Genomic DNA, 57671 nt, shown 5'->3' on the forward strand with positions numbered 1-57671 from the left:
GCGACCATTCGGCGAGCACGTCGAAGAAGCCGGTGACATCGTGCATGATCTGGCGGGCGTCCTCGTCGGTGAGGTCGCGCGCGATGCGCGATTGCCAGAGTTGCCGGGTGCGGGCGATCTGCTTGTCCGTGTCATTGTCGTTAGCAGCGTCGAGACGTTTCATCGAAGACCTCACGGGCGGTTCCGCCGCTCCGTGCTCCTGGCCTCCGGTCTCGGAATCCCACCGATGACGCTGGACCCAAAGGGATTTGCATCTTCAGGCGTCCCCGTCTCAGGGATCGCCGGTCGCTCTTGTGTCTTCGACCGCCTTAGCGGGGCACCTCGTCCTCGGGGATCGTGAACTTATGGCTTTTGCCTGCCCGGATCACGAGCTGGCGCTTGCCGCCGTTGGCGACCTCGCAGGCGATCGAATAGTCGAAGAAGCCGTGCTTGAGGCCATCGACGACAAGCCCTTCGAGCCGGTCGAGGGCTTCGCCGACCTGGCCGGCCTTGGCGCGCTGGAACGGCGGGGTGGTTTGCGGTTCAGCCATTGTGCAGCAATCCCTTCATGTCCTTGATGGTGGCGGCGAAGGCCAAGGGCCGAACGCTGGTCTCGTCGCCATAAAAGGCCCATCACATCGGCGCGCCGGGTGGCGCGATCCCGAAAGACGAACACCTTGTGCCGTCCCTCGTCGCGAAGGTTCACAAGCTCGTAACCGGCACAGCGCAGGAAGCAGGCGAGATAGAAATCGCGCGTCTCGAACGCGGCGCCTGCTCGCTTCGGTTCCTCGCGGATTGCTCGTTCAGTTGACACTTGACGGTCTCCTCAAAAAAAAAGGGGTTCACGAGCCATCGGACAGAAGCCGCTGAAGCGGCACCGTCCGGTGCAGCAGCCCGAGCTTTTCGAGCCGGATGCGCATGGCGATCGGCGAAACGAGGAATTTCTCGGCGAAGGGCTTGGCGAAGCTATCGAGCGCCTGATCTTCACCTTCCCTTATCCTGGCATCGCCAACACGGCAGTTCAGGCGGGCGATCTGGACGAAGGGGTGGTCGATCGGTTCGGAAGGCTGAAGAACCCGCTGCTTGCGGTCGGGGAATGCTTCGTCCCAGGCGGCGAAGACCAGCTTGCGCGGCATCAGCACGCAGGAAGCATAGAGGTCGGCCTGCAATTCGATCCGCGCCTTGGCCTGGCTGGATCGGCAGATCACGCTCGGCGGCGCGTTGGCATCGAGGAGCGAGGTCTGCGCCGGGTCCTTGCTGAACAGCCCGCGATGCAGGCGCCAGTGGCCGACCTCATGGGCGGCCGTGTAGCGATAGCGCCCTTCCCTGGCCCAATTGGCGTCGGGATCAAGGCTTTCGTCGATCACGATCCGCTTCTCCTCGAAGAAGATGGCGCCGAGGATGTCGGAATCGAACCCGATGCTACGCGGCACGCCGAACAGCCGGTGCGTGTCGTCGAACTCGATACCGATCTTCAGGTGCTTCTCGATGATGTCGTCTATCGCGATCGGCGCTTCGATCACGACGCCGCGCGCATGGGCATATTCGGCGAGTAGCGCCTGCGCGTCCTTTTCGATCGCCTCATCGGGCACATAGGAAACGAACTTGGTCATTGATCGCCGATCCTCATCTGCATCTTCGAAACCGCCATCGCCTGATCAGGCGCTCACTTGTCCTTCGCCTTCTGCGCGTTGCGGGCCAGCCGGGCGATGTCTTCCGTCGTCAATCCCTTTGTGGTCCGAAGCAGCGCCGCCAGTTCCACCGGGTGGCGCTTGATGATGTCCGACAGGTCGGTCGACACGCGGCCCGCCCGCGCCAGCAACTCGTCCACATCGCAGTCGATGATCTGCGCAAGCGCCTTGACCTTGTCCTCGGCCGGCGGCGCGAACTCGTCGCGCTCCACCTTCGACAGATAGGTCGGGCTCACCCCGATCATCTTCGCCATTTCCCGCAAGCCGATGTCCTTCGCCTCACGCGCGCGGCGAACGAACTCGCCGAACTTCTCCCCTGACATGCCAGTCTCTCCCGTCCAGTGTTTATGAACCACTTTACAGAGATATCGCCGATTCGCGCCGAGCCGTCAACTGATACCTAAACACTTCCGGTGAATGGCGCTTCAGGCGGCGAGCCGAAGCTCGCGAACGCCCTGAAAAGTACGTAAAGTTGCGCCCCTCGCCATGGGATTGATTTTAGGTCAATCTCCTCCGAAGCCTCGGAGCAGGCCACCGCAATGAGGAGAAACATGGACAGCGTGACCGTTGCATTCGAGTTGATGCGACTTGAGCTCGATGCTGAGGTCGAGAACTTGAATGCTCTGGGAGTAAGTCGCTTTCGCGAAGCGGAGTCACATCAAATGGAGTCCGACAAAGAACCAACTTCGGTCGAGGAAGCCCTAGATGTTTATTGGGTGGACAAATCCATTGCCGGGCACGTTCCAAACTATGCCGGGTTTGAGGAATGGATCGCGCGACGGTTCGAAGCACTATGCTCAAGAACACCGCTGCCGCTCCATGCGGGTCGGACTTCCTACGCAGAGCTCCCGCATGATTTGCTTAACGCCGCGAAAGCAGGAGGCGTGCAAATTATGCCGGACGGAGCAGCGCCCGATCCAGCCCGCTTTGCCCAATGGGATGGCAAGCAGTCTAGATTAAAGAGGTTGAACAAGAGCAAGCTACTCTTGTCCTACTTCAAGCATACATCCCCACGATGGCGCGAAGTGCTGCTGTGCTTATCGAAAACCAATGTCTCGAGCGATTCTTTACTTCGTACATCGTCGCAATCTGAGCATCGGGCCGCGTTCTTCCATGCTATTGCCCACGGAGATCAGCACACTGCGTATAAACTTGTCGGGCGTCTGCGTGAGGAAGCGCATGACACTGGCGAGGTGGCATTTCTGGAAGCGACCGCGTCCTTTCATTCAAATCGTTTTGAGGAAGCAATCACACTAGCGCGAGAGGTGCCGGATAATGCAATCGATTGGCCTCGTGCTTTCATGCTGTTGCTTGAGTCGCAAGCCTACCTGGGGGAGTTTGGGCCAATCGAATTCGAACTGGGCGCCCATTCGGACTTCCTGTTTCCGGAGTGCTTCATTCGCTACCTATGTCAAATCACGGTCGAGAACAGTCCCTCGCCACGCGTTGCTCTCGAACGAGCTTCGACCATCATTCAAAACACGGTCGGTCTTTTGCAACCCGGCCCAGGCGTGTTCCAGATGTGGAATCGTCATAGCTGCCAGCTCGCTGTTCGGTTCGTGGAGCGACTGCGTGATGCAAGCGTAGCCGACGCTGCGCAAATTCAAACTGGGACAGCCGGTTCGGCTTACGAGGAGTTGGAAAATTCCTTGTCATTCACCCAAATTCAATGCGCGCTAGTGCTGGACGGAGATTTGTTGGCGAGACTGGCTCGAGAAAGCAGCGAAGACGCCTATAAAGAGATCGTGAAGCGCTTGATGAACTACGGGGCGCCCGGGCGAGAGGAATACTTCCAAGCCATGGCCACGCAGTGGCGCATTGGGGATCGACAAGCTGTTTTGGAGAACGTGCTGGGGGCGCTCGATCACCTGGCTGAGGATTCATCTGCGGAAGCTCGCCAAGCCATAGTATGGGCCTACCAGGAAGCCAAGCTTAAGGATCGTCATGACGACGCTGAGCGGCTTCGGAGAACGATATTAGATATTCCAGCACTTGCCGAAAGACTGCGCGACATCGAATCAACAACTGCAAATGATCGGTTGGAGCAAGACCTGTCTCCTATGGCGCGGGTTATTTTGCGCTCGGCAAAGTGGGACTTGAATCAAGCGTCAAATGAAGACCTCTTCTGGAAAGATTCCGGCATGATCTCGCTTGGGTTCTTTCGCATAATTGAGCTGGAATTCAACAGACGGGTCATGTTGCCTGCACTGCACAACGTGAATACCGACGACCTCGAAGCGAGCCTAGCCGCCCTAAAGTCAGGTGATGCTAGCCGGGCTACTAAGGACGCCGTCGCATTCTGGGAACGGATGCTGCCACAAATCCGGCGGAGTAAAATGGAGAAAAAGGGACTGGAACTCGGCGCTCTTGAACTGCTGCTAGCGAAAAGTGCGAAGGCTACCGGGCCTGACATTGCAATCAAGTCACCCATTCACGCAGAAATTTTGCGACGCCTGACACCGGCTGGTGCCGATGCCTTCCAATCTGGTGCGTTGGCGCGCCTCCTCGATGCGACCGCTAGAGAGAGATTCAGAAACCCACCAGCGCATAGCCGTTACGTTCCGCTGCCTGTCGCGCGCGAGTGCAAGCAGCATGTGGAGAAGGTTCTAAGGCGACTAATCGAATTCACAATCGATCCAGAACGTATTCCAACTGTGCATTGATGTTCGGGGCCGCACGATTCCTTGACTTAACGCGCCACAGTCGCCCGGGCGGAGCAAGTTTCTTCGCCCGACTGCCCCTCGAAGGCATACCTACCGCCTAGACTAAACTGCGAAGCGCAACTCCCGGACATCCTCCAAAACCTGACGAAAAGCTGGCCGCGGCGCGAGGCACATGGTTCGATAAGTGTTCAGGAACGGCAGCCAAGAACTTCATGAATGAAAACAATCGGTTACGCAGCACCATCGCGACCGGTGCGTGTTGCATGGGTTTTCACGTCCTGTAGCGCTCAACCCCTTGCTTTCCGGGCCTGTCTCGGTCCGTCCCTTGTTGTCATTGCAACATGACTGCAACACGGATCAGCCCATTTGTTCCCGCCATGTTCGCAGCAAAGAAAGCCCGCAACCGTGAGGCAGCGGGCTTGTTTGATTCGCCAGTTGGCCCCTGTGCATTATTGGGACACAGATTCAGCGATCCTGGTGCGCTCGATCGTCGTGCCGGCCGCGCCTGCCTCCGCATGACGGATGGCGCGGCTTCGCAAAGCGCACATGATTTCGTCATGTGAGATGCCGATGTCGCCAAGAACGTCATCGGGTAAACGGCTCAACTGGTCCGTTGCCGACAAGAGAGCTTTTCGCTCGGCGCGGAGGCGTAACCACCTGCGAAATGGACCAATGGCGACAGCATGAATTATAACCATGATCAGATCGTCCCTTCATTGATCTGAATTGACCGGTACGGAACGGCGCGAACGGCACTCCGGGCGAGAGCGTCAGCCGTCCGCGAGGCAAGTTAGGCGTAGTGGTCGATGGATTGGTTTTGCCGCGGCGTGCTCATACGGCGGGCGGTGGCTGGCCCCGGGCCACGCATGTAATAAAGCTCCGGGCGGTAGCGCGGCGCGACGAATTTGCGAAACACCGCAGCAAGTTTTGTGACGGGAGCCAAGAATTTCATGACTGTTCCCTTTCCTTCGCCGGCTTGCACACGAGCCGGCCGGCCTGACGTTGCAACAAGGATATGACAGTCGAACCAGGCTCGGCTGTGGGAATTCCCACACCGGGGAAAACATTGGCAAAATCCGCTCCCAGTTTGCATCCCGGAAAGCGGGGCCTGCGGCCATCAAATTTCCTTGGATAGGGAGTAAGGTGAAGTACATTTGATTGAACAAGAGACCGTTGTGACAGGCTCTCTGGCCTTCATCTCAAGACTTTGCGATGCCGACCTCGCCGCGCTGACCAAACGGTGGCACGAGCGCAGCTATCGACACAACGAGCTAATCATTTCCCACGGCGACACTGGTCGCGATGTCTTCTTCCTGCTGGAAGGACGGGCTCGCGTGACACTGGTTTCAGCGGACGGCAGGGAGATAGCGTATCGCGATGTCGAACCGGGTGACATTTTCGGGGAGCTCGGAGGCATTGACGGGATTGCACGCTCTGCCAGCGTAGTCGCGCTGGAGGCAACCCGCGCTGCACGGCTGTCCGGCACAGCATTCCGGGATATCGTGATGACCCACCCGACTTTCGCCTGGATGCTGCTTGAGCATCTGTCTGCCCAGCTCCGGCGCATGACCGAGCGGGTATTCGAATACAGCACTCTGGTCGTGCGAAAACGGCTGATCGTCGAGCTCCTGCATCGGGCGGAGAAAGCCGCACTCGTGGACGGCGAGGTGTCCATAAGCCCGGCACCGACGCATTCCGAGCTGGCGGCAACGATGAGCACGCACAGGGAAGCGGTCTCGCGCGAAATGAGCGACCTCGCCAAGAGAGGCCTGATCGAAAAGCGCGGCAGCAGGTTATTGCTGCATGACGTCTCGGCACTACGGGCGCTGGTCGACAAGAAGGAATAACGAAGGCTGTCGCTGCGGCGGGGGGCACCGCACGTTTCATACTCCTCGGCCGCAAGTGATTCGCGCAGCCCGCGCCTTGGCTGACATGGACCAAGGGACGCTTGCGAAGCGTGCCGGAATCAACATCAACACGGTAAGCGCCATGGAGAAGAAAGGCGCCGAAGGGCTCACGAGTGGCCTTGATAAGGTGCGCGCCGTGATGACCGTGTTGGAGGCCGAGGGCATCGAGTTTCTGAATCACGGAAGCCCGGGTGTCCGACTGAAGGCGAAGCCGTGATCGGGGATGATCTGGAGGCCCAAGGGCTTTCCTACCGAAAGGCGCGGCGGAGTAGTGCGCCCTTGCGAAGGCGAGCTACGGGGGGTCATCACTTATCGAGCGGTGATCGGTGAAAGCTTACGAAGGACGGAGTTCGCGTACTATTTCGGGGAACACGGGAAGCTTGCCGGTGAAGGGCGTGATCTTCTCCCAATTCCAATCTTGGTAGGCTTGCGTTCAACATAAGACCAGCAATAGCCGCGGTGGGAGCGGCCATGTGACCATCCGTCTCAAAGATCGGGTTTCCAGTTGCCGATGCACGGCCTCGGGAAGGAGCTTGGAACGCGTTTGGTCGAGAAGATCAAAAAGGGCTTGGGGCTTCTTCGGCCTGCGTGAACTTCCGAACCACTTAGCGCCTACGCTAATCAAGGCGCTCCGGAAGATCTGGGAATCCGGCAACCCAGTCCATCGCCCGTCGCCGCCTCCACTCTGTCAAACAGCGTGCGAACTCGGCTTGCGCCTTCAGACCGCGCTACGCTTTAAGATATCACTGATCTGCGTTGCCGCCCATGTGCCACCGCGAGCCGTAGGGATTCCACGCGCATTGAGAGCGGCGGCCGTTTTCCGCATGGATGCACCTGTTGCCTGAATTTCTCTGATGATGGGCAGTACGTTGGCTGCGAAGTCTTTGGCAATGGCCGTACGGCGCTCTGCAGCCGCTTCCTGAGCCTGGCGGATCCGCGGATTACCAAGCCGAACGCCACGGGCCTTAACGGCTGCGAGCGCGTCTTTCGTGCGCTGTGAAATCATGGCGCGTTCCTGTTCCGCAACGGCTGCATAGATGTGCAGCATGAAAGGCGACACGTCCGCGCCCAGCTCCGCGACAATGAACGGCGTCCGCTTCGCCATGAGAGCCGAGATAAAGGCCACATCCCGGGACAGGCGATCGAGCTTGGCGACGACGACCGCGCAATCATTGCGCTTGGCTTCCGACAATGCCGCAGCGAGTTGGGGGCGTTTGTTCAAAGCATCCGCGCCTTTGCCTGTCTCGACTTCCTGAAATTCGGCGATCAGCTCTAAGCCTTCGGCCTCAGCGAATTTCGCAATCCCCACCCGCTGCGCTTCGAGACCCAGGCCAGACTTGCCCTGCTTTGCTGTCGAAACGCGGACATAAGCGACGGCCCGTTTCATTTCCCTGCGTCCCTTTCCGTTATGTAAGGACACTATACCTCAAATTAGAATCTTCAAATATACCACCGCTACCTTCCCAAATCACAACGTTGCGTTTCCCCACACTCGTGCCAGCGCAACTTTTCCGCAATCGGCCCGGGGTCGCCGGCAGACTTGTGAGAAGGGAATGGATCGTTTCGACCTCGGCACCTATCGGCGACCCATCTCCGGTGCAACGCTGCGCGCAGCAATAATTCTTGAAAGCCGCCGCTGAGAACAGCAAACGGACTCTCGATGCTATCTTCGCCATAGGCAGGCGCATCGGACGAACGAATGAAAAAGGCCCGCGCCTCTGGCGGAGAGCGGGCGCGATCGGATTAGGCCCGACCTGCAGCGGGGAAGCGCAAGGTGGCGCCCCCACTGCTCACAGACAATCATTAGAGATCGCTAATTTTCTGCTTGACGACCGCTTCGCCGGCACCAAAATCATGCTGTTCAAACGGGGGGAGATCGCCATGCCTGACGGCATCGAATCTACTTCAGTGCGAGCCTGGCGCCGGGTCAGCGCGAAATAGTCGAGCAGTCGATCGCGTCGGCGGCGGAGCGCACGCGTGCGGAGGCCGACGCCGCGCGCGAGCGAGCGGCAGAGGAGGACAAGCTGCATGACGCGATCACGGCGCGCCTTGCGAAGCTGATCCGAGCGGACCCCGGAGTTGCAGAGGCGCTCGAAGGGGTCGGCATGCGGCCATTCAAGGCTAAGGACAGCCTGCGCCTGCAGGGCCCGCCTGGCGGAGGGCGCGATCACGTGATCCCTGCGCCGCCGACCGACAGCAGCGTCGAGCAGCGGCTTCCTCCCTACGACTTCGCCTGGAGATGGCACCACGACGGAGGGGCCCCTCCGTTCAGCCAGAGCGGCGACCAACGGGGACGCCTCGGCGTGGATGCGCGGGCCGGCGGCGGGGTCGCGGGCGGCGCCAGCCGTTTTGTCCACGCACACATCGGCGTCGGCTGCATCGTGCGGACCGATCGTCCGATCGCCGTCGAGTTGTTCGCGCCGCGCTCATCGCGCCATTCCTTCACCATTGGCGCACGCGGTATTGGTGCGAGCGCCACCTCGGAGGGTGGCCTTGAGACGACTTTTATGAACGGCGGCCAGGTCTTGATGGCGGGCACCTTTCCGTGGTGGCGCAGGCGCGGGAGCAGCCTCTCAGAGAATGCGAGGGGTCGGACTGGCTTCACGAGCGTCTTCCCCAGTGGCATGGGAGGACGAATCGACCCGGGCGAATACACCTTCAACGTGGGCATCTGGGCATTCGCCGATTACGCTTCAGGCATTAGAAGCGCGGGAGTGCAGTCGCTGGTCGAGAGCAGCATTATCGAGATGCGAATCCATCGCCGGGACTGAACCGGCCTAAGACCGATTCACGCACCAAGCCAGTCATACACCGCTGCCGTTCAAGCTCGTCGTGTGCGTGCAGAGCGGCTTCCCTGCCGGAGGCCCCGAGGCGGACGTCAACAGTTAGCTGGCCGTGCGCAGACGCCGAGATCGAACAAAGGCCTTTATTCCGTCGGAGTCCAACGCCTGCCCGAAGGCATAACCCTGCAGTATGTCGCAGCCCAAGCTCTTGAGTGTCTGTGCGTGCTCCATCGTCTCGACACCCTCCGCTACGACCTCAATACCCAGGGATTTGCCGATTTCAATGATCGACGAGACGACCTGCCTTCGTTGCGGCGATTTGACAATTGGGACGACCAGCTGGCGATCTATCTTCAGCCGGCGAGGCTGCAGCTTGAGCAAGCTGACTATTGAGGCATAGCCCGTACCAAAATCGTCTATTTCTACGTCAATGCCGAGATCTTTTATCTGCTCAAGATTCCAGGTAACAAAATCATCATTTTCGTCAAGGAAAATTGACTCAACGAGCTCGAATGAAATCGTTCCTTTCTTGATATTCAGCTTCCTAAGACTCTTTATGAGTTCCTCATCTTGAAGGCGGCGCGCCGAAACGTTGACTGACACCCGCGGAATGTGAAGATTCGCAGCAGACCACCCTTCGAAATCCAAAAGCGATTGCTCTAATATGGTTCGATCGATGATCGAGACGACATTCAGTTCTTCCGCAATCCTTAGGAATACATCGGGCGCCAAAATACCCTTCTCCGGATGTCTCCATCGCGCCAGCGCCTCAACCCCAACAATTTCGAGCGTTTTTGCGTCAAATTGCGGCTGGTAGAAGGGAATGAACTCGTTGCGCTCAAGGCCGCCGAGAATTTCGTCGGCAATCCGTTTTGTGTCGACGATTTCGCTTTGCATCGCCTCGGTGAAGAATTCGTATCGATTGCGCCCACGCCCCTTTGCTCGGTAAAGCGCGATGTCAGCGTTGACCAGCAGGTGTTTGGCTTCGACATCTTTTCCGTTGTCGACTGCAATTCCCACGCTCACGCCAAAACGGCATCGATGGCCCTGGTAGTAGACGGGTTCGCGCATCTGGCTGATGACGCGGTCAGCGAGCAGCGCCAGTTGCTTGATATCGTCATGCACCACGCACAGGACGATGAATTCGTCTCCTCCGATCCGAGCGACGAATCCCTCACCATCGACCTTGGATCGGAGGACAGTTGACGCGTGAACAAGCATTGCGTCGCCTGCGGCGTGGCCAAGCGTATCGTTGATGTGCTTGAACCGATCCAGATCTATGTGAAGCAGTGCCGCATACCCGCCGGCGCGCTTGGCGTTTGCTGCGTAATCTTCCAGCACTTGGTCGAGGTAACGTCGGTTGGGCAAACCGGTCAGCGAATCGTGGAGCGCAATGTGCTCTATGCGCGCCTTGGCCGACTCGAGTTCTGCATTTTTCGACTCGGAAAGCTGTTTTGCGCGAACCAGGTCCTTGTTCAGCAGGACATCGGCTGTCACATCCCATTCGGCGCCAATCATTTTTGGGGTGTCGTTTGCGACCCGGTGAATTATCGCTTTGGATCGGACATGGCGAATCTCGCCATCCGGCCGAATGATCCGGTACTCCGACAAATATGGCCCGCCCACGGCCATCGCGCTGTCGAAATCGGCGTGGGCGCCAGCCAAATCGTCCGGGTGGATTGCTCCCGCCCAGTCCAGGTAGCCGCGGTGCTCCCCAGTCGGTTTGCCGTATATTTCATTGACGCGGTCATCCCACGTAAGTTCGTTGGTCGCGAGATCGTGTTCCCAAACGCCAATAGCTGACGCTTCCAGGGCGAGTTCCAGGCGTCTCGACAATCGACTCAGTTCCGCATAGTTGCGCTGTCTCTCGCCAATCAGGCGACCCGTAACCAGGAATGGGATCACAACCAACGCCCCGGCCACCGCCATGATTGCGCGCAAGAACCAGGCGTTGTCGGGCGTCGAAGGCCAGCCGTTTTTGGGAATGGCTGCGATCCGCCACGAACCGGACGGGAGCAGAACGTCGGCTGTCACCGGATTGCTTTTGGCGACGCCCTCATTGCCGAAGAATTGATCTCCACTTGGACCGAGAGCGTCCTTACCGATCAGCGCTATGTCAATCCCGAGATCATCGTCAAGTAGGCCGCTCGCCTTATAAAGGCGCTGAACGTCGACAACGGCCGAAATGATGCCCCAGAACCTTTCGGTGTTGCCCGCACTCCGTACAAAAACCGGAATACGACCGACGAAGCCTTGCCCTCCCTGCCTCAAGTCGACGGGACCGGCAAGAATTAGCTCGCGCTCGTCTCGCGCCCTTAGCGCGGCCACACGCTGGCGCTCGTCCTTGCGGTAATCGAGGCCTATCGCCTTCTCGTTGCCCTCCATCGGGTACATCAGGGAAATGACCAGATCGGGCGCGCCGGCAATATTTTTCAATTGCGAGCCCCCGCCAAACAGGTTGCTCGCGAGCGAGGCGAAGCGTTGCTGTCCCATATAGGGCTCAGTCACGACCGCCGCGACCAGGCCCTGCACCAGTTGAAGGTTTCCGTTGATGTTACCTTCAAGCTTGGCGCGGATAAGATTGACCTTGGCCAGGACATCCGCACGGGCGGCTTGATCCGAGACGACTTTGTTCTGGTGGTCCGCGAACGCTGCGCCAACGGCAATAACTATTACCGCCATTGCCGCCGGGATATTTGCCGACGAAAAAACAGCCTTCTTAATACCGCCGAACCTAGCGCGGAAAAGAGCCAATAGGCGATTCCTCAGCTGCTATTCGGGTTCTCGGGCAACCCGACCAAGGAATATTAGCTATCAAAATTTAATTTTGACCTTCACGGGTCCTAAAATTTTTGCACTTTCCGACCGCCTGGTGCCCCGGAGTGGTTGGAACAGACCTGCGGCTCGCTTGACACCTTGGAATTGCTTGCAGTCGCTGAAGGTGCATGGGTTGCCCTCGTGGAGGGATAACCGTGCTCACCTTTCCGGCATCAGATCGACGAGATGACAATGCAAAAACTGGAATAAGAGTAGGATTAGTGGCCCTCAATCGTCTTGGGGGTAACAAGGTATGGTATCTTGCCGACGCTACGCTTCGTCGCGCCAATGGAATAGGCCATTGGGATCTTGGGAGAGTTCTCTGGCAAGCCGTACATATCCTTGCCGGCCCTCACGGCAAATGAAAAGTGCTGCCACGAAACCGTGTCATGCTCATTGAGAAAATCAAGCGTCAGCCCAGCTGAAATCAGCGCGTTCACCACATCACTGACCGGATGAATCCACTCGTAGTAGCGAGGATGCTTCAAGATGCGGTCGTCGCCGGTATAGGTGAGTTCCTCGTTCCATGCGAGTGGTCGAGCTATTGGCGTTCGCCAGTCATGCTTGAACTCCAGCGCCGCAGCCTTGCGGTCACACTGGAACATCAACGGGTGGCCCTCGGCCAGATAGAGCCGGCCGCCGGGGCGCAGGAGATCGGCAACCACTCGCGCCCAGCGGAACACGTCGTCCAGCCAGTTTACCGAACCCCAGGTAACGTAAGCGATGTCAAAGGTTCGGCCGAGCGCCTCGACTGCCTCGAACAGTGGCGCCTCCACGAAGCGCACATTGGTCCCTGCCTTTGCAGCGAAATCCCGCGCCGCTGCGATCGCTGTCGGTGAAAAGTCGAGGCCGGTCACACTGCCCGCGCCCAGGTTCTTCAAGCTGATTGTGTCGAGCCCGATATGACATTGCAGATGGACGATATCTTTGCCGACAATGTCACCGACCTCGCGCGTTTCCAACTCATAGAGATTGGATCCGCCTGCCAGCACATTTTCTATGTGGTAGCTACCCGTTGTGTCGGTCGAATGCAGTTCGGCCCGATCATCCCAATTAAGGCGGTTCGCACCCAGAAACGGTTCCAAATTGCCCCCCCAGTCCCTGACTAATATTTGGTAAACAGAACGTTAATATACTTTGCAGCTAAAGGATCGCGCGTCAATCCGAGGCGGGCCGGTGCACCATCGCTGCAGGCCAGGCTCATCACCCTGGCCAAGGTGGAGGTGCCCATCAGGTGTCCGTGCAGAACGAGCGCGCAATCAGGACAAGGCTGCTGTCATGGAGGTGCCGGCTTCTTGCCCAATCAGCCTCGCGGCGCGATTTCACGCGGCTGCGTCCAGCCCCTGCGCCGGCACATAGTTCAGGATCGGGCCGAGCCAGCGCTCGACCTCGGCGAGCGGCATGCGCTTGCGGCGCGCGTAATCCTCGACCTGGTCGCGTTCGACCTTGGCCACGCCGAAATAATAGCTTTCGGGATGCGACAGGTAGATGCCGGACACTGAGGAGCCCGGCCACATCGCAAAACTTTCGGTCAGGCTGACGCCGGCATTGCGCTCGCCGTCGAGCAGGCGAAACAGCGTCGCTTTCTCGGTGTGATCGGGCTGCGCCGGATAGCCGGGCGCCGGGCGGATGCCGCGATAGGGTTCGCCGATCAGCTCGTCCGGCGCCAGATCCTCATCCGGGGCATAGGCCCAGAATTCCTTGCGCACGCGTTCGTGCAGGCGCTCGGCGAAGGCTTCGGCGAAACGGTCGGCCAGCGCCTTGACCATGATCGACGAGTAGTCGTCGTTCGCCCGCTCGAAGCGCTCGGCGATTGCCGCTTCCTCGATGCCGGCGGTGACGATGAAGCCGCCGAGATAGTCGGCCTTGCCGCTGTCAAAAGGCGCGACGAAATCCGAGAGTGCGACATTCGCCTTGCCGTCGCGCTTGGTCAGCTGCTGGCGCAGCGTGAAGAAGGTCGCCAGTTCCTGCGATCGCGCGTCGTCGGTGAACAGCCTGATGTCGTCGCCGACAGCGTTGGCCGGCCAGAAGCCGATGACGCCCTTCGGCGCGAACCATTTTTCCGCGATGATCTTCGCCAGCATCGCCTGGGCGTCCTCGAAGAGCTGGCGTGCCGCCGGCCCTTGAGCCTCGTCGTCGAGGATTTTCGGGTAACGGCCCTTCAGCTCCCAGGTCTGGAAGAACGGCGTCCAGTCGATATAGCGCGCGAGCTCGGCCAGATCCCAGCCTTCGAAGACTTTCACGCCGAGGAGGGACGGCTTCGGCGGCGCGTAGGCCGACCAGTCGATCCTGTGGGCGTTGGCACGCGCCTTGACGAGCGGCAAGCGCTGCTTGTCGGCTTCGCTGCGCGCGTGCGCATCGGCAACCTTCTTGTATTCGGCACGAACGTTGTCGACATAGCCCCCCTTGGTCTCGTTCGACAGCAGTGCCGACACCACGCCGACCGCGCGGCTGGCATCGGTGACGTAGACCGTCTGGCCCCTGATATAGCGCGGATGAATCTTTACCGCCGTATGCACGCGGCTGGTCGTCGCGCCGCCGATCAACAGCGGAATGTCAAAACCTTCACGCTCCATCTCGGCGGCCATATGCGCCATCTCGTCGAGCGAAGGCGTGATCAGGCCGGATAGGCCGATGATGTCGACCTGCTGCTCGCGCGCCGTCTGCAGGATCTTCGCCGCCGGCACCATGACGCCGAGGTCGATGATCTCGTAATTGTTGCAGGCCAGAACCACACCGACGATGTTCTTGCCGATATCGTGGACATCGCCCTTCACCGTCGCCATCAGGATCTTTCCGGCGGTCTGGCGCTCGCCGGTGTCGACGCCATTGGCGGCGTTCGCCAGCTTCTCCGCCTCCATGTGCGGAAGCAAGCCGGCAACGGCCTGCTTCATGACGCGGGCGGACTTCACCACTTGCGGCAGGAACATCTTGCCGGCACCAAACAGATCGCCGACGACATTCATTGCTGCCATCAAAGGACCTTCGATGACATGCAGCGGGCGCTCGGCGGCAAGTCGCGCTTCGTCCGTGTCGGCGTCGATGAATTCGGTGATGCCGTTGACCAGCGCGTGCGAAATGCGCTGCTCGACAGGCCAGTCGCGCCAGGCGAGATCGCGTTCCTGCGCCTCCTTGCCCGCTGTGCCCTTGAATCGTTCGGCGAGTTCCAGCATGCGTTCGGTCGCCGTGCCGCCGCCCTTCGGCTGACGGTTGTTGACGACGTCCTCGCAGGCTTCGCGCAGTTCCGGATCGATGGACTCGTAAACGGCAAGCTGCCCGGCGTTGACGATGCCCATGTCCATGCCGGCCTGGATGGCATGATAAAGGAACACGGCATGCATGGCCTCGCGCACCGGCTCGTTGCCGCGAAACGAGAAGGAGAGGTTCGACACGCCACCCGATATGTGGACATGGGGAAGAATCGCGGTGATCTGCCGTGCTGCTTCAATGAAGTCGACGCCGTAATTGTTGTGCTCGTCGATGCCGGTGGCGATGGCAAAGATGTTCGGATCGAAAACGATGTCCTCGGGCGGGAATCCGGCCAGCTCGGTCAAAAGCTTATAGGCGCGGGTGCAGATTTCGACCTTGCGCGCCTGTGTGTCGGCCTGGCCGTCCTCGTCGAAGGCCATGACGACCACCGCCGCGCCGTAGGCGCGCACCAGCCTGGCATGATGCAGGAACGCTTCCTCGCCTTCCTTCATGGAAATGGAGTTCACCAGCGGCTTGCCTTGCACGCATTTCAGGCCGGCTTCGATGATCTCCCATTTGGAGCTGTCGATCATGACGGGAACGCGGGCGATATCCGGCTCGGCGGCGATCAGGTTGAGATATTCGACCATCGCCTTTTTCGAATCGATCAGGCCTTCGTCCATGTTGATGTCGATGATCTGCGCGCCATTGGCGACCTGGTCGCGGGCGACTTCGAGCGCGGCGGCATAGTCGCCCGCCGTGATCAGCTTCCTGAACCTGGCCGAGCCGGTGACATTGGTGCGCTCGCCGACATTGACGAACGGAATCTCGTCGGTCAGCGTGAACGGCTCGAGCCCCGACAGGCGCATCTTCGGTTCGACGTCAGGAACAGCGCGCGGCGGATATTTCTTCACCGCCGCTGCGATGGCGCGGATGTGGTCCGGCGTCGAGCCGCAGCAGCCACCGACGATATTGACCAAGCCGTCGCGTGCGAAACCCTCGATCTGCGCCGCCATGAATTCCGGGCTCTCGTCATATCGGCCGAATTCATTGGGCAGACCGGCATTCGGATAGGCACAGACAAAGGTGTCGGCGACACCGGAAATTTCGTCCAGATGCGCGCGCATGGCCTTGGCGCCCAGCGCGCAATTGAGGCCTATTGTGAACGGGTTGGCGTGACGGACTGAATGCCAGAAAGCCGTCGGCGTCTGGCCGGACAGCGTGCGGCCGGACAGGTCGGTGATCGTGCCGGAGATCATGACCGGCAGATGCATATCCTTCTCGATGAAGATCTCTTCTGCTGCGAAGATCGCCGCCTTGGCGTTCAGCGTATCGAAGATGGTCTCGATCAGGATGATGTCGGCGCCGCCGTCGATCAGACCGCGCAGCTGCTCGCCATAGGCAAGGCGCAATTCGTCGAATGTCACGGCCCGGTAGCCGGGATTGTTGACATCCGGCGACATCGAGGCGGTGCGGTTGGTTGGCCCCAGCGCACCGGCGACGAAACGACGCCTGCCGTCCTCCTGCTCAGCCCTCACCGCTGCCCTACGCACCAGCCGCGCACCGTCGCGGTTCAGCGCGTAGACCGCATCCTCCATGCCGTAATCCGCCTGGGCGATGGCGGTCGAGGAGAAGGTGTTGGTTTCAAGAATGTCCGCCCCGGCGATGGCGTATTGATAGTGAATCTCCTCGATCGCCTTGGGCTGCGTCAGGATCAGCAAGTCGTTGTTGCCCTGCTGATGGCAATCCGGGAATTTGTCGCCACGGAAATGGTTCTCGTCGAAACCCAGGCCCTGGATTTGCGTGCCCATGGCACCGTCGAGGATGAGGATACGTTCGCGCGCCACCGCCGTCAGCGCCGCAAGGACTTCCGACCCATCGGGCGTAGCCGCGGCGGGACCGAACAGGTCGTCCAGCGATGATGGGGTTTGCGACATATTCCGTCCTCGAGGCGACAGTCGCGCTTAAGCGACATAAAGACATCTTTATGTCAATATACGCTATTCGCTTGTTGCTGTCACCCCTGCCGCGGGGAATGCTGCCCGCTGATGCTACGAGGCCGCCTGCGCGTCTTTCAGGCGATCGCCGACGGGACGGCAGGTAAGATCTCCGACGGGGAAGTTGCTTCCTTCATGTGGTAGGCGGGAGCGACCTCTCTCGTCAGGAGAAGATCTCCGCCAGTTCGTCGACGCTGGTGCCTAACCTGCCGCAACTCGACATAGCTGACCGCGGTGGCGACCGAGGATCGGACGCAAGATCGGCTCAACGCCGCAGGCGCATGATGCCCGCCCGTTCCTGACGGCGTATTACGGCGAGCTCCGAGCCCATCTCGAGCGGAAGCTGCTGCTCGGCAACCGCAAGGCCGACAAGCACGCGCGCGGTAGCAACGCCGGACCAACGAGGCTGCCATGAACACATCTCTATCCGAACTTGAACTTCAAGAGATGGAAGCCCGAGTTGCCGCGGCCCAAGCTGGCCCGTGGAAATCATGGGTCGAGGGCCGGGACTTCCTGGGCGGGTCAAATTTCATCCAGACCGGCCAAGGGGCGGATCGCGGCGAGGACATCGAAATGACCGGCGCGACGGTCGCGGACCAGGATTTCATGGCCGCCGCGCGTCAGGATCTTCCTCGCCTGATCGCCGAAGTGCGCAGACTCCGCGGGCTCCTCAATCGAGCAAATGGCACCTAACCCACCCACTTCTCGTAGTCGGACACGAGCAGGTGCAGCGGCGCGACGTCCTCGTCGATGTCTGCGAAGCGGCCGATCGGCTCGCGGAAGACATTGTCGGTGAGATCGTCATTGACGGTCGAAACCTCCCCGATCAGCACGTCCTTGCCTTCGGCCCAGAAGGCGTGCCAGACACCCGGAAGAAGCGTGACGCTCTGGCCCGGGTCGAGCTTCAGCAACCCGCCCGCAGGCAGCCTGTGGATGGTTCCGTCGACAGGCACCGATACCTCGGCCTTCGGATCAATGCCGCCATCGCGATCGTGCATGAACAGTTCCAGCACAAGCTTGCCGCCGCCACGATTGATGATGTCCTCGGCCTTGATGTTGTGGCGGTGCATCGGCGACAGCTGATCCTTGCGCGAGATCATGATCTTCTCGGCATAGAGCATGCCCATGCCCTTCTTCATGTCCTCGTAGCGACCGTTGCGGACAGTAAACAGGAAGAGGCCGAGATCGCTGAACTTGCCCTGGCCGTAATCGGTGATGTCCCAGCCAAGCCGGGACGAGAAGATGGCCGACGAATCCTGCCGGCGCGCCTTCATCTCTTCGGGTGACCAATAGGCGAAGGGCGGCATTATGTAGCCGAACGAGCGAATGAAGGTGTCGGCGTCGCGGATGATGTCGTTGATAGCGGAGCGTTTCATGATCGTGGTTCCTTCCAGTCGGCCTAGGCGATCTCCAAACCGAATAGCCGAACGCCGATCCGGTGTCGACGTAAACTGCATGAGCTGGCCTCATGACATCCGGTTCGATCGAGGTCATAACGGCAACCAGTTTCCTGATGGTGGCATTCCATGCTGAGTATAGAAGATCTCGATACGCCGGCGATCCTGATCGATGTCGACCGCGCCGAAGCCAACATCGCGCGGGCGCAGGCCCATGCCGACCGCCATGGTCTGAAGCTCAGGCCGCACATCAAGACCCACAAACTGCCTTACTGGGCAAAGAAGCAGATCGCAGCGGGTGCGGTCGGCATCACCTGCCAGAAGATCGGTGAAGCCGAGGTGATGGCCGATTCCGGCCTCACCGATATTTTTCTCCCTTATAACATTCTGGGCAAGGCCAAGCTGGAGCGCCTCCAGGCGCTGCACGGTCGTGTGACGCTGTCGGTGACATCAGACAGCTTGGAAACACTTGCGGGTCTCGCCGCCACCTTCACCGATCCAGGCCAGCCGCTACAGGTGCTGGTGGAATGCGACACCGGCATGGGCCGCTGCGGCGTCCAGTCGGCCAGCGAGGCGGTCGCATTGGCCAGAGAGATCGACAAGGCCAAGGGGCTCGCCTTCGGCGGGCTGATGACCTATCCGGCGGCAGGCCGCGCTGCCGAGGCCGAGACGTGGCTCGCCGGCGCGCGCCAGGCGCTCGCCGCATCCGGCTTTGGCTGCGAACGCATCTCCAGCGGCGGCACGCCGGATATGTGGCGCTCAAGCGAGGCTTCCGTCGTTACCGAGTACCGCCCCGGCACCTACATCTATCTCGACCGCTACCAGGTCGCCAAAGGCGTCGGCAGTCTCGACGACTGCGCGCTGACGGTGCTGGCGACGGTGGTCAGCCATCCGACGCCGACACGGGCCATCCTCGATGCCGGCAGCAAGGCCTTGTCCAGCGATACGCTGGGGCTGCCTGATTTCGGCGAATTGCTGGGTATTCCGGGCGCTACCGTCACCGGCCTCAGCGAAGAGCACGGCAACGTCACGCTTTCCGGGAACGCCAGGCTGCGTATCGGCGATCGCGTGCGAATCGTGCCCGACCATTGCTGCGTCGTCACCAATCTGTTCGACGAGGTCCACCTGATCGCCGGAGAACGGGTGCTGGAGACGCTGCCGGTGGCGGCGCGTGGCCGCATGGGATGAGCTCGACGTCGTTCGGACCGAACGACCATTTGATCAAAGTTGGACAAGCGGACCCAGTGCAGCCTTCAATGGATCGAGGGCATCGCCGTACAGTTTCCAGCGCTCTACAGAGGACGAATAGATCGGCTGGCGCACCTGCCAGCGGCTTGGCGTTCGTACCGTGCGCTCGGTTTCGTGGAAATGCAGACAAGCATCGTCCCATTCCATGCCGAGAAATCCGATCAATCCACGGGCGCGGGTTTCGAAATCGGCCACGGTTTCTTCGTAAGGCATGTCGTGGATGGCCAGCGGAACGACCTTGGCCCAGTGGCGCATCAAGCGATCATATTGCCGGTAATACTGCCCAAGCTTGGCCAGATCGGCATTGTAGCCGTGGGCATCGGAAAAATTATGCATGAAACAGGACGTGCAATTGTCCATCGGGTCACGCCGGCAGTGGACGATGCGGGCATTTGGCAAAATGAGACCGATGAAAGCCAGCAGCTCGAAATTATGCGGCATCTTGTCGACGACACGCGCCGCCTTGCCGTTGCGCTTGTTGAGATGGCCGAGATATTTCGAGCCAAGCTCCTTCGCCTTCGTCGGTGTGAGCGAAACCATGGCCTTGGCGAAAATCGCCGGATCAGGCTGGTCGAATCCAAGTTCGCCGGCCAATGAACGGATCGTCGCCAGCTCGCCGGCGCCGTAAATATCGTGATGGCTGGCGCATATCTGCTCGGTCAGCGTCGTTCCTGAACGGGGCATACCGACGATGAAGACCGGACGTTCGGACGGATTGCCGAACTTTGGCCGCGCTTCGAAAAAGCCGGCGTCGAAAGTCTCGATGAAGCTGTCATAGAGCCGCGTGTGCAGGGCAATGTCGAAATCATTGCCGGAGATTGCCTTGGCCCTGGCGAAATGGCGGATGGCCAGGCCATACTCGTGCTGGTCGTTGAGGATTTTTCCGGCGGCGTGATGCAGGATAACCCGCTCGCGATCGGTGGTCATCGGCAGTTCGAGGCGGGCCTGCACCAAAGCCAGAGCTGGATCGCCCTTGACGGCCCGACGCGCGAGCACCAGCCCGGACAGCGCCTCGACATTTGCCTTGTCGATGGCGATGGCACGGCCAAAGCATTCGACCGCCTCGGCTTGTCGGCCCATGTCGGTGAGCAGGTCGCCCATACCGATAAGCGCCGTCAGCGAATGGCTGTTGACCGCCAGCGCACGGCGATAGAAACCCTCGGCGACATCGCCTTCGAGTTGGCTCCGGTAGGATTTGCCGAGATTGCACAATGCCTCGACAAGCCGGCCGTCGAGCTCGATCGCTTTTCTTAGCTGTTTGCGCGCCAGCTCGATGTTGCCGATCAGGTTGTAGGCGTTGCCGAGATTGTTGCGGAAAATGGCGTTGCCCGGTTCGAGCTTCACCGCACGCTTCATGAAGTCGATGGCCGTCTCATTTTGCTGGGCCTCGATCGCCAGGGTGCCCATCAAATTGAGCGCCATGGCATTTTTGGGCTGACGTCGAAGCACGGTTTGATAGCAGAACTCGGCTTCGCGAAAGCGCTTGCGGCGCTGCAGGTCGATGCCGCGCTGCAATGTCTCCGGCGCCGGCTCGCCAGCGCTCGGCAGTAAATCCTGGACCATGGCCGGCACGCCGAAGGGTTGCCGGCGCGGCAGATGCGGCATCCTTCACCCCCAATCGCTGCGTGCGACCGCAGTCAGCCTGAACCAACAGGAATTCGAAGCAATCAGAATTTGAATGTAACGCCAAGCTGCAGATTGTGGGAATTCAACTTGCCGTTCGAGAATACAGCATCGCCTTCGCGGGAGGAATCGAAGTCGACGCCTGAAACGGCCTTGAACCTGTAGCCGAAATCGAGGTCGATATTCTGCGCCAGCGCGTAGGTGACGCCGGCTCCCAACTGGCCGGCGAAACCCCACCCACCACGCCCGTATCCGTACAAGTGACCACCCCAAGTTGTGTCGGCGGTCACATGGGCGGCGCCGATGCCGCCGCCGACGTAGAGCTTGGCATCTCCAAAATGAGCAACGTCGGCCCAGACATTGGCGAGCAGATAGGTAGCGGACAAATCGCCGTCAGCCGGAAACCAGGCACTCACACCCTCCTGATACGAATTCGCCTTGTAGCGGGCATAGGACAGTTCGCCTTCGACCCGAAACACATCGTTGATCCGCCTACCGACGACGCCGCCGATCACGAAGCCGGTGTCGAACTCCATCGAAAAGTCGTTGTTGTAGTAATCGGCATGTGTTTTCACGCGATTCGGGAAGCTGGCGCCACCAAACAGTGTGACATACCAGAGATCCTGGGCCGCCGGAATTTCGACCGCCGCTTCGGCGGCATTGGCCGAATTCCAGCCAAGCATCAGGGCCATTGCGGACACGCCAGCCAGCAAGCGCATTCTCATCGGCGAATCCCCCACGACAATTAACAGGCAATATCACGTCCAGTGCACGCATAACGTCCAGTGCATGGCTGAACTGTCAACGTGAAAACCAGGCGGGGTCGACCTCCGGAAATCGCTGTTGCAACGTTGCAACATTTTTTACTTGCGCCTCATCGTGTCGGGCGCATTCGAATGAAGGACCTGACCGGTAGTCAGGGTGCCCCCTAGCCGGGCTTGTCTGCCTGCCTCGCCGCGACTCGGCGCATGGAGATGACGCGGCGGCGGCGAATTTCCGTGCGCATTGCCATCAGATGCAACGCGAAGAACAGCACGGTAAAGCCTAGAGCCATCACCAGCAACGGCCTCAGCATAGAGGGGTCAATGGTCGAGCCACCCATGCGGAACACCGAAGCCGGCTGATGCAGCGTGTTCCACCAGTCGACCGAGAACTTGATGATCGGGATGTTTATGAAGCCGACCAGGGTGATGATTGCGGCGGCCCAGGCGGCGCGCGCCGCATCGTCGAGTGCCCGCGTCAGCGCGATGATGCCGAGATACATCAGAAACAGCACGAACACCGAGGTCAGCCGCGCGTCCCACACCCACCAGGTGCCCCACATCGGCTTGCCCCAGATCGAGCCGGTGATCAGCGCGAGTGCTGTAAAGACGGCGCCGATGGGTGCCGCCGATTTCAGCGCGACATCGGCCAGCGGATGGCGCCATACCAGCGTGCCCAACGCGAAAACCGCCATCAGCGTGAAACACATCATGGCCAGCCAGGCGAAGGGCACATGGATATACATGATGCGCACGGTGATGCCTTGCTGGAAATCCTCCGGCGCAGCGAAGCTCATATAGAGCCCGGCGGCCAAGATGAGTGCGGCGATGGTCGCCAGCCACGGCACCACCTTTTCGGCCAACCAGACAAACCGCGTCGGGTTGGCGAAATCCATCCAGCCGCTGAGGCGTGAAGTCAGGTCACTCATGCGGCCTTACATAAACCGGCGACGCTTTTGGGGCAATCGAGTGGTGGTGTCGCAGGCTGCCTTCCCTTCTCCCATAGGACAGGTGAGAAGGGAAGGCAGCTTGGCCGCTCAGGCGGCCTCGTCCGTGATGGTGCGGCTGAGGCGGCGGACTTCCTCGTCGTTGAGCAGGCCGCCGGCGCGCAGCAGGCTGGCGAAGCGGCCATTGCGCATCGACAATTCGACGAAGCCCCCCATTTCGACCACCTTGCCCTTGTCCATGAACACAACCAGATCGGCATCTCGAACGGTGGTCAAGCGGTGGGCGATGATGAAGGTAGTGCGGCCGCGCCGCAATTCGTCGATCGCTTCCTTGACGCGGTCTTCCGTCTCGACATCGAGCGCGCTGGTCGCTTCGTCGAGCACCAGGATGGGCGAATCCTTCAGCACGGCGCGCGCGATCGCGATACGCTGGCGCTCGCCGCCCGAAAGCTGTCCCCCGCGTTCGCCGACGACCGTGTCGTAGCCGTTGCTCTTCGACAGGATGAAATCCTGCGCGGCAGCGGCATTGGCGGCAGCGTGGACCTCATCATAGGTCGCCTCGGCGCGCCCGACGCGGATATTGTCCTCGATCGAGCGGTTGAGCAGGCCCGCATCCTGGAACACGGTGGCGATCGAGTGGCGCAGCGACTTGCGGGTCACCGTACGGGTATCGATGCCATCGATCAGAATCCGGCCGCTGGACGGCGCAAACACGCGCTGCAAAAGATTGATGAGCGTGGTCTTGCCCGCGCCCGTCGGACCGACGACGGCGACGGTCTGGCCGGCATGGACCTCGAACGACACGTCGTTCACGCCCTGCCCCGAATTGGCGAATTCGAAGCTGACGTTTTCAAAACGCACATGACCAGTGACGTTGCCGAGGTCACGCAACCCGTCCGGCTCGGCGGCGTCGGCCGCGGAGTCCTCGAGGCGGTAAAATTCCTCGAGCTTGGCCCTGGCTTCCGAAATCTGGTTGGCGAAGGCCGACATCTGGTCGAGCCGGGCAATCAGCAGCGTTGCAAAGCCGGTAAAGGCGATGACGTCACCGATACGCAATTGGCCATGCATGACCAGATAGGAGCCGATCAACAGCACGACCATCATCGAAATGGTGGACGACAGGCGGTGCAGGGCGTTGGCCAATGCCCACCAGTCGAGAACCGGATATTGGGCATCAAGCAGATTCTTGACATAACGCTTCAAGGCGTCGGTCTCGTGGCCGATTCGATTGTAGCTCTGCAGCACGGCGACGTTGCTGACCGAGTCGCTCACATGCGCGAACACCTGGTGAAAATGCCGCTCCACGGACGCTTGGCCTTCCCTGGTCCGACGCATCACCAGCCGCCCGATTCCGACATAGAGCGCGCCCAGCGCCAGCAGGACCATCGACATGCGAATATCCATGCTGAGCGCCGTCGGCACCAGCAGAACCAGTGCGACGACAGTGGACAAATGCTGCCTCATGAACTCGAGCCAGAGGCTGAACAGGGTCTCGACCGCGCGCAGAAGCGTATGCAGAGAATTGGAGGTGCCGCGCTGATGATGCCAAGCAAGCGGCATGGTGATCACGCGCTCGAATGACTGGCAAAGCACCTCGCTGCGTCGTGCATGGGCAAAGCGGTCAGCGCCGCGCGCCACGAGAACGAAGGCGACGACGTTGAAGACGCCTATACCGGCCCATACGGCGAGCGTCGAAAAGACCGAGCCGCCGTCCGAAATAGCATCGATCACCCGTCCGAACATGATCGGCTCAAGGATGGCGATAATGGCCAGCGCGACATTCGCCCCGCAGATAAACGCTACGCGTTTTCTGTCGGCAGCGAGATAACCAAGCGCTCTCCAGTAGATCTGCAGAAGGGACACTTCAGCTACTCCGGCAAATTGTTATTGTGCACTGCATCATTTTCTACACGTACCCGTTGACGTGTCGCGAAACAATGCTCGTGTACCCCTTCAGTTCCCAATTCGCGAACAAAAGATGGCGACGTTGCGAAATCTGTCGTGATCACCTAACGGTTTGAGAAAAAAGGTAAAATGTCAGCCCTGCGGCAAAATCGTGGCAGGCTGCAAGCACTGCCGCAATTTTAATCAGCAACTGGTCATGTTCGAATCCCTAAAGGCTGCACTGGCTTTTGGGAAAGCTCATGCGCAATAGAATTTCTAGAGCAACCTTAAACAACGCGCATCCCCAGGACGTGCAAAAACGCCAAAATCCTTGGAACTACGCCGGTATCCTGACGACCACCTCGGCCTTGTCGCCGGCTTTCGGTTCGAAAGACGAAGCCTTCGTCTTTTTACCATCTACCTCTAACGAGATGGCTTTGACCTTGGCGTCGCGGACAACGCGAACCCTGAGTTCGGCCCCCAGCACCTTCAGCGTTGCTGTATAACCATTCCAATGGCTGGGGAGTTTCGGCCTGAACCGAATGCGCTCGCCCCTGCGCTCAATGCCGAGGATGCCCTCGACCGCCGCGCGATAAAGCCAGCCGGCCGAGCCGGTGTACCAGGTCCAGCCACCGCGGCCGCCCTTGCCTTGCCCGGCGTAGACGTCGGCCGCGACGACATAAGGCTCGACGCGGTAGTGCTCGGCAGCGGCCTCGTCGAGCGCGTGGTTGACCGGGTTGAGCATCGAGAGACAGCGGTAGGCGTCGTCGGTGCGCCCCATTTCGGCGAGCGCAATGACGAACCATGTCGCCGCGTGGGTGTACTGGCCGCCGTTTTCACGGACACCCGGCGGGTAGCTCTTGATGTAGCCTGGATTCTGTTCCGTCCTGGAGAAGGGCGGGGTGAAAAGCTTGACGATCTTGAGCTCGTCGTCGACGAGCATTTTCATCGCCTGCTGCATCGCCGTCGTCGACCGCGCCGGATCGCCCTCGCCCGACAGCACGCTCCACGACTGGGCAATCGAGTCGATCTTGCACTCCTGCGAACCGCGCGACCCCAGTGGCGTGCCGTCGTCGAAGCTGCCGCGACGGTACCATTCACCATCCCAGGCCGTGCTTTCCAGCGCCCGCTTCAGCACGTCAGCGTGTTTCGTCCAGGCTTGCGCGCGCTTGGGATCGCCTTCCGCCTTGGCGACAGGTGCAAAGTCGCCCAGCGTTTTCAGCAGGAACCAGCCCAGCCAGACGCTCTCGCCCTTACCGTGCTCGCCGACACGGTTCATGCCGTCGTTCCAGTCGCCACCGAGGATCAGCGGCAGTCCGGCGGGGCTGCTGCGCTTGATCGCAAGGTCAAGTGCGCGTGCGCAATGATCATAGAGTGAAGCGGTCTTCTTCGAGATCTCCGGGGTGAAGAAGGCGTCGTGCTCGCCTTCTTCCAGAGGCGGCCCGTCGATGAAGGGCAGTTGTTCCCTCAGGATCGCGGTATCGCCGGTCACCTGCAAGTAGTGTGACGTGGCGTGGGCGAGCCAGACAACGTCGTCGGAAATCATGGTGCGGACGCCTGCCTCGGTGCGCGGCAGCCACCAGTGCTGCACGTCACCTTCGGGGAATTGCCGCCGCGCCGCGTTGAGGATCTGGTCGCGCGCCAATTTCTGATCATGGACAAGCAGAGCCAGCGTGTCCTGCAACTGATCGCGGAAGCCAAAAGCGCCGCTCGCCTGGTAAAACGCGGAGCGGGCGCGGATGCGGCAGGCAAGGCTCTGATAGGGCAGCCAGTGGTTGACCATGGCGTTGAGCGCCTTGTCCGGCGTCTCGACCTGGATGGTGTCGAGAAACCCCCGCCAGGTGCGTTCGTTGTCAGCCAGCCGCTGATCGAAATCCTTGCTGCTATGATGCTGTACCAGCGCGCTGGCTTCCTCGGCAGAGGCTGCATCGCCGAGCAGCCAGAGCAGCGTCACGTCGCCGCCGGCAGGGATGTCGATGTCGCGTGCAATTGCAGCACAAGGATCATCGCCGGCCTCGACGCGGCCCGACAGGCTGGCGCCGCTGAGCACGGCATGCGGAAGTTCGCTGGTGCCGTGCCGGCCGATGAACTCGCCGCGGTCGGCCGTTACAGAATGTGCCGCGCTGTCGGTGGCCAGGAAGGCGACCCGGTCGCTGAAGTCGAGCCCGTACGGATTTTGCGCCAGCAACGCGCCCGTCACAGCATCCCTGGACGGAACGATGGTCGCCGCCGTGCGCGAACGATGGCTGCCAAGAACCCATTCCGCATAGGCATAAACCCGCAGGCGCGCCGGCACCGAACCCGAATTCTGGATGCGCAATCGGGAGATTTTCACCGGATCGACAGGATCCACCACATGGGTCAAGTCCATCGACAGCGGTCCGCGCTTCGAACGGAAGGTCGAAAAACCCTGTCCGTGCCATGTTTCGTAGGTCATGGCGGGATCGCGCACGACTGCGGCCGCCGGCGAGAACGCCCGGCCGTTGGCGTGATCGTAGATATAGATGCCCTCGCCGGGCCGGTTGGTGACCGGGTCGTTCGCCCACGGCGTCAATTGATAGTCGCGGCTGTTTCGGCTCCAGGTGAAGGCAGCGCCTTCAGCCGAAACATGGAAACCGAACGAGGCGTTGGAGACGACGTTGATCCAGGGCTGCGGCGTCGTACGCCGGCCAGCAAGGCGCACGACATAGTGGCGTCCGTCGCCCTCGAAGCCGCCAAAACCGTTCCACTGATTGAGCCCGCTGCCGTCGGCACTGCCTTCGATCGAGGCCTGGGCAGCCCATGCCTGCGGCGCCGGCGGAGACGGTTCGCGAAGCGCTGCTGCACCTGCCGGCTGCAAAGCGTCCCGTGCTTGCAGCGCAGCGGCCTCGGCGCGCTCGATCTGATCGAAGATGGTGCCGTTTCGCGTGTGCAGGGCGACGCGGGCGACGGCGAGCAGCGTCTTGTAGGTCGTTTCGTCCATGAGATCGCGGCGCACGGCGAAGATGTGCTGGCGGGGTCCGAGCTCCTTGCCGCGCAGACGGCTGTTTTCGCACAGCGTCTCGACTGCCCGTTGCAGATCCTGCACGTAGGATGAAGCCTGCTCGTTGACCACGACAAAGTCGATCATCATGCCGCGGGCGCGCATATATTCCTGGAAGCGGAGCGCCTGGGCAACGATTTCGAGATCGGCGACATCGCCGATCCTGACCAGGAAAATCGGAAAGTCGCCGGATATGCTGGTCGGCCACAGACTGGACTGCTTACCGAGCCCGGAGGCGATCGATTCGGCCGGAAGGCGCAGGAACGGATCAGGATAGATCAGATAACGCGCCAGATTCTGCACATTGGCGGCATCGGCAAGGCTGAGGCCGAGATGACGGGTCTGCACCTGCGAGCGGGTCCAGGCGAGCATCGCCTGACGGGCGAAGGCTTCCGGATGATCGAGCCGCGCAATGGCATCTTCGAGTTCGGCACGGTTGGCGCCGACGGCAGTCCAGAAGGTCAGCGATATCTTCTTGTTGGCCGGCACGCGCATCTGTCGGCGAAGTGCTGCGACCGGATCCAGCGTGAAGCCGGAATGGCCGCCAAGCTTGGCGCCGGGATCGAAGGCGGCGGCCTCGGTTATGGTGCGGCCGCGGCCGATGAAGGCGCGCCGGTCGGTTTCGGCCTCGGCGTCGCGCGTCGACCCAGACGGGTCGGTGACGAAGTGGACCATGGTGACATCAGGCTCGTCCGTTTCCCGCTTGCGTCTTGTGGCGAAGATCGCCCCGTTATTCGCAGCGATTTCGGTTTCCACGAACATTTTCGAGAAGGCCGGATGCGCGTTGTCGGATGCGTCGTAGCCCAGCACCAGTTCGGCAAAGGAGGTCACTTCGATATGCCGATCGACCGGGCCGTCATTGTAGAGCGTCACCCGCCGGCCTTCGCCGTTTCCTTCCGAGATGACGATGCATTCGACCTCCGAACGCAGTGATCCCACCGACTTGATGAAGCTCGCCTTGTCGTCGGAGAACAGCGTCTGCACTTCTTCGTCGGTGGCACGCTTCGGCTCGGCGGTGGCCGACCACCAGTCGCCGGTGCCGGCGTCGCGCAGGAAGATATAGGAGCCAAGCCGATCCTCGGTTGGATCCGGCTGCCAGCGCGTGACGGCAAGCTCGCCCCAGCGGCTATAGCCGGAGCCGGTCGCGGTGACCATGACCGAGTAGCGGCCATTGGACATGACGCTGGTCGAACGCAGCGCCTTGAGCGGGTTGAGCACGATGCGCGTATCGGGGCTCTCGACTTCCGTTTCGTCCTTCGACCGTTCGTCGGCCTCGGTCCTGACGGTGGCGGTCGGGATGTCGCGCGGCGCTCTTTCCTGCAGCAGCAACTCGGCCGACTCGATCACCGGATCGCTGTGGAAGCGGTCGCGCAGGCGTCCTTCGAAGATGGCGTCGGCAACGGCGGCGATCGACATCCCGGAATGGTGGGCCATGTAGTTCAGCACGACGACATGGTCGGTGCCCTCCGGCACGCGCTGCGGGGTGAAATCGACCGCATCGTAGAAGCCGTGCCGCCCAAGGGCGCCAAGCCGCCTCAGTCTGGCAAGGTTCTGCACCGATTCACGCGGGGTGAACTGCGCCGCCAGCACGGTCGCATAAGGCGCAATCACCGTGTTCTGGCCAAGACCTCGCTTCAGGCCCAGCCCGGGCACGCCGAAATTGGTGTATTGGTAGGTCAGTTCGCGGTCGCGGGCATTGTAGGCCGCTTCCGAGATCCCCCAGGGCACGTTCTTCGAGCGGCCGTACTGGATCTGACGTTTGATGATGAGCTTGCTGGTCTGGTTGAGGATGCTGCCTTGCGCCTCCTTCATCACCAGCGGCGGCATAAGATACTCGAACATCGAGCCGGACCAGGACATCAGTGCGCCCTTGAACCCGATCTCGACGATCGGCCGGCCGAGGTGGAACCAGTGCTCCGTCGGCAGATCGCCCTTGGCGATGGCGAACAGGCTGGTCAGCCGCGCCTCGGAAGCCAGGAGGTCGTAGCAGCTTTCGTCGAGCTGATGCTCCTCGACCCGGTAGCCGATCGACAGGAGCTTGCGTTCCTTCCGCATGAGGAAGGAGAAATCCATCTCGAAGGCGAAGCGACGCGTGCGCTCGCGCAGCGAAAGAAGCTTGGCCCGCAAGGCTTCGACGGCATTGTCGTCGCTATGCGCGTCATGGACATGCGCTTCGCAGGTTGCTTCCAGTCTCGCCGCCCAGTCGGCGATGGTATCGCTCTGTGTCGATGCGGCCTCGGTATGGATGGCGATGGCGAGCTTGCGAATCTCGCCGGCCAGAACGGCCAGGTTGATGGTGCGGATCGATGCCATCTCGGGCTGTGCTTTGATCGATTCGACCGCGCGCCGCATGCCGTCGAGGCGATCGGCGAGCCGCTGGCGCAACGGCCGCAACTGGCGACGGTCGTCAGGCAACTCCGCCAGGCTTTCGTCGAGGATCGTCACCGTATCGAGAATACCCTCGAAGTCGCCCTGAAGGTGAACTGCAGGCGCCTCCGCCCATTCGGCGCAGGCGGCCGCTACCGCCACCAGATGGCCGGCAAGATTGCCGCTATCGACGGCGGAAATATAGAGCGGATAGAGCGGTTTCAGCGTCGTCGTGTCATACCAGTTGAAGAGATGGCCGCGCTCACGCGGCATGCTCTCGATGGTCGACATCGTCGCGTCGATGCGCGTGGTCGCGTCGGACAGACTGATCCAGCCGAAGTCGCGCGCTGAAATCACCGACAGGAGATAGACGCCGATATTGGTCGGCGAGGTGCGGGGCGCCACGACAGGCGCCGGACTTTCCTGGAAATTGTCGGGCGGCAGGTTGTGATGCTCTGCCGTCACGAAGGTCTCGAAATAATGCCATGTGCGCCGCGCAACGGTGCGCAGCGCATGGATGTCAGCCGCCGATATGCGCAAACGGTCCTCGGTTTCGGCCGAGCGGCTGATCCAGAAAGCGAACGCCGGCGAGCCGATCCAGAACAGCGCGAAGAAGAAGGCGACGAAAGCTCCGGTGGAATCGGCCAGAACCGGGATGGCGAGGCCGACGACCCCGACAATCACCGCGCCGTACATCATGCCGTAATAGGAGCCGAGATCGTTGTCGCCATTCTTGTGCGCCTGCGAGGCAGTGCGCCATTCGAGCAGATTCTGCCGACTGACGAACAGACGGTAGAGTGTGCGAATGATGGCGTCGCCCATCATCCAGGCCAGATGCGCCATCAGCACGATCTTCAGCGCCACCAGGGCGGTGCCGAAGACAACGTCGCGCGCCAGCGCCGAGAAATGGCCGCGCGGCGTCTGGTCGCCGCTTTTCGGCAGGATGGCGTGGACGATATCGAATGTCGGCGCCATGAAAAGCGTGAGGATCAGCAGCGCCTGCCATTGCGCGGCCTGCGTGAAAGGCAGCAACATCCAGCCGGCGATCGCCGCCATCACCCAGAAGATCGGCGTCAGCGAGCGGCGCAGATTGTCGACCATCTTCCAGCGCGACAGCGCCGGTACGCCGGAGCGCGGATCGAGAATGAAGCCCAGAAGCTGCCAGTCGCCGCGTGCCCAGCGATGGTGGCGCGACGCGTCGACCGAATAGCGGGTCGGATAGTCCTCGACCAGTTCGACGTCCGTGACCAGCGCCGCGCGTGCCAGGGCGCCTTCGAGCAGATCGTGGCTGAGGATGGTGTTTTCGTCGATGCGGCCCTTCAGCGCCGCTTCGAAGGCGTCGACATGATAGAGGCCCTTGCCGGTGAAGGAGCCGTCTCCGAAGACGTCCTGGTAGATATCCGAGACGGCAAATACGTAGGGATCAAGGCCTCGATTGGCGGAAAACACCCGCTGGAAGAAGGATGCATCGTCGCCGCTGGTCAGGGAAGCGGTGATGCGCGGCTGCAGGATGGTGTAGCCGGCGGTGACAAAGCGCTTTGCCGCATCATAATGCGGGCGGTTGAGCGGATGGCAAAGCTTGCCAACCAAACTGGCGACGGCATCGCGGGTGGTGCGCGTGTCGGCGTCGAGCGTCATCACATGGATAACGTTTTCAGGCAACGGCACATCCAGCGGCAGGAAGGTGGTGTCGCTGTCACCGCGCAACAGAAGATTCAGTTCGTGCAGCTTGCCGCGCTTGCGTTCCCAGCCCATCCAGGCGCCCTGGGATTCATTGTAGAGCCGCCGGCGATGCAGGACGTAGAAGCGCGGCGCCCCTTCGCTGGGATAGCGGGCGTTCAGCCGTGCGATCTCGTCGCGAGCATATTGGAGGATCTCAATATCCGCCGCATCGATTTCGGTTTTGCTGTCCGGCCAATCCGAAAGCAGAGCGAAATGGATTTCGTCCGCCGTGTTGGCCAGGTGATGCACTTCGATATTGCGGATGTTCTCCTCGACGTCGTCGCGCGAGCCGATCAGCGACGGCACCACTACCAGCGTTCGGGCCTCGGGCGGCATGCCGCGTCTGTAGTCGTAGCCGACGAGGCGCGTGGGCTTCAGGAACAACGATACGACAGTGTTGAAGAAGGCAAGCGCGCCTTCGCTGGCCGGCACGGCAAACAGCGCCAGCATCAAGGCGATCGACCATTTGGACAGGCCGAGATTGGCAAGGGCGTTGCCGGAGAGGACCAGAAGCAGGACCGTCAGCGCGAACACCGGCAAGACAATGCCCAGCCATCCGATCTTGCGGAACGCCCGTTTGATCGTGACGCTGACGGTCGGCCGATAGCCGATCGCCTTTTCCAGTTCCAGCCGGCGCGGCCCGACCAGAAAGAACCCGACGTCGGTGTGAGCGGTCGGACCGGTGCCGGTGGTATCGGCGACAGCGGCATGGCCGGCGAGTTCGATCGCCTTTTCGGCAACGCGGAATTCGGAACGATCGGAGCGGCGCGCCATTTCTTCGATCGCGGTCCGGTACTGGTCGCGCGAGAAGAAATCGAGCGCGGCGAAATCGGTGCGCTCGCGCAGCAAGCTATCAATGCGGCTGACACCTTCGAACCAAACCGTCCAGTCGATATCGTTGATAAGCCTGAGGCCGCGGATGATGTTGCCGGTGGTTACATTGCCGCCGGACAGCGTGCGATGCTCGCTGATTATGATTTCCTCGGCATCGGAGCCGGACTTTTCGAGTTCGCCCTCCAGCCATTCCAGCGCCCTGCCGGCATTTTGCGACCCGTCGCGCAGGCGGTAGAGCAATTGGGTGGCAAAGGTGGTGTCTTGTGCATGGGCGACGTAGTTCGACAGGATCGCCTGACGGTCGGCGCTGTCGTCGACCGCCAGCACGCGGTCGGCAACCTCGTTGGCAATCTGGCGCATCTGCCGGGTACGATTGACCCGGACCGCGATCCGGCGAAGATTTTCGATCAGAACGAAGCGCAGCAGCGACGGCAGCGCCCAGAGTTCGCCGATCTTCAGTGGCTCGACGGCCTGAAAGCCTTCGACGATCGCCTTGAACATGGCGGCCGAGACGGAACTGTCCGAATGCGCGACATAGGTCCAGGCCAGCGCAAGCGCGCGCGGCACGCTGGCGCCGTCGCGCAGCTTCAGGGTCGGCAACTCCCGATAGAAGCGGTGCGGCAGGTCGCGCTTGACCTGGAAGATGGTTTCCTCGACCAGATAGTTGTTGTCGAGCAGCCATTGCGCCGCCGGCGTAATCGTCTCGCCTCTAGCCTGCGCGGCATTGGTCGAGCGGTAGACTTCGAGGACCTTCCTGGCACTGTCGCGGATGCGTGGCTGGAAATCGAACGGCCCCAGGCCGAACAGATCCTTGACGTCGCCCTTGGCGAGGCTTGTACCCAGCGTGCGCAGGCGCTCTTCGGGCAGGAAATTGGAGCGTATCGGCTCTTCCGTGATGGCCGGGAAGCTCGCGCTCGACTTTTCCATTTGGGTGGGGTCTGTTTGGATATTCATTGAAAATTCCGTATGGGGGACGCGTTAGCGGCGTCACCGCCACGGCAATGTCCCTAAAACCGAATGAAATGCAATTGGTTGCATCGAAACAAGGGCCGAAAGTTTGTTTTCGCACCACAACTTACAGACGAACCACCTCTCCCTCCCGCCGGGACTTGATCGACGGAAGGATTCGGGCTTTTTCGTGATCTGGGCTTGAGCTTACGGCATATTTCGCCGGTGCTGTGATCATGTTTCGAAACAGGCGTTAATCGTTGGCAGCAACGCGATCGATGCGGATCACGAACAGCGTCGCCGGTCGCGCAGGCTCCAGGCACCACTTCAAGGCGTCCGGCCCGAGCAACAGCGTATCGCGCGGTCCGATGCGGACAGGCGCCGCGCCGGCCACCGTGATCTCGCCGTCAAAACACAGGATGAGAGTCACATCGGCCACCGAGTGGATATCCGTCGAGGTCGAAATCATCACGCGTTCGACGGCATGGGTTATCCGTCCGCGCCGCGTCATAACATTGAGATCGATAATCGGACCGGCGATCAGCGCCGCCTGCGTCGGCACATCGGCCGGAAAGGAAAGCGGGGCGGAAGCTTTGGTCACCGTAGCGGCCGGGCGGCCGGCGATGTCAAGGACAATCCCCTCGCCTTCCAGCACGGCCAAGGTTCGATCCACTTCGGTAAACCCGGAGAATGGCCCACCGCTTTCGACGCGCGCCATGGAGATGCGCCAGTCGAAATCGTCCAGCGCAGCACCTGCGGGCGAGACTGCGATTTCCGTCGTCACCCCGCCGCCGTTCTTCCACGGCATAGACCGGTATTCGGCTGCCCGGAGAATGCGCAAGGCGCGGTTCAGCCGAGGATGCCTGGCAGGTTGAGCTGGTGCTCCCTGGCGCAATCGATGGCGAGATCATAGCCGGCATCGGCGTGGCGCATGACGCCGGTTGCGGGGTCGTTCCACAGCACCCGCTCCAGGCGTTTGGCCGCTTCGCGCGTGCCATCGGCGACGATAACCATGCCGGCATGCTGCGAAAAACCCATGCCGACGCCACCGCCATGGTGCAGCGACACCCAGGTTGCGCCGGAGGCGGTGTTGAGCAGCGCATTGAGCAGCGGCCAGTCGGACACGGCGTCCGAGCCATCCTTCATCGATTCCGTCTCGCGGTTCGGCGATGCAACCGAGCCGGAATCGAGATGATCGCGGCCGATGACCACCGGCGCCTTGAGCTCGCCCTTCGCCACCATTTCGTTGAAGGCGAGGCCGAGCCGGTGGCGATCGCCGAGACCGACCCAGCAGATGCGCGCCGGCAGGCCCTGGAAGGCGATACGCTCGCGCGCCATGTCGAGCCAGTTGTGCAGGTGGGTGTTGCCGGGCGTCAATTCGCGCACCTTGGCATCGGTCTTGTAGATGTCCTCGGGCTCGCCGGAGAGGGCTGCCCAGCGAAACGGGCCGATGCCGCGACAAAACAGCGGTCGGATATAGGCCGGCACGAAACCCGGGAAGGCAAAGGCGTTCTCGAATCCTTCCTCCTTCGCCACCTGACGGATGTTGTTGCCGTAATCAAGCGTCGGCACGCCGGCGTTCCAGAACGCCACCATCGCCTCGACATGTTCGCGCATCGACGCGCGCGCCGCCTTCTCGACCGCCTTCGGGTCGCTGATGCGCTTCTCGCGCCATACGGCGAGCGACCAGCCCTTGGGCAGATAGCCGTTGAGCGGATCATGCGCCGACGTCTGGTCGGTGACCATATCGGGGCGCACGCCACGCCGCACCAGTTCCGGCACGATGTCGGCGGTGTTGCCGACCAGGCCGACCGATTTCGCCTCGCCGGCCCTGGTCCAGCGCTCGATCTTTTCCAGCGCCTCGTCGAGCGTGTCGGCGCGCTCGTCGACATAGCGGGTGCGCAGTCTGAAATCGATACGGTCGGGATCGCATTCGATCGCCAGGCAGCAGGCGCCGGCCATGACCGCAGCCAGCGGCTGGGCGCCGCCCATGCCGCCGAGGCCGCCAGTCAGGATCCATTTGCCCCTGAGGTTGCCGCCGTAATGCTGGCGGCCGGCCTCGACGAAGGTCTCATAGGTGCCCTGCACGATGCCTTGCGTGCCGATGTAGATCCATGAGCCGGCCGTCATCTGGCCGTACATCATCAGGCCTTTCTTATCGAGCTCGTTGAATTTCTCCCATGTCGCCCAGTGCGGCACGAGGTTGGAATTGGCGATCAGCACGCGCGGCGCATCGGTGTGAGTCCGGAACACGCCGACCGGCTTGCCGGACTGCACCAGAAGCGTCTCGTCATCTCCAAGCGTCTTCAGCGAGGCGACGATGCCATCAAAGTCGTTCCAGGTACGCGCCGCCCGGCCGATGCCGCCATAGACGACCAGTTCGTTGGGGTTTTCGGCGACGTCGGGATCGAGATTGTTCATCAGCATGCGCAACGGCGCTTCCGTCAGCCATGAGCGGGCATTGAGCTCGCTGCCGCGTGGGCTGCGGACTTCGCGGATGTTATGACGAGGATCGGTCATGGCGTCACTTTCCTTTCGAATGAGCTGCGCGGCGGAGCGTCAGCGCCCGGCCCAGGCAATCGCGCTTTCCAGGATCCGCTTCAGCGTGGCGCGGATCGGCGCGGCGAATGCGGGGTCGTAAGGCACCGGCCAATTGGCGGGCGTCCCCTTGCCCTCTGGCTCGCGCATATAGCCGCGGTTGGAGAGTTCCATTTGCAGCGCGTGGACGTTGTTCTGCGGCTGGCCGAAATGGCGGGTGATCCAGCCGCCCTTGAAGCGGCCATTTACAACGTATGTCTCGCCGGTTCCGGCGAGGATCTCTTCGACTATCGCCTGCAAGGCCGGATCGGCGCTTTTGCCGGCATTGGTGCCCAAATTGAACAGCGGCAGCGTTCCCTCGAACAGCCGCGGCAGCACCGAGCGGATCGAGTGGCAGTCATAGACCACGGCCCTGCCATGAGCGCCCTTTATCCGCGCAACTTCTCCAGCAATTGCGCTGTGATACGGATGAAAAAAGCGACGGCTCCGATGCTCTATCTCTTCAGCGTCTGGTTCCAAACCGGGGCGATAGAGCGGATCGCCGTCAAACGTCTCCGTTGGGCAAAGACCGGTAGTGGTTTGGCCGGGATACAGAGAAACACCTGACGGATCGCGATTGACGTCGATGACGCTGCGCGAGATTGACGTCCGAACAACGCTGGCGCCAAGATCGGCCGCAAAGTCATAGAGTTGTTCGATCCACCAGTCCGTGTCGCGACGTGCAAGCCACGGCGAAACGAACCGATCTTCCAAACCAGCCAGATCGGTGCCGGTATGCGGCAAGCTGACAAGCAGCGGCTTGGTTCCCTCATGGACGGTAAGCCAGTCGCGCTCGTTCATCATGCGGCTCCAGAAATCGCCGGCAGCGCCACCGCGCTCGCCGCCCTCACCGCCGCGCCGCTGCGCACCATAGCGATGGCTTTTTCCATGTCGGGATGGAAATGCCGGTCATTGTCGAGATGCGGCACCTCGGCCCTGACCAGCCTGCGCACCGCTTCGAGCGGCGCGCTCGATGCCAGCGGCGCATGGAAATCGCAGCCTTGCGCAGCGGCCAGCAATTCGATGCCGATGACGGCCGTCGCATTCTCGACCATGCCGATCAACCGGCGCGTGCCATGCGCTGCCATCGAGACGTGGTCTTCCTGATTAGCCGAGGTCGGGATCGAATCAACGCTGGCCGGATAAGCCTTCTGCTTGTTTTCCGAGACGAGTGCTGCCGCCGTCACCTGCGGGATCATAAAGCCGGAATTCAAGCCGGGCTTCGGTGTCAGGAAAGCCGGCATGCCCGACAGCGCCGGGTCGACCAGCATGGCAATGCGCCGCTCCGACAGCGAGCCGATCTCGCAGACGGCGAGCGCGATCATGTCAGCAGCGAAAGCCACAGGCTCGGCGTGGAAATTGCCGCCGGAAAGCGCAGTGTCGTCCTCGGCGAAGATCAGCGGATTGTCGGTGACGCCGTTGGCCTCGGTGCCCAGCGTGTCGGCGGCCTGGCGCAGCACGCTGAGCGCCGCGCCCATCACCTGCGGCTGGCAGCGGAGGCAGTACGGATCCTGCACCCGCTCGTCGCCGAGGCGGTGCGATTCACGGATGGCACTGCCGGCCATCAGGTTGCGCAGCGCCTCTGCCGTCTCGATCTGGCCGGGATGCTTCCTGAGCAGATGGATGCGCGGATCGAAGGGGGCGTCGGAGCCCTTGGCGGCATCGGTCGAAAGCGCGCCGGCCACCAGCGCCGACTGATAAAGCACTTCAGCGTCGAACAGGGCGGCCAATGCATAGGCGGTCGAGAACTGCGTTCCGTTGAGCAGCGCCAACCCCTCCTTGGCGCCAAGCGTGACCGGCTCCAGCCCGTGTGAGACAAAAGCGACCTTGGCCGGAAACCGGCCATGCGGGGTAAAGCACTCGCCGACGCCGATCATCACCGCCGTCATGTGCGACAGCGGCGCAAGGTCGCCGGATGCGCCGACCGAGCCTTGCGCCGGCACCACCGGAATGACGTCATTGGCCAGCATTGCTTCGAGCAACTCAATGGTCTGCGGCCGAACGCCGGAGGCGCCCTGCGCCAGGCTGGCAAGCTTCAGTGCTATCATGAGCCGGCAAACAGCGACCGGCATCGGTTCGCCGACGCCGGCGGCATGCGACAGCACGATGTTGCGCTGGAGCGTCTCGAGGTCGGCGGGGGGAATGCGGACGCTGGCCAATTTGCCGAAACCGGTGTTGATGCCATAGACCGGCTCACCCCTGGCGACGATCCGCGCAACCGCCTCGGCGCTCGCCCTAATCTTCGGCCGGCAGGCAGCGTCCAGCTTCGGCACCGCGCCACGATAGATTTCGCGCCAGTCGGCCAGCGTTGTGTTGCCCGGCTGGAGTTTGAGTTCGCTCATCGTCCTCTCCAGATGCGGGCATGCAGCGGGTTGAAGCCCATGCGGTAGACGAGCTCGGCCGGGCGGTCGATATCCCAGATCGCCAGGTCGGCTGATTTTCCAGCCTCCAGCGTACCGGTCTGTTCGAGCAGTCCCAGCGCGCGGGCGGCCTCGCGGGTGACACCGGCAAGGCATTCGTCAACAGTCAGACCGAACAAAGTCGCCGCCATGTTCATGGTCAGCAGCAGCGAGGTCAGCGGCGATGTGCCGGGATTGCAGTCCGTGGCGACCGCCATTTTGACGCCGTGCTGGCGAAACAGACCGATCGGCGGCTTCTTGGTCTCACGGATGAAATAGTAGGCGCCGGGCAGGATCGTCGCCACGGTTCCTGCCCTCGCCATCGCCGCCGCACCCGCCTCGTCAGTGTATTCGAGATGGTCGGCCGACAGGGCGCCATAACGCGCCGCAAGTTCTGCGCCGTGCAGATTGGACAATTGGTCAGCGTGGAGTTTTACCGGCAGATTTAGCGCTTTCGCCGCGTCGAACACGCGAGAAATCTGCTCGGGCGAAAAAGCGATGCCTTCGCAAAAACCGTCGACCGCATCGGCCAGGCCCTCGGCAGCGACGGCCGGCAAAATCTCCTTTGCGACCAGATCGATAAAAGCGTCCTTGTCGCCTTTCGCTTCAGGCGGCAGGGCATGGGCGCCGAGGAAGCTCGTCCTTACTGTTACTGGATGATTTTCGCCCAGGAGCCGCGCGGCGCGCAGCGATTTCCTCTCGTTTTCAAAATCGAGCCCGTAGCCCGACTTGATCTCGATGGTGGTGAGGCCTTCCGCGATCAACGCGTTGAGGCGCGGCACCGACTGCGCAACCAGTTCGTGCTCGCTGGCAGCCCGCAGCGCCTTGACCGACGAGACGATGCCGCCGCCCGCTCGAGTCACCTCCTCATAAGTCGCGCCGGCCAGCCGCATCTCGAATTCGTTAGCGCGGTTGCCTGCATGGACCAGATGAGTGTGGCAGTCGATCAGGCCCGGCGTTATCCAACGCCCTTCGCAATCTATAATCTCGGCTGCTTGGCCCAGCGCTGCCGGCAAGTCGGCTTCCGGGCCGGCATAGACGATCAGGCCATCGCGCGCAGCGATCGCGCCGTCTTCGACGATACCCAGTGCGGCGGCGCTGTCAGCCATGGTTGCCAAACGCGCATTGCGCCAGAGGCGAACCTCCCCTGCCCGACCTTTGCTCTCTCCTGCCATCATCTTTTCCGTTTCAATCTACTGCGATTATGTATATACATATTGAGATGCCCTGCAAGTGGTATCATTGCACGGGACACAGGGAATCGGAGAGAAAAACGTGACGGCGATCTTTGCGGAACAGGTGCTTCTGCCCGACGGCTGGCATTCCAATGCCCGGATCGTCGCCAGTGAAGGCCGCATCGCCACGGTCGAACCTAACACCACCCCCCGGCCCGGCGACGAACGCCATGCCATTCTGCTGCCAGGCATGCCGAACCTGCACAGCCACGCCTTTCAGCGCGGCATGGCCGGCCTCGCCGAGTTGCGCGGCCCTTCTGCCGACAGTTTCTGGAGCTGGCGCGAGGTGATGTACCGCTTCGCGCTGTCGATGACGCCGGACCAGGTCGAGGCGGTCGCCGCCCAGCTCTATGTCGAAATGCTTGAGGCCGGGTTCTCCCGGGTCGGCGAGTTTCACTATCTCCACCACGACCGTGACGGCCAGCCCTATGCCAACGTCGCCGAGATGGCTGAGCGCATCACTGCCGCGGCTGCCGACACCGGCATTGGGCTGACGCTGCTGCCGGTCTTCTATGCGCATGCCTCTTTCGGCGGCGCAGCGCCGAGCGAAGGCCAGCGGCGATTCATCAACGATGTGAATCGGTTCTCGCGGCTTGTTGAGAAATGCCGCGAATCCGTTCGCACCTTGAATCACGCGGTCGTCGGCATCGCCCCGCACAGTCTGCGCGCCGTGACACCGGAGGAGTTGGAAAACATCGCGGCAATGGTACCCGGCGGACCGATCCACATCCATATTGCCGAGCAAGTGAAGGAGGTTGAGGACTGCCTTGCCTGGTCCGGGGCGCGGCCGGTCGAATGGCTGCTCGCCAATGCCAATGTCGATAAGCGCTGGTGCCTGATCCACGCCACCCACATGACCGAGACCGAGACCGCGGCCATGGCGAAAAGCGGGGCCATCGCCGGCCTCTGCCCGATCACCGAGGCCAATCTCGGCGACGGCACCTTTGCAGCACCTTTGTTTAAACAACATGGCGGCCGCTTCGGCGTCGGCTCCGATTCCAACGTGCTGATAGGCCTGCCCGACGAATTGCGGCAGCTCGAATATTCGCAGCGCCTCGCCCACCGTGCCCGCAACGTGCTGGCGGTCGCCGGCGGTTCGACCGGCCGCGCACTATTCGATGCCGCGCTCGACGGCGGCAGCGCCGCGCTTGGCGCAGGCCTCTCGCGGATCGCCGCCGGTGCCCCGGCCGATTTCGTCTCGCTCGATGCCAATCATCCCTCGCTGGCCGGCAAGACGGGCGATGCGGTGCTCGATGCCTGGATCTTCGCCAACGCCACCAATATCGATTGCGTCTGGGTGCATGGCAAGAAACTGGTCAGTGGCGGCAGGCATGCAAGGCGCGATGCCATTGCCGCGCGTTTTCGCAAGGTGATGACGGCGCTTTCGGCATGAGCATGATCGGAACAATCGATGTGGACGTCGGCGAGCCTCTCTCGCTGCATCAGCGCATCCTGTCCGACATCAGCGAGCGGATTCTGTCCGGCGCCTGGGCGCCCGGCCAACGCATTCCGTTCGAGCACGAACTGACGGCCGAGTACAACTGTTCGCGCATGACGGTGAACAAGGCGCTGTCGCAGCTTGCCAAGGCCGGGCTGATCGAGCGCCGCCGCCGCTCCGGCAGCTTTGTCCGGCGGCCGCAGTCGCAAGCCGCGGTACTGGAAATCCACGACATCAGGATCGAGGTCGAAGCGCTCGGCCTGCCCTATCGCTACGAGCGTGTGGCGCGACACAGAAGGCGCAGCAGCGCGGAGGATCGCGCCTTGCTGGAACTCGCTGCTGCCGGACCTGTGCTGGCGCTGGAATGCCGGCATTTCGCCGGCAAGCGGCCGTTCGCCCGCGAACAGCGGCTTATCAACCTGGCCGCCGTGGCCGAGGCCGCCGACGAGGAATTTCATGCCATCGCGCCCGGGCCGTGGCTGATCGCCCGCGTGCCATGGAGCGCCGCCGAGCACCGCATCCGCGCCGTCGCCGCCGACAGACACATTGCGGCGGCACTCGACATCGCGGTCGGCGCACCGTGCCTGGTGGTCGAGCGACGGACATGGAGCGCCGAGCACCCCGTCACCCATGTCCGTTTCACCTATGCGGCCGAGAGCCACACGCTGGTGGCAAGGTTCACGCCTTCGCAGGGGTAACTCTTACCCTCCCCCTTGAGGGGAGAGTCGCGGAGCAAATGCCGCAGGGCGGCACTTTGCGACGCGGGTGGGGTCGGTGCAGCTTCGCCGAACCCCACCCCGTCTCGTTTCCGCTTCGCTTCGACTGTTCGCCGACCTCCCCTCAAGGGGAGGGTAAAGAGCTCTGCCTCAGATCGCGGCCGTGACAATGATCTCGACCAGATATTCCGGTCCGGCAAGCTTGGCCTCGCCGGTGGCGCGCGCCGGGGTATGGCCCTGCGGCACCCACTTGTCCCACTCCGCGTTCATCTCGGCGAACGTGCTCATGTCGGCCAGCCAGATGATCGCCTGCAGGATCTTGGTCTTGTCGGTACCGGCCTTGGCCAGCAATTCGTCGATGGCCCCCAGTATGTCCCTTGTCTGGGCGCCGACGTTTCCGCCCGGCTCGCCGACCTGACCGGCCAGATAGACGGTATTGCCGTGGATGACGATCTGGCTCATGCGCGGGCCAACATCGATGCGACGAATGCTCATGGGACGTTTCCTTCCTTTGTGGGTCGCGCCTCTTTAGAGTCGCGGTCCACCGGGGGCAAGGTTGCATGAGCGAATCCTCTTGAGCCAGCAGGCGTGGGGCGAAAATAGGCACACGCCAAATTGCTCCGGTCGCCGCAATTCCGCCGGATTGACTTGTTGACTAATGTAATAACATCACATATCAACCGCCGCTGCCGTATTAGTCGTGTCCCACGGATCGTCACATGACCAAAACCTGCCTGACCTTCCGCGACCTGACACTGGGCTACAACAGCCATCCGGCAATCCATCATCTCGACGGCACGATCCGCCGGGGATCGTTGACCGCCGTCGTCGGCGCCAATGGCTCGGGCAAGTCGACCTTGATGAAGGGCATCGTCGGTGTATTGAAGCCGATGGCCGGCACGGTTGTCCGCGCGCCCGGCGTGCGCGCCGCTTATCTGCCGCAACAGTCGGAGCTCGACCGCTCCTTTCCGGCCAGGGTCGTCGATCTGGTCTCCCTGGGCCTGTGGCCACGGCGCGGGCTGCTCGGCCGCCATACCAGGGAAGATCGCGATTCGGTCAGCCAGGCGCTGATGGCCGTCGGCCTCGGCGGCTTTGAAAAGCGCCCGATCGACACATTGTCGGGCGGCCAGCTGCAGCGCACGCTGTTTGCCCGCGTGCTGCTGCAGGACGCCGATCTCATCCTGCTCGACGAGCCGTTCAACGCCGTCGACACCAAGACCGTCGGCGATCTGATCACGCTGATCAAGCGCTGGCATGGTGAGGAGCGCACCATCATGGTGGTCGTTCACGACCTGGATCTGGTTCGCCATAATTTCCCCGAGACGCTGCTGCTGGCGCGCCAGCCAATCGCCTGGGGCGAGACCAAGGAAACGCTGCGGCCGGAAAACCTGTTGCGCGCGCGCCGCTTCCATGAAGCCTGGGAGGAGAACGCGCCCTGGTGCGAGCCCGACAACCATGAGCACGGCGATCACCCTCACGATCATGGGCACGACCATCATCACGGTTCCGGGCCGAGGGCGGCATGATGGACGCGCTCTACGGTCTTTTCATCGCTCCGTTTGCCGATTTCGCCTTCATGCAACGGGCGCTCCTCGGCTCACTGATACTGTCGCTCGGCGCCTGCCCCGTCGGCGTCTTCCTGATGCTGCGCCGCATGAGCCTTTCCGGCGACGCCATGGCCCACGCCATCCTGCCAGGTGCCGCCGCCGGTTTCCTGTTCTATGGGCTGGAGATCCTGCCGATGACCATCGGCGGGTTGATTGCCGGCATCATCGTCGCGCTCGGCGCCGGCGCCGTCTCGCGCTTTACCATCCAGCGAGAGGATGCCTCGATGGCGGCCTTCTATCTGATTTCGCTGGCCATCGGTGTGCTGATGGTGTCGATCCGCGGCTCCAGTGTCGATCTCATGCATGTGCTGTTCGGCACCGTGCTGGCGCTCAACAATGAAGCGCTGACGCTGATCGGCGGCATCGTGCTGGTTACTCTGGTCAGCCTCGCCATCTTCTGGCGGGCGCTGGTCGCCGAATGTCTCGACCCGCTGTTCCTGCGTTCGGTCAGCCGGTTAGGCAGCCCGGTGCATTTCATCTTCCTCGGCCTCGTCGTGCTCAACCTGGTCGGCGGCTTTCAGGCGCTCGGCACGCTGCTTTCCGTGGGGCTGATGATGCTGCCTGCGGCCGCCGCCCGCTTCTGGACCATGCGCGTCGAGCCGATGTGCCTGCTGGCGGTGCTGATCGGCTTTGCCTCCTGCGTCGCGGGGCTGCTTCTGTCCTATCACGTGTCGCTGCCTTCCGGCCCGGCCATCATCCTGTCTGCGGGCGTCGTCTATTTTGCCTCGATCCTGTTCGGCACGCGCGGTATCCTGCGCGCCCGCATTATCCATCACCGCCACAGAACCGCCTGATCCCAACAGAGGAGAGCTGTCCATGCTGAAATCGATCCGCGCCGCCTTGGCAATGAGCGTTATAACGTTAACTGCCTTTGGTGCGTCATCGGCCCTCGCGGAGCCGTTGAAAGTGGTCGCCAGCTTCACGATCATTGCCGATTTCGCAAAAAATGTCGGCGGCGACCGCATCAATCTGACCACCATCGTCGGGCCGGATGGCGATGCCCATGTCTACGAGCCGAGCCCGGCTGACGCGATGGCGATGGCGAGTGCGGATGTGGTGCTGGTAAACGGCCTGCATTTCGAAGGCTTTCTGCAGCGCCTGGTCGACGCCAGCGCCACCAAGGCGACGATCGCCGTTCTGACCAAGGGCGTCACGCCGATCAACTTCAAACCCGAATTCGCCGATGCCGATGCCGCTGAAGGCGCCCATACCGATGGCGAAACGGCCACCGATCCGCATGCCTTCCAGTCGATTGCTAATGCCAAAATCTATGTGAAGAACATCGCCGACGCCTTCTGCACCGCCGACGCCGCGGGTTGCGACAGCTACAACGCCAATGCCGCAGCATACACCGCGAAGCTCAATGCGGTCGAAGGCCAAGTGAAGGCGGCAATCCAGTCGATCCCGGAAGAGAAACGCGTGGTCATCACCTCGCATGACGCCTTCGGCTATTTCGAGAAGGCCTATGGCCTCACCTTCCTGGCCCCCGAGGGGGTGTCGACCGAGTCGGAGCCGTCCGCTGCCGACGTCGCCAAGCTGGTCAGCCAAGTGAAGCAGGACAAGGCGGCGGCTGTCTTCATCGAGAACATCACCAACGCGCGGCTGATCGAGCAGATCGCCAGCGAGACCGGCATCAAGGTGGGCGGCACGCTCTATTCGGATGCGCTGTCGCAGCCCGACGGCCCGGCCTCGACCTATATCGACCTGATGCACAACAACATCGCCCAGATCAAAGGCGCGATCCTTGGAAGCTGACTCGAGCGTGTCTATGCGATCGGGGCATTATCGCCCCGGTTGGATTTTCCGGCCCGCAATATCTATTTGGCAGAGAATTCCCCCGATGCGGATTGCCGCCCATGCCAGGGAGTGGCAAGACTGCCGCTAAATTCAGATTGCGAGGACAGAGCCATGGAATACCGTCAGATCAGCGAGGACTATTCGGTCTCCGGCCAGATCCAGCCCGAGGACGTCGCCGCCATCAAGGACGCCGGCTTCAAGAGCGTGATCTGCAACCGGCCCGACGACGAGCAACCCGGCCAGCCATCGGCCGACACCGTCAAGGCAGCGGTGGAGGGAGCCGGGCTTGCCTTCCGCTACATCCCGGTGATCAGCGGCCAGATCACGGCCGAAAACGTCGAGGACCAGGCCGAGGCGCTCGACGAACTCGAAGGCCCGGTGTTCGCCTATTGCCGTTCCGGCGCCCGCTGCACCAATCTTTACGGGCTGATCCAGCAGTCGAAGGGCTAAATCGGCAGCGAGCCGGTTTCCTTCAGCGTTTCGAGCACGATCGCCGTCTTCACGTGCTGCACTGATTCGTGCGGCAGAAGCACGCCGTTGACGAATTCCGACAGTGACTTCAGGTCCGGCGTTACCACCTTCAGGATGTAGTCCATCTCGCCGGTCAGCGCGTGTGCCTCCTGCACTTCCGGCAACCGCGCCACCAATTCGCCGAAGCGTTGCGCATTGTCGCGGTTGTGGGTGGCGAGCGTCACCGAGATGACGTTGACCAGCGAGAAGCCGAGCTTGTCGCGGTCGAGCACCGCGCGATAGCCCCTGATGTAGCCGTCCTCCTCCAGCCTTTGGCGGCGACGCGAACATTGCGACGCCGACAGGTTCACCCGTTCCGACAAATCGTTGTTGGTCAGCCGTGCGTCGCCCTGCAACAGAGCCATTATCTTGCGATCAAACTGGTCAACGCGCGCGTCATCCATGGATTCGTCTCCATACGTGCACAGTTCGAGCATCACTCGATCATTTAAAGCGTTTGAATGCAAGCACCATGCGCCCGTTCCGCGCTATGATTATGGGAAAATGGCCCTTTTCGGCCACAGAGCTCTTTGGAGGATAACGCCATGGGTCCCTTCCCGCACGACGCACCGCCCGCAAAGATCAGCAAGGCCAATCCCGCCGGAACCGACGGCTTCGAATTCGTCGAGTTCGCGCATCCCGAACCGGAAAAGCTCGCCGAGCTTTTCACCCGCATGGGTTATATGCCGGTGGCCAAGCATCGCACCAAGAACATCACCGTCTGGCGGCAGGGCGACATCAACTATGTCGTCAATGCCGAACCCGGCTCGCATGCGATGAAATTCGTCGACAAGCACGGCCCCTGCGCTTCCTCCATGGCCTGGCGGGTCGTCGATGCCAAGCATGCGTTCGACCGTGCCGTCGCCAAGGGTGCGACGCCCTATGAAGGCAACGATAAAACGCTCGACGTGCCGGCGATATCAGGCATCGGCGGCTCGCTGCTTTATTTCATCGAGGTCTACGGCGACAAGGGCTCGGCCTACGATGCCGAGTTCGAATGGCTTGGCGCACGCGACCCGAAGCCGGAAGGCGTCGGCTTCTACTATCTCGACCACCTCACCCACAATGTCCATCGCGGCAACATGGACAAATGGTGGGATTTCTATCGCGACCTGTTCGGCTTCAAGCAGATCCATTTCTTCGACATCGACGGCAAGATCACCGGCCTAGTCAGCCGCGCCATCACTTCGCCCTGCGGCAAGATCCGTATCCCGCTCAACGAGTCCAAGGACGACACTAGCCAGATCGCCGAATATTTGAAAAAATATATGGGCGAAGGCATCCAGCACATCGCCGTCGGCACGGACGAGATCTACGGCGCCACCGACAGACTGGCAGCTAACGGGCTGAAGTTCATGCCGGGCCCGCCGGAAACCTATTATGAGATGTCCCATGCCCGCGTGCACGGCCATGACGAGCCGATCGAGCGGATGAAAAAGCACGGCATCCTGATTGACGGCGAAGGCGTGGTTGACGGCGGCACGACCAAGATCCTGCTGCAGATCTTTTCAAAAACCGTGATCGGCCCGATCTTCTTCGAATTCATCCAGAGGAAGGGCGACGAAGGCTTTGGCGAGGGCAATTTCCGCGCGCTGTTCGAATCGATCGAGCAGGACCAGATCAAGCGCGGCGTGCTGAAGGTGCAGGCAGCGGAGTAAGCGGCCGGTCGAGTGGTTTACAGTCCCAGCCGCTCGACCTCTTCTTTCCTGAGCTTCAGATCATAGTCCAGGAAGAACTCGTCGAGCTGCGGCGGCTTCACCGACGTGCCGGACAGCATGGCGTGCACCTGGCCGCGATGGTGGATGTCGTGGATGAAGAGGTGGGCGAGCAGATCGCCGATCCGCTCCGGTATTTTTCCGTCCTCGCGCCGGTCGGTGACGACACTGCGGTGGAGATCATCCGCCGACAAATGATCGCAAAAGGCGATCAGCCGCCGGTCGGCCGCAACTTGGGCGGCAAGCAGCGCTTGTGGTTCATCGAACGGCACGAAATCGTCATGGGCCGCGGCGCCTACGCCGCCCTCTTCGAGAAAGTCGAGATAGAGATGATCGACCGCCAGGATGTGATTGAGCGTTTCCTTGATTGACGGGAAGAAGCTGGTTCGCTCGGCTTCGAATTCACCGGGCTTAAGCTGCAACACGGCGCGATAGAGCCGGTCGTTCGACCAGAGGTTGTTGCGCGCCATGCGGCGGAAATGGTACAGCAAGTCCATGACTTCACTCCGCTGACTGGACCAAAGACACGCCCGCCCACAGAAGCGCAAATCCGGCGAGAACGATCAGCAGAAGCCGATTCATGCGCCGCCGGATGGCTTGCGTTTCCTCGTCCCGAGCGACGTTCATGTTGGTCACGGTGTGGAACATCATTGCGTTGCGCGGAAAGCCGCTGCGATTCGTCAGGTCGGGAGAGCGCGCCTCGATGCGATAGCTCAGCCGGATGGCCTGAATGAAGATCGCCAGCATGACACGGGCCCAGACACCGGACAGAAGATAGAATGTCTCGCCTGTCATACTCTTACCCCTCGTATTTCTCGACTTTCTGCTCGATCGCACCAAAAACCGAATGTCCGGTCCTGTCCTTCATTTCGATGCGCACCGTGTCGCCGAAGCGCAGGAATGGCGTTTTCGGTTCGCCGGCCTCGATGGTCTCGATCATACGCAACTCGGCAATGCAGGAATAGCCGGCACCGCCCGCCGAGACAGGCTTGCCCGGGCCGCCGTCGAGCTTGTTGGAGACCGTGCCCGAGCCGATGATCGTGCCGGCGGCCAGTGGCCGGGTTTTCGCGGCATGTGCAATCAGCGCCGGAAAATCGAAGGTCATATCCACGCCTGCGTTCGCCCGGCCAAACGGCTTGCCATTGAGATCGACCAGCAGCGGCAGGCTGACCTTGCCGCCATCCCAGGCCTCGCCCAGTTCGTCCGGCGTTACCGCGACCGGCGAAAAAGCCGAGGACGGCTTTGATTGGAAGAAGCCGAAGCCCTTGGCCAGCTCTGGCGCAGTGAGGGAGCGCAGCGTGACGTCATTGACCAGCATGACCAGCCGGATCGCGGCCCGCGTCTCATCCAGGCTTGCTCCCATCGGGACATCATCGACAATGACGGCGACCTCCCCTTCCATATCGACGCCAAAGGCCTCGTCGGCCGCCCGGATCGGATCGCGTGGCGCGACGAACGCGTCCGAGCCGCCCTGGTAGATCAGCGGATCGGTCCAGAAGCTTGCCGGCATCTCGGCGCCGCGCGCCTTCCGCACCAGCTCGACATGGTTCACATAGGCCGAGCCGTCCGCCCATTGGTAGGCGCGCGGCAGCGGCGAATGGGCGTCGTGCTCGTGAAAGCGCGCTGACGGCACCGCATTGTTCTCCAGCGATTCCGCTATTGTCGCCAGATGCGGCGCGATCCGGCTCCAGTCGTCGAGTGCCGCCTGCAGCGTCGGCACCAGAAACGAGGCATCGGTGAACCGCGTCAGGTCGCGCGAGACGACGACCAACTTTCCGTCACGCGTCCCGTCCTTCAATGTGGCAAGCTTCATGTGTCCTCCCAGGGCGTTTACTCGTAGTATTTGCCGGCATAGATAACTCTGGCTGCGGCTTTCCAGGGATTGTCACCCGCCAAAAATGCCGGGTCGCCCCGCCCATTGTCTTCGAACCAAGCGACCGCTGATTCAAGAAATGTGCTGAGCGAGCCATTTTTCCATCCGTTCCAGCCGGTATCAGGTCCTGCTGGCGTCGTTGCCTCCTTGCGGCCGCGTCCTTACGGTCCTTGCTCAGCGCGTCGATGAACCGGACGAAAGATGGCAGATCCTGCACCTTCTCAAGAAGCATCGAGAGTTGCGCCGCGGATCTCTCCTCGGATTCGCGCACCTCTTCCCAAAGCTTGTCGTTGGCCATCCTCACTCCCTAAGCCCCACAACAAGGCCGTCGCGGGCGATCGTCAAGGCGCCGGCCCATGTTTTCCTGACGGCGGCAATCCAGTCGGCCTCACCGATCTCGGGATCGTCGGCAGGAATGAGGTGGTTGAGAACCAGTCTTTTGACCCCTGCATCACTGGCGATGCGCCCCGCCTTCTCAGCAAAAGTATGGCTGGCGAGCAGATGCTCTCTGAGCCGCGCGCCGTTTCCGGTTTTCGCGACGAGCCGCTCGATGCCCTCCTCCAGCATCGCTTCATGGACGAGGATGTCGGCGCCCTTGGCAAAATCCGCCAATGGCGGAAAGAATGCCGTATCGGCGGAGAACACCACGCTTTGTCCGGCATGCTCGAAGCGCACCGCGAAGCAGTCGGTCACCGGCGGATGGTCGACGCGCAGCGCCGAAACCTTCAGGCCACGTTCCTCCATCACTCGGCCTTCGCCGAACTCGACAATCGAAACCATATCTTCGATATCAGGCCGGCCTTCGTCGACAATGCGTGTCTCGATGTCGAATTCCATCGCCTGACAAAAACGCTGCCAGTAATGGCCGGTGCCGGGCGGGCCGAACACGGTGACCGGTGTCGCCAGACCCGCCGTCCAGGCGGTGTGGACCAGCGGACCGAGTTCCAGCACATGGTCGGAATGCAGATGGGTGATGAAGACCAGGTCTAGCGCCTTCAGGCTGATGCCGGCATCGGCTAGCCCGCGCGTCACGCCAAGCCCGCAATCAACGACGATAGTGCGGCCGCCGATCTCCAACAGCGATGAACTCGGCCACGGTCCGCCCGGCCGAAGTGCCGGGCCGCCCTTCGAGCCCAGCAGCACCAGCCGATCCCGCGTTGGATCAGCGCTCAAGACCAGTCGCCCTCCGGCGTGCCGTTGAAGCGCTTCTTCAGATCGGCCCAGCAGTCGATGTAATTGTCCTGCCGGGTTTCGAGCTCGGTGGCGTAGCGGGTCAGCATCTGCGGGAATCGCGTCTCGAACATGAAGGCCATGGTGTTGTCGAGCTTGACCGGTTTCAGCTCAGCGCGCGAGGCCTTTTCGAAGCCAGACGCGTCAGGCCCGTGGGCCAGCATCAGATTGTGCAGGCTGATGCCGCCCGGAACGAAGCCCTCCTCCTTGGCGTCGTACTGGCCGTGGATCAGGCCCATGAACTCGCTCATGATGTTGCGGTGGTACCAAGGCGGGCGGAACGTGTTTTCAGCCACCAGCCAGCGCGGCGGGAAGATGACGAAGTCGATGTTGGCGGTGCCCTCCTCGCCGCTCGGCGCGGTCAGCACCGTGAAGATCGACGGATCGGGATGGTCGAACAGGATCGCGCCGACCGGCGAAAAGGTCTCAAGATCATATTTATAGGGCGCGTAATTGCCGTGCCACGCCACCACGTCGAGCGGCGAATGGCCGATCTCGGTGACATGGAATTGGCCGCACCATTTCACGGTCAGCCGGCACGGCGTCTCCTTGTCCTCGAACCAGGCGCAAGGCGTCTTGAAATCGCGCGGATTGGCCAGGCAATTGGCGCCGATCGGGCCACGATCCGGCAGCGTCAGCTTGGCGCCGTAATTCTCGCAGACATAGCCGCGCACTGTTTCATCGACGAGTTCGACCTTGAACACGAGGCCGCGCGGCAGCACGGCGATCTCGCCCGGTCGCAATTCGATGACGCCCATTTCGGTAACGAAGCGCAGGCTGCCGACCTGCGGCACGACCAGCAGCTCGCCGTCGGCGTTGAAGAAATGGTCGTCGACCATCGAACGGTTGGCGACATAGACATGAGCCGCCATGCCGGTCTGGCCGAGCACGTCGCCAGCGGTGGTGATGCTGCGGATACCGGCAATGAAGTCGGTCGGCTCCTTCGGCATCGGCACCGGGCTCCAGCGATATTGGCCGAGCGCCAGTTCGTGATCGCCGACATTCGGCGCGCTCTTCCACAGCGGATAGTTCGCTGGTTTGAAGCGGCCGGTGTGCCTGACGCTCGGCCTGATGCGATAGAGCCAGGAGCGCTCGTTGGTGCCGCGCGGCGCGGTGAAGGGCGAGCCGGAAAGCTGCTCGGCATAGAGACCGTAGGCCGGCCGCTGCGGCGAATTCCGCCCCTGCGGCAGCGAGCCAGGCAAGGTTTCGGTTTCGAAGTCGTTGCCGAACCCCGGCATGTAGGAATAGGCCATGGCATCCTCCCTGGAAACTGACAGAGCGCTCCTCGCCTCCAACGGTTGCGGCACGCTGGCATTGACGTAATTGGTTTCATTTGTAACCATCGAAAATGTAACTATCAACCGCGGTGCCTGCCGGGATACAAAACCTTGGACGTCCTCGAACTCGAAAGCTTCCTGCCCTACCGGCTCTACCGGCTCGCCGATGCCGTCAGCCGCGAATTCTCAAGGATTTACAAGGATCGCCACGGCCTGACGCGGCCCGAATGGCGCACGCTGGCCGGCCTCGGACAGCACGGCAGCATGACCGCGACGGCGCTCGGCGAACAGTCGGCGATGCACAAGACCAAGGTTTCGCGCGCCGTCGCCGAGCTCGAACGGCGCCGCTGGCTCACGCGAAAACCGGATGAAAATGACCGCCGAATCGAGCACCTGATGCTGACTGGAGCGGGCCTTGCCGCCTATCGCGAGATGGTGCCGCTAGCAAAGGCGTTCGAGCAGGAATTGCTGGCAAAGCTCAGTGCTGGCGAGCGCACCGCGATCACAAATGGATTGGGTGCGCTCAAGGAGGCTCTGGGCAAGGATTAGGCGCTCACCAGTCCATCACCACCTTGCCCGAATTGCCGCTGCGCATCGCGTCGAATCCGGTCTGGAAATCGTCGATGCCGATGCGGTGGGTGATGAGGCCGGTGACGTCGAGCGGGCCTTGCACCAGTGCGATCATCTTGTACCAGGTCTCGAACATCTCGCGGCCATAGATGCCCTTGAGATGCAGCATCTTGAAGATGACGTTGTTCCAGTCGATCTCGAAGCCGGTCGGCGCGATGCCTAGAATGGCGATCTTGCCGCCATTGTTCATGGCGTAGATCATGTCGCGGAAGGCGGGTGCGGCGCCAGACATTTCGAGGCCGACGTCAAAACCTTCGGTCATGCCGAGCGCCGGCATGATATCGCGCAGCTTTTCCTTCGACGCGTCGACCACATGCTGGACGCCGAGCTTTTTCGCCAGTGCCAGCCGCACCGGGTTGATGTCGGTGATGACCACTTTTCGCGCGCCGACGCACTGCGCCACCAGCGCACCCATGATACCGATCGGCCCGGCGCCGGTGACCAGCACGTCCTCGCCGACGAGATCGAAGGACAATGCGGTGTGCACGGCATTGCCTAAGGGATCGAAGATTGCGGCGATCTCGTCGGGCACGTCGTCGGGGATCGGCACGACATTGTGCTGCGGGATCGCCAGATATTCGCCGAAGGCGCCCGGCCGGTTGACGCCGACGCCGAGCGTGTTGCGGCACAGATGCCCCCTGCCCGCCCTGCAATTGCGGCAATGGCCGCAGACGATATGGCCTTCGCCCGAAACACGCTGGCCGACCTTGTATTCGGTGACCGCCGCGCCGAAGTCGGCGACCGTGCCGACGAACTCGTGGCCGGTCACCATCGGCACCGGCACGGTCTTTTGCGCCCACTGGTCCCAATTGTAGATGTGAACGTCGGTACCGCAGATCGCTGTCTTCCTGATCTTGATCAGAACGTCGTTCGGGCCGATTTCCGGCACCGGCACCTCTTCCATCCAGATGCCCAGCTCGGCCTTGGCCTTGACCAGCGCCTTCATCATGTTCGACATTCTTTTGTCCCTTGAATCTCTTGATCCGAATGACCCGAAATCGCTTTTCTGTTCCGGCCGTTCAGGAAATCACACCGAGTTCGCGCCCGATCGCGCCGAACGCCTCGACCGCGCGATCGATGTCGGCGCTGGAATGGGCGGCCGACATTTGCGTGCGGATGCGCGCCTGGCCCTTCGGCACCACCGGAAACGAGAAGCCGATGACATAGATGCCGCGCTTCAGCATGCGCGCCGCCATCTCCTGCGCCAGCGTCGCATCGCCCAGCATGACCGGGATGATCGGATGATCGGCGCCGGCAAGCGTAAAGCCGAGCTTACCCATTTCAGACCGGAAGCGCGCCGCATTGGCATAGAGGCGCTGACGCAGCGCATCGCCATTGCCGATCAGTTCGAAAACCCGGATCGAGGCGCCCGCAATCGCCGGCATCAGCGTGTTGGAAAACAGATAGGGACGCGAGCGCTGGCGCAACCAGTCGACCACTTGGCACTTGCCCGATGTGTAGCCGCCCGACGCGCCGCCCAGCGCCTTGCCGAGCGTGCCGGTGATGATATCCACCCTGCCCTCAACGCCGCAATGCTCGGCCGAGCCGCGGCCGTTCCTGCCAACGAAGCCGACTGCATGGCTGTCATCCAACATTACCATTGCATCGTACTTCTCGGCGAGATCACAGATGCCCTTCAGATTGGCGATGATGCCGTCCATGGAAAATACACCATCGGTGGCGATCAGCCGAAAACGGCAATCCCTTGCCTCCTTCAGCCGCGCCTCCAGATCGGCCATGTCGTTGTTGGCATAGCGGAAGCGCTTCACCTTCGACAGCCGCACGCCGTCGATGATCGAAGCGTGGTTCAGCGCGTCGGAGATGACCGCATCCTCCTCGCCGAGCAGCGTCTCGAACAGGCCGCCATTGGCATCGAAGCACGAGCCGTAGAGGATCGTATCCTCCATGCCGAGGAAGCCAGAAATCGTCGCCTCGAGCTGCTTGTGCTCTTCCTGCGTGCCGCAGATGAAGCGCACCGACGCCATGCCATAACCATAGCGGTCGAGTGCCTGCTTGGCCGCGTCGCGCAATTCGGCGCTGTCTGCGAGGCCGAGATAATTGTTGGCGCAGAAATTCAGCACCTTTTCGCCGCCCACCTCGATCTCGGCCGACTGCGTCGAGGTGATCACCCGCTCGGATTTGTAGAGGCCGGCCGATTTCAGCCCTTGAAGCTCGCTATCGATATAGGAGAGGAATGCCGCACTCATGATCAGGCCCTGTTGAGATTGAATGGACTGTCGCCCCGCGCGGGCGAAAAATCCACCGCAAAAGCGACCGCTTCGGTGATGCGACGGTCAGTGACCAGAATGTGGCTAGAATGCCGCCAACTGGCGGATGCTCAAATGCAGCTGCGGCGCGAAAGAACGCGATAACCATTTCGCGAGCTTTCCACCGCTGCCGCTGTCGCAGCTCTGTCGACTTCCAGAGCTGTTAACACTTTCAAGCCAATGGTTCTCACACCTAACAATCTGTCGGCGAGAGGGACCGCCTCAGAAAATGTCGCAGCAACCGGTGCAAACCATTTCGGGCAGGCTTATACTGTTGATCAAGGCCGGCTATTGGCTGGCGCTGCTGATCATTGCAGCCATGGTGATGGCCTCCTTCATCCTTCTCCAGCAGATGATGGCTGACCAGCGGCACGACGATACGCTGCTCGATATTGTCGGCATGCAAAAGACGCTGTCGCAACGCATTGTCTTCCTTGCCAACGCGGCAGGTACTGCTTCGCGCAACCAACAACCGGCTCTGGTCACCGCATTCAAACAGGCCACGGCGGAGTTCGAGAGGAACTATGACCTTCTGCTCGAGCGGGTCGTCGCCGACCCGGCGTCACCGGCAAGGTTCGATCCGAAATCAGTCGAGAGCGTGCTTTTCGCCAAGCCGTTTCATCTCGACTACTTCTCGGTCGGGCTTATCGCCAACGGCCAACGCCTGGTTTCGGCGTTCGAATCACGACTCGGCATGGCCGATAATGGCGGCTACAAGGGCGGCGGCGAACGCGTCAACCTCGACGCTTCCATCGCCAATGCGACCCTGTCGGGCTATGCGGCACTCGGCCAGCGCATCAGCGCCCATGCCGATGCGCGATCGGAAACACTTCTCGATCTCCATCGAACGCTGTTCTACACCACCATCGGCGTCATCGTGCTGGTGGCACTTTTCATCTTCAGGCCGATGTCGAACGCCATCCTGCGCAAGACACACGAACTGATCGATGCCCGCAATTCCATGGCTTTCATCGCCGTGCATGACGGCCTTACCGGCCTGCACAACCGCACCTTCCTGACCGACCATTTCGATACGCTGATCAAGGGTGCACAGCGTCGGCGAGAGCGGCTTGCGGCGGTCCACCTCGACCTCGACCGGTTCAAGCAGATCAACGACACGCTTGGCCACGCCGCTGGCGACTATGTGCTGGTGGTGACGGCGCAGCGCATGCGCGATTCCTGCCGGGCATCGGATCTCTGCGTGCGTCTCGGCAGCGACGAGTTCGTAATGATCCTCAATGGTGCCGGCGGCACCGAGGACATCAACATGGTCGCCAGGCGCGTGCTGACGCAGATCAACGAACCGATCGTCTTTCAGGGCACGACCATCCTTCCAGGCGCCAGCGCCGGCGTCGCCGTCTATCCGGTCGACGCCGACAATGCGCAAGATCTGCTCGTCCATGCCGACCTCGCGCTCCACTCCGCCAAGAAGCAGAGTGGCAGTCTCTCATTCTTCTCCGAGGAATTGCGGCATGAACTCGATTACCGCAAGCAGCTCGAGCATGACATTAGGATCGCAATCGCGGAGAAGGCGTTCCAGGTCTATTTCCAGCCACAGGTTTCGTTGTCGAACGGTACGATCGGCGGCATCGAGGCGCTGGTTCGCTGGGAACATGCCGAGCGCGGCATGATCACACCGGGCGAGTTCATTCCCGTCGCCGAGAAATGCGGACTCATGCCTGCGATCGGCCGCATTGTCATCGCCAAGGCAATCAGCGAGGCGGCCGAGTGGAACCGCGCCGGCGTCGCCTTCGGACGGCTCGCGGTCAACGTATCCGGCAGCGAATTGCGCGAGCCCGATTTCGACGCCTTCCTCTTCGATACGCTGGAAAAGGCCGGCCTGCCGCCACAAAGACTTTCGCTGGAAATCGTCGAATCCGTCATTCTCGACGACGAGAAGACCGGCATCGCGGCAAAGCTACGGCACATCCGCGCCGCCGGTGTTCATCTCGAACTCGACGATTTCGGCACCGGCTACGCCTCGCTCAGCCACGTCAACCCGAACGAGATCGACCGGCTGAAGATCGATCGCCGCTTCGTCCAGAACATCAATGAGAACGGCGACAACACCAAGATCGTGCGAGCCATCACCGAACTCGCCCGCGGCCTCGGCATCTCGATCGTCGCCGAGGGCGCAGAAACCGAGGCCGAGCTCGATTCGCTGATGGCGATCGGCTGCGACCAGGTGCAGGGCTATTCCATCGCCTTCCCGATGCCGCAGGACAAGGCACGCCAATGGCTGGTCGCGCGGGCGCCGAAGAGAGCCAGGCTAACGGTGCTGCAGGGAAGGTTGGCGTAAGGCGCCAGCCCTGCCATGCCTCTTTGGAAATGGCGGCCTGACGGGTGAGTCCGGCTAAAGCCGATCTGCCGCTGACTCCCGCAATGGTGGCAATTCTTCAGCGGATTGAGCATCGGCACCCCGAGCGGTGCAAAATGACGCTCGCAGTCCGTCAGTATCGTCAAACCGTGGACCTCGGCTGTAGCGGCGATCGCTACGGCATGTGCGGTGCGCAAATCGAAGGGAAGAACCCTCTTTCCTTGGGCCACTGAAACAATGCGCTCGGCAGTTTGGGATCAATCGACATTCGCCCGCAGCGCCGCCAGGACCTCCGCGAACTCCG

General features: G+C 61.6%; 47 protein-coding genes and 2 pseudogenes (2 of these 49 running past the window's edge). 15 read left to right on the forward strand and 34 right to left on the reverse strand.

Annotated elements, in window-relative coordinates; all coding sequences use genetic code 11:
* From CIT31_RS31885 to CIT31_RS31905, 5 genes and pseudogenes are all read right to left on the reverse strand, one after another.
* Nucleotides 1-163, reverse strand: partial view of a hypothetical protein gene (locus tag CIT31_RS31885; protein WP_095521768.1) — the 5' portion only. It extends 77 nt beyond the left edge of the window; only the first 163 of its 240 coding nucleotides appear in the window; its start codon is at nt 161-163; the stop codon falls past the left edge of the window.
* A 145-nt stretch (nt 164-308) separates the two neighbouring features.
* Nucleotides 309-530: a hypothetical protein gene (locus CIT31_RS31890; RefSeq protein ID WP_095521769.1), complete on the reverse strand. Its 222-nt coding sequence runs from the start codon at nt 528-530 to the stop codon at nt 309-311.
* A 155-nt stretch (nt 531-685) separates the two neighbouring features.
* Nucleotides 686-793, reverse strand: a pseudogene (locus CIT31_RS35590) (DUF5659 domain-containing protein); the annotation flags it as partial.
* A gap of 28 nt (nt 794-821) precedes the next feature.
* On the reverse strand, nt 822-1592 hold the full coding sequence (locus tag CIT31_RS31900; RefSeq protein ID WP_095521770.1) for an ImmA/IrrE family metallo-endopeptidase: 771 nt from the start codon (nt 1590-1592) through the stop codon (nt 822-824).
* A 53-nt stretch (nt 1593-1645) separates the two neighbouring features.
* Nucleotides 1646-1993, reverse strand: a complete 348-nt coding sequence (locus CIT31_RS31905) for a helix-turn-helix domain-containing protein (RefSeq protein ID WP_095521771.1) — start codon at nt 1991-1993, stop codon at nt 1646-1648.
* Between the two features lie 228 nt (nt 1994-2221).
* On the opposite strand from CIT31_RS31905, the gene CIT31_RS31910 reads away from it, so the two are divergent.
* The gene (locus tag CIT31_RS31910; protein WP_133116243.1) at nt 2222-4333 is read left to right on the forward strand and encodes a hypothetical protein; all 2112 of its coding nucleotides are present in this window, start codon (nt 2222-2224) and stop codon (nt 4331-4333) included.
* Between the two features lie 790 nt (nt 4334-5123).
* Here CIT31_RS31910 and CIT31_RS34540 read toward each other — a convergent pair.
* Complete coding sequence (locus CIT31_RS34540; protein ID WP_164759627.1) at nt 5124-5285, reverse strand: hypothetical protein; 162 nt, start codon at nt 5283-5285, stop codon at nt 5124-5126.
* A 223-nt stretch (nt 5286-5508) separates the two neighbouring features.
* Between CIT31_RS34540 and CIT31_RS31925 the strand changes: the two genes are divergently transcribed.
* On the forward strand, nt 5509-6180 hold the full coding sequence (locus tag CIT31_RS31925) for a Crp/Fnr family transcriptional regulator (RefSeq protein ID WP_029356805.1): 672 nt from the start codon (nt 5509-5511) through the stop codon (nt 6178-6180).
* Between the two features lie 85 nt (nt 6181-6265).
* Nucleotides 6266-6457 (forward strand): hypothetical protein, encoded by a 192-nt coding sequence (locus CIT31_RS31930; protein ID WP_095521775.1) that lies wholly within the window; start codon nt 6266-6268, stop codon nt 6455-6457.
* 501 nt (nt 6458-6958) lie between these two features.
* Here the strand turns inward: CIT31_RS31930 and CIT31_RS31935 are convergent.
* A complete protein-coding gene (locus CIT31_RS31935) occupies nt 6959-7627 on the reverse strand; it encodes a recombinase family protein (RefSeq protein ID WP_095521776.1) in 669 nt (222 codons plus the stop codon).
* 403 nt (nt 7628-8030) lie between these two features.
* The gene (locus CIT31_RS34005; RefSeq protein WP_133116244.1) at nt 8031-8411 is read right to left on the reverse strand and encodes a hypothetical protein; all 381 of its coding nucleotides are present in this window, start codon (nt 8409-8411) and stop codon (nt 8031-8033) included.
* Here CIT31_RS34005 and CIT31_RS31945 point away from each other — a divergent pair, their 5' ends adjacent.
* A complete protein-coding gene (locus CIT31_RS31945; protein WP_133116245.1) occupies nt 8412-9011 on the forward strand; it encodes a hypothetical protein in 600 nt (199 codons plus the stop codon). It abuts the gene before it with no gap.
* Between the two features lie 114 nt (nt 9012-9125).
* Here the strand turns inward: CIT31_RS31945 and CIT31_RS31950 are convergent, their stop codons facing one another.
* The 3 genes from CIT31_RS31950 to metH form a co-directional block, all read right to left on the reverse strand.
* Nucleotides 9126-11705 carry a bifunctional diguanylate cyclase/phosphodiesterase gene (locus tag CIT31_RS31950; RefSeq protein WP_095521779.1) on the reverse strand — a complete coding sequence of 860 codons (2580 nt, stop codon included), beginning with the start codon at nt 11703-11705 and terminating at the stop codon, nt 9126-9128.
* A gap of 353 nt (nt 11706-12058) precedes the next feature.
* On the reverse strand, nt 12059-12925 hold the full coding sequence (locus CIT31_RS31955) for a class I SAM-dependent methyltransferase (RefSeq protein ID WP_065008009.1): 867 nt from the start codon (nt 12923-12925) through the stop codon (nt 12059-12061).
* Nucleotides 12926-13162: 237 nt separating this feature from the next.
* Nucleotides 13163-16966 (reverse strand): methionine synthase, encoded by a 3804-nt coding sequence (metH, locus tag CIT31_RS31960; RefSeq protein WP_095521780.1) that lies wholly within the window; start codon nt 16964-16966, stop codon nt 13163-13165.
* A gap of 471 nt (nt 16967-17437) precedes the next feature.
* Here metH and CIT31_RS31965 point away from each other — a divergent pair, with 471 nt between their 5' ends.
* A complete protein-coding gene (locus CIT31_RS31965; protein ID WP_165778615.1) occupies nt 17438-17719 on the forward strand; it encodes a hypothetical protein in 282 nt (93 codons plus the stop codon).
* Here CIT31_RS31965 and CIT31_RS31970 read toward each other — a convergent pair.
* On the reverse strand, nt 17716-18402 hold the full coding sequence (locus CIT31_RS31970) for a D-lyxose/D-mannose family sugar isomerase (protein ID WP_095521782.1): 687 nt from the start codon (nt 18400-18402) through the stop codon (nt 17716-17718). The genes CIT31_RS31965 and CIT31_RS31970 overlap by 4 nt on opposite strands.
* 150 nt (nt 18403-18552) lie before the next feature.
* Between CIT31_RS31970 and CIT31_RS31975 the strand changes: the two genes are divergently transcribed.
* Nucleotides 18553-19611: a D-TA family PLP-dependent enzyme gene (locus CIT31_RS31975; protein ID WP_095521783.1), complete on the forward strand. Its 1059-nt coding sequence runs from the start codon at nt 18553-18555 to the stop codon at nt 19609-19611.
* Between the two features lie 33 nt (nt 19612-19644).
* On the opposite strand, the gene CIT31_RS31980 is transcribed toward CIT31_RS31975, so the two are convergent.
* From CIT31_RS31980 to hutI, 10 genes are all read right to left on the reverse strand, one after another.
* A complete protein-coding gene (locus CIT31_RS31980; protein ID WP_095521784.1) occupies nt 19645-21276 on the reverse strand; it encodes a tetratricopeptide repeat-containing sulfotransferase family protein in 1632 nt (543 codons plus the stop codon).
* Nucleotides 21277-21338: 62 nt separating this feature from the next.
* On the reverse strand, nt 21339-22019 hold the full coding sequence (locus CIT31_RS31985) for an outer membrane protein (RefSeq protein ID WP_095521785.1): 681 nt from the start codon (nt 22017-22019) through the stop codon (nt 21339-21341).
* Between the two features lie 203 nt (nt 22020-22222).
* Complete coding sequence (locus tag CIT31_RS31990) at nt 22223-22984, reverse strand: heme ABC transporter permease (RefSeq protein ID WP_095521786.1); 762 nt, start codon at nt 22982-22984, stop codon at nt 22223-22225.
* 108 nt (nt 22985-23092) lie between these two features.
* Complete coding sequence (locus CIT31_RS31995) at nt 23093-24865, reverse strand: glucan ABC transporter ATP-binding protein/ permease (protein ID WP_095521787.1); 1773 nt, start codon at nt 24863-24865, stop codon at nt 23093-23095.
* Between the two features lie 358 nt (nt 24866-25223).
* A complete protein-coding gene (locus tag CIT31_RS32000; protein WP_095521788.1) occupies nt 25224-33785 on the reverse strand; it encodes a glycoside hydrolase family 94 protein in 8562 nt (2853 codons plus the stop codon).
* Between the two features lie 247 nt (nt 33786-34032).
* Nucleotides 34033-34620 (reverse strand): HutD/Ves family protein, encoded by a 588-nt coding sequence (locus CIT31_RS32005; protein WP_095521789.1) that lies wholly within the window; start codon nt 34618-34620, stop codon nt 34033-34035.
* An 8-nt stretch (nt 34621-34628) separates the two neighbouring features.
* Nucleotides 34629-36299, reverse strand: coding sequence for a urocanate hydratase (gene hutU / locus CIT31_RS32010; protein WP_095521790.1), 1671 nt, complete (start codon nt 36297-36299; stop codon nt 34629-34631).
* 39 nt (nt 36300-36338) lie between these two features.
* Nucleotides 36339-37157, reverse strand: coding sequence for an N-formylglutamate deformylase (gene hutG / locus CIT31_RS32015; RefSeq protein WP_425350689.1), 819 nt, complete (start codon nt 37155-37157; stop codon nt 36339-36341).
* Nucleotides 37157-38698, reverse strand: coding sequence for a histidine ammonia-lyase (gene hutH, locus CIT31_RS32020; RefSeq protein WP_095521792.1), 1542 nt, complete (start codon nt 38696-38698; stop codon nt 37157-37159). The genes hutG and hutH overlap by 1 nt, the downstream gene beginning before the upstream one ends.
* Nucleotides 38695-39930 (reverse strand): imidazolonepropionase, encoded by a 1236-nt coding sequence (gene hutI / locus CIT31_RS32025; protein WP_095521894.1) that lies wholly within the window; start codon nt 39928-39930, stop codon nt 38695-38697. The genes hutH and hutI overlap by 4 nt, the downstream gene beginning before the upstream one ends.
* Before the next feature lie 100 nt (nt 39931-40030).
* Here hutI and CIT31_RS32030 point away from each other — a divergent pair, with 100 nt between their 5' ends.
* Together CIT31_RS32030 and hutC are read left to right on the forward strand one after the other, a co-directional pair.
* The gene (locus CIT31_RS32030) at nt 40031-41383 is read left to right on the forward strand and encodes a formimidoylglutamate deiminase (RefSeq protein WP_095521793.1); all 1353 of its coding nucleotides are present in this window, start codon (nt 40031-40033) and stop codon (nt 41381-41383) included.
* Nucleotides 41380-42126, forward strand: a complete 747-nt coding sequence (hutC, locus tag CIT31_RS32035) for a histidine utilization transcriptional repressor HutC (RefSeq protein ID WP_095521794.1) — start codon at nt 41380-41382, stop codon at nt 42124-42126. The genes CIT31_RS32030 and hutC overlap by 4 nt, the downstream gene beginning before the upstream one ends.
* Before the next feature lie 168 nt (nt 42127-42294).
* Here hutC and CIT31_RS32040 read toward each other — a convergent pair whose 3' ends face one another.
* Nucleotides 42295-42639: a RidA family protein gene (locus CIT31_RS32040; protein ID WP_095521795.1), complete on the reverse strand. Its 345-nt coding sequence runs from the start codon at nt 42637-42639 to the stop codon at nt 42295-42297.
* A gap of 224 nt (nt 42640-42863) precedes the next feature.
* Between CIT31_RS32040 and aztA the strand changes: the two genes are divergently transcribed.
* The 4 genes from aztA (at nt 42864) to CIT31_RS32060 (ending at nt 45998) form a co-directional block, all read left to right on the forward strand.
* Complete coding sequence (gene aztA, locus CIT31_RS32045) at nt 42864-43670, forward strand: zinc ABC transporter ATP-binding protein AztA (protein ID WP_095521796.1); 807 nt, start codon at nt 42864-42866, stop codon at nt 43668-43670.
* On the forward strand, nt 43670-44545 hold the full coding sequence (aztB, locus tag CIT31_RS32050; protein WP_095521797.1) for a zinc ABC transporter permease AztB: 876 nt from the start codon (nt 43670-43672) through the stop codon (nt 44543-44545). Before aztA ends, aztB begins: the two co-directional genes overlap by 1 nt.
* 22 nt (nt 44546-44567) lie before the next feature.
* On the forward strand, nt 44568-45506 hold the full coding sequence (aztC, locus tag CIT31_RS32055) for a zinc ABC transporter substrate-binding protein AztC (protein WP_095521798.1): 939 nt from the start codon (nt 44568-44570) through the stop codon (nt 45504-45506).
* 153 nt (nt 45507-45659) lie between these two features.
* Nucleotides 45660-45998: a protein tyrosine phosphatase family protein gene (locus CIT31_RS32060; RefSeq protein ID WP_095521799.1), complete on the forward strand. Its 339-nt coding sequence runs from the start codon at nt 45660-45662 to the stop codon at nt 45996-45998.
* Here CIT31_RS32060 and CIT31_RS32065 read toward each other — a convergent pair.
* Nucleotides 45995-46462, reverse strand: coding sequence for an Lrp/AsnC family transcriptional regulator (locus CIT31_RS32065; protein WP_095521895.1), 468 nt, complete (start codon nt 46460-46462; stop codon nt 45995-45997). The genes CIT31_RS32060 and CIT31_RS32065 overlap by 4 nt on opposite strands.
* Before the next feature lie 141 nt (nt 46463-46603).
* Here CIT31_RS32065 and hppD point away from each other — a divergent pair, with 141 nt between their 5' ends.
* Entirely contained in the window at nt 46604-47716 is a 1113-nt protein-coding gene (hppD, locus tag CIT31_RS32070) for a 4-hydroxyphenylpyruvate dioxygenase (RefSeq protein WP_095521800.1), read from the forward strand.
* A 17-nt stretch (nt 47717-47733) separates the two neighbouring features.
* On the opposite strand, the gene CIT31_RS32075 is transcribed toward hppD, so the two are convergent.
* The 6 genes from CIT31_RS32075 to hmgA are packed head-to-tail and all read right to left on the reverse strand — an operon-like array spanning nt 47734 to nt 52129.
* A complete protein-coding gene (locus CIT31_RS32075) occupies nt 47734-48270 on the reverse strand; it encodes a DinB family protein (RefSeq protein WP_095521801.1) in 537 nt (178 codons plus the stop codon).
* A gap of 4 nt (nt 48271-48274) precedes the next feature.
* Nucleotides 48275-48520 carry a hypothetical protein gene (locus tag CIT31_RS32080; RefSeq protein WP_245316539.1) on the reverse strand — a complete coding sequence of 82 codons (246 nt, stop codon included), beginning with the start codon at nt 48518-48520 and terminating at the stop codon, nt 48275-48277.
* 52 nt (nt 48521-48572) lie between these two features.
* Entirely contained in the window at nt 48573-49586 is a 1014-nt protein-coding gene (locus CIT31_RS32085) for a fumarylacetoacetate hydrolase family protein (RefSeq protein WP_095521803.1), read from the reverse strand.
* The gene (locus CIT31_RS32090) at nt 49552-49944 is read right to left on the reverse strand and encodes a hypothetical protein (protein WP_095521804.1); all 393 of its coding nucleotides are present in this window, start codon (nt 49942-49944) and stop codon (nt 49552-49554) included. The genes CIT31_RS32085 and CIT31_RS32090 overlap by 35 nt, the downstream gene beginning before the upstream one ends.
* A 2-nt stretch (nt 49945-49946) precedes the next feature.
* Nucleotides 49947-50819, reverse strand: coding sequence for an MBL fold metallo-hydrolase (locus tag CIT31_RS32095; RefSeq protein ID WP_095521805.1), 873 nt, complete (start codon nt 50817-50819; stop codon nt 49947-49949).
* A complete protein-coding gene (gene hmgA / locus CIT31_RS32100; protein ID WP_095521896.1) occupies nt 50816-52129 on the reverse strand; it encodes a homogentisate 1,2-dioxygenase in 1314 nt (437 codons plus the stop codon). The genes CIT31_RS32095 and hmgA overlap by 4 nt, the downstream gene beginning before the upstream one ends.
* A 135-nt stretch (nt 52130-52264) precedes the next feature.
* Here hmgA and CIT31_RS32105 point away from each other — a divergent pair, with 135 nt between their 5' ends.
* Nucleotides 52265-52702, forward strand: a complete 438-nt coding sequence (locus tag CIT31_RS32105) for a MarR family winged helix-turn-helix transcriptional regulator (RefSeq protein ID WP_029354053.1) — start codon at nt 52265-52267, stop codon at nt 52700-52702.
* Between the two features lie 4 nt (nt 52703-52706).
* Here CIT31_RS32105 and tdh read toward each other — a convergent pair whose 3' ends face one another.
* Nucleotides 52707-53741, reverse strand: coding sequence for an L-threonine 3-dehydrogenase (tdh, locus tag CIT31_RS32110; protein WP_095521806.1), 1035 nt, complete (start codon nt 53739-53741; stop codon nt 52707-52709).
* Nucleotides 53742-53802: 61 nt separating this feature from the next.
* Nucleotides 53803-54990, reverse strand: coding sequence for a glycine C-acetyltransferase (locus CIT31_RS32115; protein WP_095521807.1), 1188 nt, complete (start codon nt 54988-54990; stop codon nt 53803-53805).
* 289 nt (nt 54991-55279) lie between these two features.
* On the opposite strand from CIT31_RS32115, the gene CIT31_RS32120 reads away from it, so the two are divergent.
* Nucleotides 55280-57349 carry a putative bifunctional diguanylate cyclase/phosphodiesterase gene (locus CIT31_RS32120; RefSeq protein WP_095521808.1) on the forward strand — a complete coding sequence of 690 codons (2070 nt, stop codon included), beginning with the start codon at nt 55280-55282 and terminating at the stop codon, nt 57347-57349.
* 95 nt (nt 57350-57444) lie between these two features.
* Here the strand turns inward: CIT31_RS32120 and CIT31_RS36240 are convergent.
* A pseudogene (locus CIT31_RS36240) lies at nt 57445-57585 on the reverse strand (VapC toxin family PIN domain ribonuclease); the annotation flags it as partial.
* 39 nt (nt 57586-57624) lie between these two features.
* Nucleotides 57625-57671, reverse strand: partial view of a MarR family winged helix-turn-helix transcriptional regulator gene (locus CIT31_RS32130; RefSeq protein WP_029354062.1) — the 3' end only. Its footprint extends 379 nt past the window's final position; the window shows 47 of its 426 coding nt (coding positions 380-426); its start codon lies beyond the right edge, outside the window; the stop codon is at nt 57625-57627.

Source organism: Mesorhizobium wenxiniae (genome assembly GCF_002284535.1).
Classification (GTDB): Bacteria; Pseudomonadota; Alphaproteobacteria; order Rhizobiales; family Rhizobiaceae; genus Mesorhizobium; species Mesorhizobium wenxiniae.

Coding starts and splice junctions, on each gene's coding strand:
- CIT31_RS32115 (WP_095521807.1), bottom strand. CDS start 54,990: ATGAGTGCGGCATTCCTCTCCTATATCGATAGCGAGCTTCAAGGGCTG.
- CIT31_RS32000 (WP_095521788.1), bottom strand. CDS start 33,785: ATGAATATCCAAACAGACCCCACCCAAATGGAAAAGTCGAGCGCGAGC.
- CIT31_RS31965 (WP_165778615.1), top strand. CDS start 17,438: ATGAACACATCTCTATCCGAACTTGAACTTCAAGAGATGGAAGCCCGA.
- CIT31_RS31935 (WP_095521776.1), bottom strand. CDS start 7,627: ATGAAACGGGCCGTCGCTTATGTCCGCGTTTCGACAGCAAAGCAGGGC.
- CIT31_RS31950 (WP_095521779.1), bottom strand. CDS start 11,705: ATGGCGGTAATAGTTATTGCCGTTGGCGCAGCGTTCGCGGACCACCAG.
- CIT31_RS31985 (WP_095521785.1), bottom strand. CDS start 22,019: ATGAGAATGCGCTTGCTGGCTGGCGTGTCCGCAATGGCCCTGATGCTT.
- CIT31_RS32060 (WP_095521799.1), top strand. CDS start 45,660: ATGGAATACCGTCAGATCAGCGAGGACTATTCGGTCTCCGGCCAGATC.
- metH (WP_095521780.1), bottom strand. CDS start 16,966: ATGTCGCAAACCCCATCATCGCTGGACGACCTGTTCGGTCCCGCCGCG.
- hppD (WP_095521800.1), top strand. CDS start 46,604: ATGGGTCCCTTCCCGCACGACGCACCGCCCGCAAAGATCAGCAAGGCC.
- CIT31_RS32090 (WP_095521804.1), bottom strand. CDS start 49,944: ATGGCCAACGACAAGCTTTGGGAAGAGGTGCGCGAATCCGAGGAGAGA.
- hutG (WP_425350689.1), bottom strand. CDS start 37,157: ATGAACGAGCGCGACTGGCTTACCGTCCATGAGGGAACCAAGCCGCTG.
- CIT31_RS31990 (WP_095521786.1), bottom strand. CDS start 22,984: ATGAGTGACCTGACTTCACGCCTCAGCGGCTGGATGGATTTCGCCAAC.
- aztC (WP_095521798.1), top strand. CDS start 44,568: ATGCTGAAATCGATCCGCGCCGCCTTGGCAATGAGCGTTATAACGTTA.
- tdh (WP_095521806.1), bottom strand. CDS start 53,741: ATGTCGAACATGATGAAGGCGCTGGTCAAGGCCAAGGCCGAGCTGGGC.
- CIT31_RS32065 (WP_095521895.1), bottom strand. CDS start 46,462: ATGGATGACGCGCGCGTTGACCAGTTTGATCGCAAGATAATGGCTCTG.
- hmgA (WP_095521896.1), bottom strand. CDS start 52,129: ATGGCCTATTCCTACATGCCGGGGTTCGGCAACGACTTCGAAACCGAA.
- CIT31_RS34540 (WP_164759627.1), bottom strand. CDS start 5,285: ATGAAATTCTTGGCTCCCGTCACAAAACTTGCTGCGGTGTTTCGCAAA.
- CIT31_RS31890 (WP_095521769.1), bottom strand. CDS start 530: ATGGCTGAACCGCAAACCACCCCGCCGTTCCAGCGCGCCAAGGCCGGC.
- hutC (WP_095521794.1), top strand. CDS start 41,380: ATGAGCATGATCGGAACAATCGATGTGGACGTCGGCGAGCCTCTCTCG.
- hutH (WP_095521792.1), bottom strand. CDS start 38,698: ATGAGCGAACTCAAACTCCAGCCGGGCAACACAACGCTGGCCGACTGG.
- CIT31_RS32075 (WP_095521801.1), bottom strand. CDS start 48,270: ATGGACTTGCTGTACCATTTCCGCCGCATGGCGCGCAACAACCTCTGG.
- CIT31_RS32080 (WP_245316539.1), bottom strand. CDS start 48,520: ATGCTGGCGATCTTCATTCAGGCCATCCGGCTGAGCTATCGCATCGAG.
- aztB (WP_095521797.1), top strand. CDS start 43,670: ATGGACGCGCTCTACGGTCTTTTCATCGCTCCGTTTGCCGATTTCGCC.
- hutU (WP_095521790.1), bottom strand. CDS start 36,299: ATGACCGATCCTCGTCATAACATCCGCGAAGTCCGCAGCCCACGCGGC.
- CIT31_RS32085 (WP_095521803.1), bottom strand. CDS start 49,586: ATGAAGCTTGCCACATTGAAGGACGGGACGCGTGACGGAAAGTTGGTC.
- hutI (WP_095521894.1), bottom strand. CDS start 39,930: ATGGCAGGAGAGAGCAAAGGTCGGGCAGGGGAGGTTCGCCTCTGGCGC.
- CIT31_RS31910 (WP_133116243.1), top strand. CDS start 2,222: ATGGACAGCGTGACCGTTGCATTCGAGTTGATGCGACTTGAGCTCGAT.
- CIT31_RS32120 (WP_095521808.1), top strand. CDS start 55,280: ATGTCGCAGCAACCGGTGCAAACCATTTCGGGCAGGCTTATACTGTTG.
- CIT31_RS32040 (WP_095521795.1), bottom strand. CDS start 42,639: ATGAGCATTCGTCGCATCGATGTTGGCCCGCGCATGAGCCAGATCGTC.
- aztA (WP_095521796.1), top strand. CDS start 42,864: ATGACCAAAACCTGCCTGACCTTCCGCGACCTGACACTGGGCTACAAC.
- CIT31_RS31975 (WP_095521783.1), top strand. CDS start 18,553: ATGCTGAGTATAGAAGATCTCGATACGCCGGCGATCCTGATCGATGTC.
- CIT31_RS31905 (WP_095521771.1), bottom strand. CDS start 1,993: ATGTCAGGGGAGAAGTTCGGCGAGTTCGTTCGCCGCGCGCGTGAGGCG.
- CIT31_RS31980 (WP_095521784.1), bottom strand. CDS start 21,276: ATGCCGCATCTGCCGCGCCGGCAACCCTTCGGCGTGCCGGCCATGGTC.
- CIT31_RS31970 (WP_095521782.1), bottom strand. CDS start 18,402: ATGAAACGCTCCGCTATCAACGACATCATCCGCGACGCCGACACCTTC.
- CIT31_RS31930 (WP_095521775.1), top strand. CDS start 6,266: ATGGACCAAGGGACGCTTGCGAAGCGTGCCGGAATCAACATCAACACG.
- CIT31_RS31900 (WP_095521770.1), bottom strand. CDS start 1,592: ATGACCAAGTTCGTTTCCTATGTGCCCGATGAGGCGATCGAAAAGGAC.